Genomic DNA, 57382 nt, shown 5'->3' on the forward strand with positions numbered 1-57382 from the left:
GAGGCGACCAGCAGCGGCATCGGCCTGGGTGTCGTCGTCGCAACGATGCGCAGGCGTGCCGCCGTCTCGGGTTCGGCCACCAGCAACAGATCGTAGAAATAGGAATCGAGTGGGCCGATATCGATCCGCTCAGCGAGCAACGCCTCCACGACGCGATGCGGCGTCAGCAGCGGGCCGATGCTCTCACCATAAAGCAGTCCGCGTTCACGCCAATCGCCTAGCAGATGCGTCCGGATGGCGTTGAAGCCCGATTGCGAATGCGCCACCGTCCAGCCGATGCGGTGGCCGAAACTGTCCTGCAGGGTCGCTATGTCGCTGCTGGCCCTGACGACCAGATGCGTCGCGTAAAACGGCATGCCATCGCCGGAGACCGGAACGGGTGCGGCGACCGGCCTCACGCTGAAAGGACCGCTTGCAAACGGGTAACCGCACATGAAGGTGAGGCCCAGATCGTCGCGTCGCCAGAGATCTTCGAGCGGCGCCGGTGCGGCATGGGCGATGATGTCGAGCGGAACGCCGCTCAGCGCCGCGATCCGGGAAAACAGGGCTGACCACGCGGCGCTCGTCGCAGCATCGACGGCATACATGCGCGCGCTAGCAACGAGGTTCACGCGTAGCGCAGCCGCTGGCCGAGGCCCATGGTCTTCGCCTTCTCCAGCATGAAATGGCCCAGCGCGATATCCGAGAGCGAGAGGCCGCGATGCCAGAACAGGATCGTCTCATCCTCTCGCTCGCGGCCGGGTTTCAAGCCCGCGACGATTTCGCCCATCTCGGCGTGCATGGTTTCCTCCGAGAGCTTTCCGGCCTCGACATGGGCGCGCAGCGATCCGAAAGGGCCGCTCTTGCACTGGCCCCAGTCATCGACCACGAGCTTGCTCATGATGTCGGTCAGCGACAGCTCGACCGCGCTCATCGTGCCATAAGGCACGACGAAGGCGCCCGGCTTGATCCAGTTCGTCTTCAGCATCGGGGCCGGCTCGCTCAAGCGCGAGGCCTCGACGACGATGTCTGCGCCCTCGACGCAACTCTGCCAGTCCTCGGTCACGACGATCTTCTTGCCGAGATCGGCGGAGAGCTTCGCGCCAAAGGCCTCGCGGCTTTCGGGCCGGCGTGAATGCACCCGGATCTCATCGAAATCGAACAGAGAATCGAGCAGGCGGACATTCCAGTAGGCCGTGCCGCGCGCGCCGATATGGCCGAGCACCCTGGAGTTCTTGGACGCGAGATATTTCGCGCCGATCGCGGTGATCGCGCCGGTACGCATATCGGTGAGGTGGCTGCCATCGACGATGGCTGTCGGGACACCGGTCATCGGGTCCATCAGCAGAAGCAGGCCCATCTCGGAGGGCAGGCCAAGCTTGTAGTTGTCGACAAAGTCGCCGATGACCTTGACGCCAGCCCGCTCGATCGGCGCTCGAAAGGCGCCGCGCAGCACGTTGAAATGGCCGTCGGCGCCGGCCTTCGGCATCAAGTGCACACGCGGTTCGATCTCGGTCTGCTTGCGGCCTTGCGCGGAAAGTCCGGCCTCGACGGCGGCGATGATCTCGGCGTCGGTCAGCGCCAGAGCTTCGACGTCCAGCGCATTCAGATAATCGATATAGAGCGGAGCATGGGTCATCCGGTCGTGGCTCCGGCTTCTGGGCCTCAGCGTCTGAGTATACCAACCTGATACCCGTTATCGCGTGCTGCCAGCAAGCTCTCGGCGAGCCGAGAATTAGCGCCCAAGTCGTCATTGGACCAGTTCTGGCGGTCGTTGCCGTCCACCGAATTGCAATGCTTGAGACTGCGGGCTTTTTCATTCTCTCTTGGATGGCCCGATCCCGCCATTAACGGACGTTGGGACCTTGCCTGAAGGCTGACGTTCCGGATTTGAAGGAGCCGGGAGACCGGTCGCTAACGATGGAACAAGCCATCAAACAAGCGGCGCAGGTCCTCTGACGGGTCCATCTGAAGCTGCGCGCTGCCGCCAAGGCCGAAGACCTGCGTCGCTCGCCTCTCGGCATCGTATTGCGTCCAGGGAGCGGATCCGGTCCGGACGAAGGTCGCCACGGCGTCGTGCATATTGCTGCCGCCGAGTGCGGTTGGCGTGCCATACGGCCCCGGCTGGTTCCAGATGAGGCCGAGATCGGCGACATGAGGCGCGAGGCCGGCGAAAGGGCCGGTGGCAAGGGGGCGGTCATTGCGGTAGACCCAGCTCGGCCCTCCGGCCGCGGCATGAGCTTCGGCCAATCGGATCGAGGGCCATTCGTATTCCTCCGCCGTCAGCAGCCGCTGGCGGCGAGTGTCTGCAGGCAGGGCAGGCCAGACGCGCAAGGCACGCGCTTCCGCTTCCGCCATGAGGCTGGGCAGCAGATGCGTCAGCTGTCGGGCGTCCCAGTCTTGCGGCGCTATCGCGCTTCCGCCCTGGAGGCTGCCGAAAAAGGCGGCCATCTCATCGCGGGCGGTGCCGATCAGCAGCGGAACCGGCTGGCGGGGTAGCAGTCCCTGCGGCGTCTCGGGCAGGAATGCGCCGTCCAGCACGGCCCGAAAAGGCTGCCGCCGCACCTCTTCGCCGCGCAGCTGCGCCTGCAGGGCGATGAGGTCGGCAACCGGCATCGTCAGGAGACGCTGTCGGTCGCCGCCCGCGAGCGCCAGGGCGCGCCCGGCGACCGCGTCCGCATCATCCAGCGCATGGATCGTGTCGCCGCCGCCGGAGCTCGAAAACGCCGCATGGAAAAGGCCTGTCGCCGACGGCGCAGCCAGAAGCGCGGCGACATTCTTTGCCCCGGCCGACTCGCCGCCGATCGTGACCCGACCGGGATCGCCGCCAAAGGCAGCGATCGCCTGCCGAACCCAGCACAGCGCCGCCACGACGTCGCGCAACGCGTTGTTGCCGCTGCCGCGGAAACGCTCGCCGAAGATGCGCCCGCCTTCGAGAAACCCGAGCAGCCCGAGCCGATGGCCGACCGTAACGCATGTGATGCCGGCACGCGCGAAGGCTGCGCCGTCATAGACCGGGCGGCTGGTGCCGCCGACGATCTGGCTGCCGCCATGGAGCCAGACGAGCACCGGATGAGGTCCGGCTGCCGCCGGCGTCCACACGTTGAGGTACAGACAATCCTCGCTTGCCGAGACCCGCGGCATGGCGTCGGGATCACCGGCATAGAAGCCCGGATCAGCCGGTTGCGGCGCGACCGGCGCAAAACCCAGCGCCTCGCGCGTTCCAACCCATGGCGGTAGCGGCTGTGGCGGGCGGAAGCGCAGCGCGCCGACCGGCGGGGCGGCGTAGGGAACGCCCTTGAAGCACAGGAGGTCGCCCATGCGCATACCACGCAGCCGCCCAAAAGGCGTGTCCACGATGATGGGCTCGTTCAGCGCCGCGTTGCGGGACGCATTGTGGAACATCAGGTACGGTCTCGAGGATAACGGGTCCGGCTCCGGTCGGAGCGCCCGCGATCGCGTCGGCTACGCGGGCAGAGCCGGGAGCGGCGGCACGTGCAGCCGTCGCTCAGTCACCGGCGTGTGATGTTCCAATAGACGGGCGCCGGGGGCGTGAGCAGCCCGGTCAGGTTCGCCCGATGGGCGCGGATCTGGTACTGCACGCCGATCGGCACATAAGGCACGGTCTCCGCGGCGCGGGCCTGGATCTTCGCTGCAAGCGCCTGCCGTTGCTCCTTGTCGGAAAGGTCGGCGAAGGCTGTGCGCATCGTCTCGATCTCCGCATCGCAGGGCCAGCCGAACCAGGCCTTCTCGCAATTCGAGCGCAGGCCGAGATGGCTTACCGGCTCCATCATGTCGAGGCCGCCGGGGCCCGAGATGAAGATGGACCAGCCACCCTTGCCGACCGGCTCTTTGCTGGCCCGACGGGCGACGACCGTTGCCCAGTCCATCGCCTGCAGATCGGTCTTGAAGCCGATGCTCTTCAGCAGTTCGTCGGCGACCGTCGTGAAGGCATGGATGTTGGGGTTCTCGGCAGCATCGAGCAGCACCACCGGCGTTCCGTCATAGCCGGCTTCCCTTACGAGTGCCTTGGCTTTGGCGAGGTCGAATTTGGGGAATCCGGCCTCGGTGAAATAGGGCGACGAGCAGACATAGAAGGAGCGGCATGGTCTGCCGAGGTCTGGATCATCGATAACGGCGGCGAGGAAATCCGCACCGTCCACAGCGTGGAGCAGGGCCTGCCGCAGCTTCGGGTTGTCGAACGGCGGCTGGATCGAGTTGATCCGGATCTGCTGGGCCACGCCGATCTCGTCCTGGCGTGCGAGCACGATCTCCTTCGACTTCCTGGCGAGAGGGATGAGATCGCCGGACAGCTCCTCGCTGATGTCGATCTCGCCCTTCATCAGCGCGTTGAGCGCCGTCTGCTGGTCCGGAATGATCAGCCATTCGACGCGGTCGACCTTGGCGACCTTGCCGCCAGAGAATCCGGCGGGCGCCTCGGCGCGCGGGACATAGGCGGGGTTCTTGGTGAAAACCAGTCGCGCGCCTGCCATCCATTCGTCCTTCTTGAAGACGAAGGGTCCGGAGCCGGTGTGGTCGGTGACAGGCTGGTTGGGTGGCGTTGTCGAGGCGATGCGTGCGGGCATGATGAACGGCACCGGAGCGCCAGGCTTGCCGAGAGCATCGAGCACCATTCCCCAAGGCGATGTCAGCGTCAGGCGGAACGTCCTGGCATCCACCGCCTGCCAGGCGGCGCCGCGCTGGTTGAGTTGCTGTCCAAGGCTGTCATTGACGCTCCAGCGCTTCAGCGAGGCGATCACGTCGTCCGCCGTCAGGGGCTGGCCGTCGCTGAAGGTGAGCCCGCCGCGAAGCACGAAGGTCCAGACCTTGCCGTCCGCCGACGTCTCCCAGGCCTCGACCATCTGCGGCTTGATCGCCAGTTTGTCGTCGACCGCGAACAGCGTGTCGTAGATCATGTAGCCGAAATTGCGGGCCATCGAATCCGAGCCGAGCATCGGATCCAGAATCTTGACGTCCCCAGACGGCTTGACCTTGAGCACGCTCTCGGCTTTGACCGGCCCGGCGGCGACGAGCATGGCACCACCCAGAAGCGCTGCCGCAATTGCTCTGATATCCATGATTCCTCCCCTTTATCGTTGGGCTGGGTTGTCTGTGACGATGTCGGCGGCCAGCTCCTCTGCTCGCATCGCACCCCGTTGCAGGTAGGCGTAGGTGGCGAGCGCCAGGCCGGCGGCGGGTTCTCGTCCCAATTCCGCGTTTGAGAAGGCGAGGTTCACCGTCGTCGCCCCGCCGAACAGGCTGGCGTCGATCCCGCCGAGCACCGCGCCATGCGCCTGATCGCCGAGCTCGGCCGGCCAGCCGGCCACCACCACGCGCCGGACCGGCGTGAAGTTCAGGGCATTGCCAAGCGCGTGCCCCAATCTGACCAGGCGTGTCGCGAGGTCGCCACGGCCGCGCGCCGACAGCTTGAGCCGGCCCGCCTGCCGCCCGCCCATCGACAGCAGATCCTGCTCGCGTACGCCGATGGCCTGCGCGACGGCCGCCGTCGAGACATAGGCCTCGAGGCAACCCGAATGGCCGCACCGGCAGCGAGGCCCGCGCGGATCAAGCACCATATGGCCGATCTCGCAGGGCGAGACGTCGCCGCTCGCGGCGAAGTCGTCAATCAGAGCCGCGGCAACGCCGTGACCGACGAAGACGTAGAGATAGGGGCCATCGGCAAGGGCGACGCCCAGTTTCAGCTGGTGGGCGACGGCGCGAGTCATGATCGAATTGGCGGCGAGCAGCGCAACGCCCGGCTGTGCCGTCTGGATATCCGCGAGGATGTTCGCCGGATCAATGGCGATGATCGGGTTGATCCGGAGATCCTCGTGATAGCCCGGGATCGATACCGCAATCTGGCGAAGCTGAATCCCAGCCCGATGAACATAGTCAGTGAGTTGGTGCAGGGCGCGGCGATAGGTAGCCCTGACGGTTTCGAGGTCGGCATCGTCGCGCAGATCCAACCATTCGGAGAAACGGATCTCGCCGGTCAGCGATCCGACGCCGACATGCACCCGGCCGCTGGAAAACTCGACCGCGCCGACATGGCGATCTTTGCTAAGAGTTAGAAATGCGCTCGGTCCGCCTTGATAGGGCGCCGTAAGTCTCGTCTCCTGGATCAGATTCTCGGCTTTCAGGTCCGCGACGATACGCGAGATGCTCGCATCCGTAAGGCCCGTTTTGCTGGACAAAGCCGGACGAAATGAGCCGCCGGTGCACCAGAGATGGCGCAGGATCGCTGATCGCGTCTCCCGCCGACTTCTTGGTGCTCCCACGTCCCCGCCCTCCTATTTTTACTTTATGTAATAATCCTGACCCGAGGCGGCAGGCCTGTCAACATGTCAGACGGTGTCCGCCATCGCCCTGTCAGTTCAGAGCAATCGCCAAAGGCTCGGGAATAGCTTGGTCAGCCGCGCTGGTTGGTCCCGGTTGCACCAAACGCGCCGATAACTCGTCCGGGCAAGTTGCCAGCGTCTACGGGCTTTCCATCTCAGCGTGACCGAGGCGCATCGCCATCGACCGGGCTCGTCCCCCCGGCGCCAGAAGCCGACTCTGGTCGATGGCCAGGAAGCAGACATGGCGATGATGGGATGAACAGCGGTCTTGGCGCTCAGCCAAGTTCAAGGGCCCGAAGACCGCAAAGGCCATTGCGGCCGTCTGATTCAGCAGCGGCACGGTTGATGCTTGCCGGATCCTGCATAACGGTGCCGACATATCGCAGATCTCGCTCGTTCCGGCGGCCGCGTTCGTCCGAGGTCTTCGGTGCGCATGACAGTGTTGGGGCGACGGAGCGGCGTTTGAACGATCTGAAATGCCTGGAGACCTTCGTGTGGGTGGCGCGGCTGGGCGGATTCCGGGCCGCCGCCGCCCAACTCAACACGACGCAGCCCTCAATCTCCGCCCGCATCGACCAGCTCGAGCAGCATTTCGGCGTGACGCTGTTTGGCCCGCCTCTGAAGCGCAGCACGCTGACCCGCGAAGGCACCGTCCTTCTCGAATACGCCGAGCGTATCCTCGCGACGATGACGGAGGCGCGCACCGTCGTCTCGCGGGCCGATGCGGTGCGCGGCGTGCTGCGGCTCGGCGTGGCCGAGACGCTGGTGCACAGCCTGATGCCGCGGCTGATCGAGGTCATCAACACCAGCTATCCCGACCTCGTGGTCGACATGATCGTCGATACGACGAACGTCCTGACCGAGCATCTGCTGCGGGGGCAGATCGATGTCGGCATGCAGGTTGGCCCTGTCGCCGATCCGCGCGCGGTCAATCAGCGCCTGTGTCACCTGCCGCTCGGCTGGGTTGCGAGCCCGGAGCTGCCGCTGGGCGATGAGCCGCTGACGCTGGCTCGGCTGGCACAGTGGCCAATCATCAGCTTCTCTCATGGCAGCCCGCTGGCGGAGGAGATCAAGCGCGCGCTCGGGGGAGAGGGGCGCGAGCAAGTCCGCCTCTGGGGCAGCGCCTCGCTGACGATCATGACCCGCATGGCCCTCGACGGTATGGGAAGCTGCATCCTACCGCTGGCGCTCGTGCGGGAGGATCTAGCTTGCGGGCGCCTGCGGCGGCTTTCGGTCGAAGGGGTGACGTTGCCCCCCAACGGCTTCCAGATCTCATATCTGCGAAAATCGAACAATTTCCTCGCGGCGCTGGTCGCGCGCCATGCCTGCCAAATCGGCAGGGTGCTCGAACACGAGGCGCGGCCCGATCAGGAATCCCGATCGGCCCGATCCAAAAACACAATTCGACAGCGGGCGCCCGATCGCCTTGAATTTCAGCCCTGAAGGCCGGCGGCCAAAGGCCTGTCGCAGGAAAAGACGTCAGAAGGAGTGTCGAGAAACGATAGAAGCCGTCGATCACGGCGGACGGAGGAAACAGCCGCAACGCGAGGGCCACCAAGGGGAACACGAACAACCGAGGCTCAAAGCGATGATCAAGTGCATTACGGCCGGCACGGCGCTGCTTGCAGCACTGGCCGCATCCGGTGTCGCGTCCGCGCAGGCGCCGATCCCGAAGCAGACCATCTCGGCGGTGACGCAGCCGCTGCCGACCAGCGCCCAGTTCACGCTCGTCGACGTTCCGTTTCTCCGCGAGGGCCTGCCGAAAGCGTCCAACGGGCAGATCACCGTCCAGCTCAGCTCCCACAGCGAGCGCAATCTCGGCGGCAACGAGATCGTCCGCCTCGTCCGCTCCGGTCAGGTCGATATCGGCGCGGGCACGCTCTCGACATTGTCGGGCGACGTACCGCTGCTAGACGGCATCGACCTTTCGGGCCTGAGCCCCGACATCGGCATGGCCCGCAAGATCGCCGATGCAATGTTGCCCGTCGCTAACAAGGAACTCGAGCGCTTCAACACCCGCCTCGTCGTCACCTATCCGTTCCCGGCGCAGGTGCTGTTCTGCCGCCAGCCCTTCGCCAGCCTGTCCGATCTCAAGGGCCGCAAGATCCGCACCTTCGGCAACTCGCTGGTCGATCTCGTCCAGACCATCGGCGGCCAGCCGGTCTCGATCGGCTTCCCGGAGGTCTACAGCGCCTTGGAACGCGGTGTCGTCGACTGTGCCGTCACCGGCACGGGTTCGGGCGCGGCAGCGCGCTGGCCGGAAGTGGCGAGCCACATCTCCGACCTGCCGCTCTCCTGGGCGGTCGCCGGCTACATGGTCAACCTCGCCTGGTGGAACAAGCTCGATGCCGGCACCAAGGGCCTGCTGGAGAAGACCTTCGCCGACATGACCGATGCGCTTTGGAAGCTCGGCGACGCTGCAACGCGCGATGGCATCGACTGCAATATCGGGGCAAAGGACGCCTGCAAGATCCACTCGCTCGCCGCCAAGCCGATGACCGAGGTCAAAGCGACCGAGGCCGACAAGGCGCTGGTGCGGCAGATCATGCAGAGCACGGTGCTGCCTGGCTTCGTCAAGCGCTGCGGCGCGCGTTGCGGCACGGTCTACAACGACGTCATCGCCCCGATCTCCAAGGTGGAGTTCAAGCCTTGAGCCCTGTGGCCGGGGCCGACGCCCCGGCTGCGCTGCGGATCGCCCGGACACTGCGCCGGATGATCGAGGGGGCAGCCAGCTGGATGGCCTATGCGGCGGGCTGGAACTACGTGCTCTGCGCGCTCTTCATCACCACCGACATCGTCGGCCGCTCCTTCTTCGGTGTGTCCAGCGCCGCCACCGTCGAGATCAGCGGCTACATGCTCGCCTGCGGCATCTCCTGGTCGCTGGCGCATACGCTGGCGGAGCGGGCGCATATCAGGGTCGACGTGCTGATCAACCGGATGCCGGTGAAGATCCGCGCGTTCCTGCATCTCTTCGCGCTCGTTCTGCTCGGACTTTTCGCCGCCTTTCTCGCCTGGGCAGGGTGGCAGCTTCTGGATGAATCCGTGATGTTCGACGCCCATGACAACAGCGCCCTGCACATTCCGATGGCATGGCCGCAGGGCATATGGGCTTTCGGGCTCGGTGCCTTCCTGGTGATGATCGCGACCCTGCTGCTGGAAGCCTTGCTCGGGCTGTTCTGCGGTCGCTATGACGAGATCGCCGCGCTGCTCGGCTCGCGCAGCATCGACGACGAGGCCGAGGAAGCGCTCGAAGCCGTCGCCATGGCGCGCCGGGAGACCGGCGCATGATCGCGGTCGCCTTCCTCCTCGTCATGATGGGCGTCGTGGTCTTCGCGGCCGGAGCCCAGGCGCTCCCCGTCGCGGAAATCCTGGCGCTCGTCGCGATCTTTGCCGTGTTCTTCGGCGCGGGCGTGCATGTCGCGGCCGTGCTCGGCATCCTCGCCTTGCTCACCGGCTTCATGTTCTCGGACAGGCCGTTCTGGGCCTTCGCCGGCCAGACTTTCTGGGGACCGTCCAGCAATTTCGTGCTGATCGCGGTGCCACTCTTCCTGCTGATGGGCGAGATCCTGCTGCGGGCGGGCCTGTCCGAGCGCCTCTACAAGGCGCTCAACGTCTGGCTGAACCGGATGCCGGGCGGGCTGCTACACACCAACATCGCCTCCTGCGCGCTGTTCTCCGCGATCTCCGGCTCGTCGGTCGCCACCGCCGCGACGATGGGATCGGTCGCGCTGCCCTATTTCGAGGGCACGAAATACAACCAGCGCATGGTGCTAGGTTCGCTCGCCGCCGGCGGCGCCATGGGCAATCTGATTCCGCCGGGCATCACCTTCATCGTCTACGGCCTGATCACCGAGACGTCTGTCGGCGCGCTCTATATCGCAGCGATCATTCCCAGCGTCATCGTCACGGCCTTCTTCATCGCGATCATCGTGGCGCATGGCCTGCGCCATCCGATGGAGAAGCCTCCGCCGGTCCCGTTGATGACCAAGATCAGGGCGCTGTGGGATCTCGTGCCGACGCTCGTCCTGATCGTGCTCGTGCTCGGTTCGATCTATGCCGGCTTCGCCACGCCCACGGAGGCCGCCGCGCTCGGCGTCGTCGGGTCCGCCGTCTTCGCGGTGATCGAGCGTCGCTTCTCCCTCGCCATGCTGCACGCCTCGGCCCTGACGACGGCGCGCAACACGGCGCTGCTCGGCCTCATCATCATGGGCGCCTATCTGCTCAACTACGTGCTGACGCTGATCAACGTGCCGCAGGCGGTCGCCGAGATGATCGCGCATCTGCCGATCCCGCCCTGGGCGATCATGCTCGCGATCATCGGCATGTATTTCGCGCTCGGCACCTTCATGGAAGGCTTCTCCATGATCATCACGACGGTGCCGGTGGTTTTCCCCATCGTCGTCGGGCTCGGCTACGATCCGATCTGGTTCGGCGTGATCGTCACCATGCTGGTCGAGATCGCGCAGATCAGCCCGCCGGACGGCACTGTGATGTATGTCCTCCAGGGCATGCGACCCAAAGGCGGGCCGATCACCGACGTCTTCGCCGGCGTGATGCCCTTCCTCTTCGCCTATCTCCTGGCGGTCGGCGTGCTGCTGCTCTGGCCGGAGACGGCACTGTGGCTGCCGGCCCTGATGCGCTGAGCCCGCGAACTTCATCACATTTCCCACCTTCGAGACGACGACCGGAGCTTTCGTGACTTCCGTTCCTTTCATCCGCATCGGCATCGACATCGGCGGCACCTTCACCGATCTCCAGATCCTGAACGAAGAGACCCAAGGCCTCTCCAGCCTCAAGACCCCGACCACGCCCGAGGATCCCTCGATCGGCCTGCTGACGGGCCTGCGCGAGGCCGGGGAGCGCTACGGCTTCGCGCTGGCCGATATCCGCATCCTCCTGCACGGCACCACGATCGCGACCAATGCGGTGCTGGAGCGCAAGCTGGCGAAGGGCGTTCTGCTGACCACGGCCGGCTTCGAGGACGTGCTGGAGATCGGCCGACACAATCGCCGCGACATCTACAGCGCCCGCCAGAAGCGGCAGGCTCCGCTGGTCGGCCGCGAACGGCGCTTCGGCGTCGTCGAGCGCATGCGCGCCGATGGCAGCGTCGAGACGCCGCTCGATGTTGCGGCGCTGGAGCCGCTGGCGGAGAAGGTCGCGGCAGCTGCCCCCGGCGCCATCGCCGTTTCGCTGCTCAACGCCTATCGCAGCGACCGGCACGAGAAGGCGCTGGCCGAATGGCTGGGCCAGCGCTTTCCCGACATCCCGATCTCGCTCTCATCCGATATCAGCCCCGAGATCCGCGAATTCGAGCGGACCTCGACAACCGTTCTCAACGCCCTGCTGCTGCCCGTGGTCGGCACCTATCTCGAGCGGTTGAGGACGCGCCTGGCCGAGGCCGGCGTCGCCGCGCGATTGCTGCTCGTCCAGTCCAATGGCGGCGTCTGCAGCGCCGAGGTGGCGAAGCGGCAGCCGGCGCGGCTACTGCTCTCCGGTCCGTCGGGCGGAGCGCTCGCGACTCTGCGCATGGCGCAGGCGCTGGCGCGGCCGAACCTGCTCGGCGTCGACATGGGCGGCACCAGCTTCGACGTCTGCGTGGTGCGCGAGGGGACAGTCACGCAGATGACCCAGGGCGAGATCGACGAACTGCCGGTGCGCCTGCCGATGATCGAGATCCGCACCATTGGCTCGGGCGGCGGTTCGATCGCCTCGATCGACGAGGCCCGGCGCCTGCGCGTCGGCCCGCGCAGCGCCGGCTCGCGGCCGGGGCCGGTCTGCTACGGGCGCGGCGGCACCGAGCCGACCGTCACCGACGCCAATCTGGTCATGGGCCGGCTCGACCCGCGCTATTTTCTCGGCGGCGCGATGAAGCTCGATCTCGACGCCTCGCGCGCGGCCATCCTCGGAAAAGTCGGCGCGCCGCTGGGTTTGTCCATGGAAGCAGCGGTCGACGGCATGATGACCGTGACCAATACGAGCCTCGCCGCCGCCGCGCGCTTGAGCCTGTTCGAGAAGGGCCTCGACCCGCGCGACTTCAGCCTCGTCTCCTTCGGCGGGGCGGGCGGACTTCACGCCATCCCCGTCGCGGAGGAACTCGGCGTGTCGGAGGTGATCTTCCCTGCCGACGCCTCGACTTTCTCGGCCTACGGCATCCTGCATTCCGACATCGTCCACGATCTCGCCCGCAGCAGAGTGATGCCGACGACCGATGCCAACCTGCCGCATGTCAGGACGATGCTCGCGGAGCTGATGGCGCAGGGCGCTGCGCTGCTGGACGAGGACGGCGTGCCGGCTTCCAGCCGGCGCTACCTCGTCTCGGCCGATTTGCGCTATCGCGGCCAAGCCTCGGAGCTCGTGGTGCCCTGGACCGAGGCGAGCGCGACGCCGGAGGCGCTTGCCCGCGTCGTGGCCGATTTCCACGCCGGCCACGCCCAGCGCTTCTCCTATTCCGATCCGAAGGCGGCGGTGGAGTTGGTGGCGCTGCGGCTCGCGGCGGTCGGCGTGCTGTCGACCGGCACCGCGACGGCCGCGGCGACGTCGGCCGGTGGCAAGAGCGAGCCGATGGAATCGCGGCCCGTCCTGCTCGACGGCGCCTTCGCGGAGGTGCCGGTCTATCGGCGCCCGGCGCTCGCCGGCGAGATCGCCGGGCCGGCGCTCGTCGAGGAGGAATACACCACGATCCTGCTCACCGCAGGCTGGGCCTGCGCGCCCGGCCCGATGGGCGCGCTGATCGCCCGCAAGATTTGAGCGAGACGAACCATGACCGCCATGACAAGAACCGCAGCAGCGAAGACCGATCTCGGCCCCGTCACGCTCGAAGTGCTACGCAACGCCTTCACAGCCACCGCCAACGAGATGGACGTCACGGTCTGGCGCACCAGCCGCTCGACTATCGTGCGCGAGATGCTCGACTATTCCACCGCCGTTTTCGACCGGGACGGCTACAATGTCGCGCAGTCGGCCCGCATTCCGGGGCACCTCAACTCGATGAGCGCTGGCCTGATCACCATCGTCCGTGACTTCCTGCCGCTCGACCAATGGCAGGAGGGCGACGTCGTCATCACCAACGACCCCTATTGCGGCGGTCAGCACATCCCCGACATCCTCGCCTACCGACCCGTCTATGCCGAGGGGCGGCGCATCGCGATCGTCGGCACGCTCTGCCACCATCTCGACATGGGCGGCATGGCGGCAGGCTCCTATGCCGCGAGTGCCACCGAAATTTTCCAGGAGGGCCTGCGCATCCCGCCGCTGAAGCTCTTGCGCGGCGGCGTGATGAACGACGACGTCCTGGCGATGATGCTGCAGAACGTGCGCCGGCCCGACATGCTGCTGGGCGATCTGCAGGCACAACTCGCCTCGCTCGCCGTCGGCCACGGCACGATGCAGCGTCTCGCGACGCGTTTCGGCGCGGATACCATCGTTGAGGCCTGCACGCGGCTGCTCGACGGCTCCGAGCGGGCGATGCGCGCGATGATCGGGCGGATTCCCGACGGGCGCTATTCCTTCGAGGATTTCCTCGACGACGACGGCATCCTGCCCGATCCGATCCGCATCCATGCGCAAATCGAGGTCAAGGGCGAGGAGATGGTCGTCGACCTCTCCGGCTGCGGCAAGCAGGCGTCGGGGCCGATCAACGCCACCGTCGCCTCTTCCGGCTCGGCGGTCTACTATGCGGTGATGGCGATCGCCGACAAGGAGATCCCTGCCAATGCCGGCTGCTACCGGCCGGTCTCGCTGATCGTGCCGGAAGGGCTGATCGTCAATCCGCGTCATCCTGCTCCGGTGGCGAACCGGGTCGCGGTCGGGCACCGGCTCGCCACCACCATGTTCGGCGCACTGCATCAGGCGGTGCCGGGCCGCGTGCCGGCGGCCTACTACGGCGTCTCCTATGTCTGCTCCTTCCAGACCATCGGCGAGCAGGGCGAGCGCGGCGTCCTTGTCGAGATCGAGATCGGCGGCACCGGCGCCTATGACGACCAGGACGGGCTCAACGCCTATTCCTACGGCATGCACAACAACGCCTCGATCCCGATCGAGATGATCGAGGCTGACGTGCCTTTGACGATCACCGCTTACGGTCTGATCGACGGCTCGGGCGGCGCCGGACGCCAGCGCGGTGGGCTCGGCCTGTTCCGCGAATGGCGCGTCGACAGTCCTGCGGCGGTGTTTACCGCCAATCTGGAACGCTTCAAGTTCAGGCCCTATGGGCTGGAAGGCGGCGAGCCCGGCCGCGAGGGACATCTCTACCTCATCCGCGACGGCGAGCGGCAGGCGCTCGGCTCCAAGATCAACAATCTGCCGCTGGTGAAGGGCGACATCATCCGGCTGGAAACCTCCGGCGGTGGCGGCTATGGCGCGGCGGAGGAGCGAGTGCCGTCAGCGGTCGACCACGACCGGCTCTGTCGCTACGCCTGCTGATCGCGAGTATCGAGCGCGAACGTCTCGGCAATTCTCCGGCGAGTTCTGGCCCGTATTTCATGCGGAAGGTCCGGCTCTCCTAAGGCGCTTGCCTCTTGGTCGGCCTGGCTTCATCCACTTCGCGCCATGTGTGGACGGCTCTCCGTTGGCAAGGGTTCAGTTGGATTGCGGCAATGCTGGTCGGTGCGGCAATGTGTTCGACCTGTCGATGTGGCACATCCGGTCGCAGTGCCGTTCCGCGCCTTCGGTCGCGCACGGCAATGGGGCTCACGCCACAGCTCCACCCTTCGGGGGACGCGGCGCGTAGTGGGCTGCCGCTACACTGCTCGGCCGGCCCGCGATTTCGAGCCTGCTCTCGCGCGGCCTGGCCTTCGCGATCACTCGCCCGCCCTTGAGGACTGCGAGCCGTGGCGGTCGCAGGCGAATGGCCTCGATCGGATCGCGCGCATCGAGCACCACGAGATCGGCCGGCTTGCCGACGGCGATACCGTAATCCGCCAACCCCATCGCGGCGGCGGCATTGACCGTTACCGCGTCGAAGCATTGCTTCATCGCGGCCAGTGAGGTCATCTGCCCGACATGCACCGCCATATGGGCGGCATCGAGCGGGTCGGCCGCGCCGAGGGAGTACCAGGGGTCCATTACGCAATCCATGCCGAAGGCGACGTTGACGCCGGCCGCCATCAATTCGGGTACGCGTGTGAGGCCTCGGCGTTTGGGGTAGGTGTCGTGCCGGCCCTGGATGCAGATGTTGATAAGCGGGTTGGCGATGGCGTGAAGCTTCGCCTCTGCGATCAGCGGGATCAGTTTTGAGACGTAGTAGTTGTCCATCGAGTGCATCGAGGTCAGGTGCGAGCCGGCGACGCGACCCTGCAAGCCATGGCGCAACGTCTCCTGCACAAGCGTCTCGACATGGCGCGACATCGGATCGTCAGTCTCATCGCAATGCATGTCGACAGGCAGGCCGCGCTCGGCGGCGATGCGGCAAAGCTGGCGCACGGATTCTGCGCCATCGGCCATGCTGCGCTCGAAATGCGGGATGCCGCCGACGATGTCGACGCCGAGATCGAGCGCGCGCTTCAGATTGTCGACGGCGCCGGGGCTGCGCAGATAGCCATCCTGCGGGAAGGCGACGAGCTGCAGCGTGATATAGGGCGCTATGCGCTTCTTCACCTCCAGCAACGCCTCGACGGCCAGCAGCCGATCGTCGCAGATGTCGACATGGCTGCGGATGGCCAGCAGCCCCTGCGACGCTGCGAGGTCGCAATAGCGTAAGGCACGCTCGATCACAGCTTCATGGGTCAGCAGCGGTTTGAGCTCGCCCCACAGCGCGATGCCTTCCAGCAACGTGCCCGAGCGGTTCAGCCGCGGCAGGCCGAGCGAAAGCGTCGCATCCATATGGAAATGCGGGTCGACGAAGGGTGGGCTGACCAGCCGGTCGGTCGCATCGATGGTCTCGCGTGCCTCGATCGTGATGCGCTGCGCGATCTCTACGATAGTCCCATCCGCAATGGCGATGTCGACCGGTGCGCCGCCCTCGGGAAGATTGGCCTGGCGAATGAGCAAATCGGGTTGCATGGCAGGTCGTCGCTCGCGAAAGGATCAGCGTTCGCCCTTGATGTAGGGCTTCATCAGGGCGCGCGGATAGTCAGCCTTGCGCGCGACCAGGATCAAGGCCGTGATCGAGAGCAGATAGGGAAGCATCAGGAAGAGCTGGCTCGGTACCACGCCGCCGGCGAGCGTCTGGAGCCTGAGCTGATAGGCGTCGAAGGCGCCAAAGAGCAGCGCGCCGAGCAGCGCCTTGCCTGGCCGCCAGGAAGCAAAGACGGTGAGCGCGATGCAGACCCAGCCGCGCCCGTTGATCATGCCGAAGAAGAAGGCGTTGAACGCCGACATGGTCAGGAAGGCGCCGCCGATCGCCATCAGCGCCGAGCCTGCAGCCAGCGCGCCCATCCGCAGCCCGGCGACGGAAAGCCCTTGTGCGTCGACCGAAGCCGGATTGTCGCCGACGGCGCGGATCGCGAGACCGAGCGGCGTCTTCGCCAGCACGAAGGCGGTGAGGCCGACGGCCGCGAAGGCGAGCCATGTCAGCGCCGTCTGCTGCGACAGGGCAGGGCCGAGGATCGGCACGGAGTCGAGGAAGCCGAGGCCGAGCGGCTGGAAGGGTTCGATGCGCGGCGGCGTCGTCACGGCGGGAAAGGCGACGCGGTAGCCGAAATAGGCGGCGCTCGTCGCGAACAGCGTGATGCCGATGCCGGCGACGTGTTGCGAGAGGCCGAGGACCACGGTCAGGCAGCCATGCAGCAGGCCGAGGCACGCCCCTGCCATCGCCGCCACAGTGACGCCGAGCCAAAGCGGCAGGCCAAGATAGACCGAAAGCCAGCCCGCCATGGCCCCGGCGACGAAGATGCCCTCGATGCCGAGATTGAGCACGCCCGCCCGCTCGCAGATCAGCGCGCCGAGCACGCCGAAGATCAGCGGCGTCGCGATCCGGATCGCCGCCGCCCAGAAATTGGCCTGCAGCAGAATCTCGAATGCCTCGCTCATGCCGTCTCCACCCGGCGCAGCCGATAGCGCAGGAACAGCGAGCCGACGAGGACGCAGAGCAGCGAGAGCGCCACGACCAGATCGGCGAAATAGTTGGAGACGCCGAGGCTGCGGCTCATCGTGTCGGCGCCGACGAAGATGCCGGCGATGAAGACCGCGGCCGGGACCACGGCCAGCGGTTCCAGCGCCGCCAGCATGGCGACGACGATGCCGGCATAGCCGAAGCCGGGCGAGAGGTCGCTGGTCAGATAGCCTTTCAGCCCCGCCACCTCGCCGGCCCCGGCCAAGCCGGCGAGCGCGCCGGAGATGAAGCCGGTCTTGACCAGCGTCGCCGCGACCGGGATGCCGGCGAAGGCGGCGGCGCTGGCATTGCCGCCGACCGCCCGCATCTCGAAACCCAGCACCGTCGCACGCTCCAGGAAGGCGACGAGCAGGGCTGCGACGAGCGCGATGATCAGTCCAGCATGCAGCCGCATCTGCGCGACGAGCTTTGGCAAGGCCGCCTCGTCGACGATAGGCGCCGACTGCGGCCAGCCCATGCCCATCGGATCCTTGAGCGGTCCTTCGAGCATCATCTGCACGAAGAGCAGCACGACGAAGTTGAGGAGAAGGGTCGTCACCACCTCGTCGACCGAGAGCTTCGCCTTCAGCAGCGCCGGCCCGAGCATCAGGAGCCCGCCCGCCAGCGCTCCGGCCAGGCAGACCAGCGGCAGCATCAGCCAGGGCGGCCCCTCGATCGCCCCGGAACCGATGGCGACGGCCGCGAGCGCTCCGGCATAGAGCTGCCCCTCCGCCCCGATATTCCAGAGCCGAGAGCGAAAGGCGATGGCTGCGGCGAGCCCGGTGAGGATCAGCGGCGTCGCCCGCGTCAATGTCTCCGTGAGCGCGAAGACTGAACCTGCGGCGCCAGCGAGCAGCAGGCCGATGGCGCGGGAGGCCGGGGCGCCGGTCAGCGCCAGGATGACGAGCGACAGCAGCAGCGCGGACAGCGCCGAGGCAATTGGGATCGCGATCCTGAGCAGCAGGGAAGGCTGCGCGCGCGGCTCGAAGCGGATCATGCCGCGGCTCCGAAGGCGGAGAAGGCTTCGCCTGCCATGGCGAGCCCGATCTCGGCCGCGCTTAGCCGGTCGGCGTCGGCTGTGGGCGTCAGCCGTCCGCCATGGATCACCGCAATGCGATGGCTCAGCGCGAAAAGCTCGTCGAGATCCTCCGAGATCAGCAGCACGGCCGCACCGGCCTCCGCCGCCTCGCGCAGCCGGCGATGGACGCTGACCGTCGCGCCGATATCCAGGCCGCGCGTCGGCTGGTTGGCGAGGATGAGGCGGGGTCCGCCCGCCAGCGCCCGCGCCAGCAGCAGCTTCTGGATATTGCCGCCGGAGAGCAGCCGAAGCGGGGCATCCGGGCCGGGGCAGCGGATGTCGTAGGAGGCGATGGCGTCCTGCGCCGCCGCGCGGATCGCCTCCGGCCGCAACAGGCCGAGATGGCTGAACGGCCTTTCACCGCGCCGCTCGATCACGAGATTCTCCGCGACCGTCATGTCGCCGACCATGCCGTCGCGATGGCGGTCTTCGGCGAGCCGCCCGACGCCGTCGCGCCGCCGCTCGGCCGGGCTAGCACCGCCCTGCCGGCCCAGGACCGTCATGATGCCGCTGTCGGGTCCGAGCAGGCCCGCGACCAGCCCGGCGAGGCTCGACTGACCGTTGCCGGACACGCCGGCGATGCCGACGATCTCGCCCTGTCGCAAGATCAGCGTGGCCTCGATCAGCCGCGTGCGGCCGGCGCCCGCCGAGACGCGCTGGAGCTCCAGTGCGGCCGGGCCGGGTCGGGCGGGCGCCGGGCGCTCGACCTCGACCTCTTCCCCGACCATCAGCTGTGCGATCAGGGCACGATCGGCGCCCACGGTCGGCCGGTCGGCGACCTTGCGGCCGGCGCGCAGCACGACGAGCCGCTGCGACAGTGCGAGCACCTCGTCGAGCTTGTGACTGATGAACACGATGCCCAGCCCCTCGGCGGCCAAGGCCCGCAGCGCCGCGAAAAGGCCTTCGGCCTCCTGCGGGGTCAGCACGGCCGTGGGCTCGTCGAGCACGAGGATGCGGGTGCGGCGCGAGAGCGCCTTGAGGATTTCGATGCGCTGGCGTTCGCCGACGCCGAGCTCCGCGACGCGAAGGTCGAGCCGCACGACAAGTCCCGTGCGCGCCATCAGGGCCTCGATGGTGCGGCGCATGGCGCGCCGCCCGCGCGCCAGCCCAAACAGCGGTTCGAGCCCGAGCACGATGTTCTCGAACCCGGTCAGGTTCTCGGCCAGGGTGAAATGCTGGTGCACCATCCCGATGCCGGCGTTGAGCGCCGCTAGCGGCGAGCCCTGCGGCAGCGGCTGCAGCTCGCCTTCGGGGGAAGCGACCGAGACCTCCCCCTGGTCGGCCAGATAATGGCCTAAGAGGATGTTCATTAGCGTGGTCTTGCCCGCGCCGTTCTCGCCGAGCAACGCGACGATCTCGCCGCAGTGCAAAGTGAGATCGACCGCGTCGTTCGCCGTCAGCGCGCCGAAGCGCTTGGTGATGCCGCGCAGCGCCAGGACGGGCGCGAAGGCTGGCCCCTCGGCGCTCAAGCGGTCGACTTCGGCTCTGCGTCGTTGACGTTCACGCGGAAGGCGCCGTCCAGAATGTCCTTCTCCTTTGCCTTCACGACGTCGATGACGTCCTGGGGCACGAGCTTGGGATCGAGCGGGGACAGGCTCGCGCCGCCATGGGCCATGTAACTGTAGACGCCGTAATCGGCAGGCTCGTAGGCGCCGCTGGCGACGTTCTTGATGACCCGGTCGATCGTAGGCTCCATGTGCCAAAGCGCCGAGGCCAGGACCACGCCCGGATACTGGGAGGCCGTGTCGATGACATTGCCGATCGCCTTGACGCCGCGCTCCTTGGCGGCGTCCGTGACGCCGAAGCGCTCGGCGTAGAGAACGTCCGCCTTCTTGTCGATCATCGCGAAGGCGGCTTCCTTGGCCTTCGGCGGGTCGTACCAGGAGTTGATGAAGGTCACGAGGAACTTCGCCTGCGGATTGACCGAAAGCGCGCCTTCCATGAAGGCGTTCATAAGCCGGTTGACCTCCGGAATGGCATAGCCGCCGACGAGGCCGATGACGTTTGACTTGGTCGCCTTGCCTGCCACCATGCCGGTCAGGAACGAAGGTTCGTGGATGAAGTTGTCGAAGACCGAGAAATTCGGCTTTGAGGGCTGGAACGAGGAGCCCATCAGATAGGCGGCCTTGGGGAAGTCGGTCGCGACCTTGCGCGCCGCGCGCTCGACGCCGAAGACCTCGCCGACGACAAGGTCGGCGCCTTCGGTCGAATATTGGCGCATGACGCGCTCGTAGTCGGTATTGGCGACGTTCTCGGAGAATTTATAGGTGATGTCGCCGCGCTCCTTGGCAGCGTTTAGCGCTTTGTGGATGCGTGAGACCCATTGCTGCTCGACCGGGACCGTATAGATGGCGGCTACGCTCAACGGTCTCTTGCCCTGAGCGAAGCCGCCCTGCGCGAGCGCCGTCGAAGCGAGACCCACACCCAGTCCGAGCGCCCTGCGCCGGTTCACCATCAGCACCATCGATCTCCTCCCCGACAACATGTTCGTCATGAGCTTAGGCTTACGCGTAAGGCTGAGCAAAGGTTGTGCCAGCGCGGTCGGCAACCTGACTAGCTGCTCGGTCTCGGGACTGTCGACCGGTGATCGCCACGTTACCCCGGCGCCAGTTCCTTCACGAGCCGGTATGCCAGCTGCCGCTCCCATTTGCGCGCCAGGAACGCGACGATGGCCTCGCGCCCTGGGAAGAACTGCGAGCGGTTCCGCCAGATACTGTCAGACGTATAGGCGAGAGCGACGCGCTCCGGAGAACGAGCGTGAACGGCGGCAGCGGCGGCCGCTTGATCGGCTCAGGCTTCCTTGAAGCCGTATTCCGGGATGCCCTGCCCGTTGCCGTAGTATTTGTACGGCAGGAACTTGCCCGACATCCCGATCTTGACGCGGTCGCCCTTCGGGTTCGGCTCGCGCTCGAAGGAGATGTTGAAGTCGATGGCCGACATGATGCCGTCGCCGAACTCTTCCTCGATCAGCGCCTTCCAGGCCGGCCCGTTGACCATCACCATCTCGTAGAAGCGATAGATCAGCGGGTCGGTTGGCGGCATCGGCGTGCCCGTGCCGCGATAAGGCACTTCGTTGAGCATGCGCTCTTCCATCTCGGTCAGGCCGAACAGCTCGGCCGCGGCCCTGGCGAGCGGCTTGACCAGCTTCATCTGGCCCAGCAGCGCCCCGACGATCAGCACCTCGGACATCCCGCCGATCTCCGAGGTGATATGCTTCCAGGTCCAGCCCTTCTCGCGCTTGATGTCGAGGATCTTCTCGGTCAGCTCTTCACGTTTCATGGTCTGCATCCTCTCGATAAAGATCGATCTTTGGCGCCTGGGGACAGCTCAGGCCGCGCGCGAGCCTGAGGGAGCCGTGCTTCCGCTGGCGGCCGGCCGCACCACTGGGGGGTGCCTGCGGTCGTAACCCGCCGGGATCGCGTCCTTGAACGTCTTCGAGCGGAAGACCAGGAAGTCGATCAAGTGGTTGCGGATGGCGTAGTAGTCGGGGTGATGATGGATCTCGGTCCGCACGCGGTTGCGGGGGAGGGGGTTCTCGACGATCTCGGCCACCATCGCCTGCGGTCCGTTGGTCATCAGCACGATACGGTCGGCGAGATAGATCGCCTCGTCGACGTCGTGGGTGATCATGAAGGCGGTCTGACCGGTCTCCAAGCAGATGCGCCGGACCTCGTCCTGCAGCGTTCCGCGTGTCAGGGCATCAAGCGCCGAAAAGGGCTCGTCCATCAGCATCATCTTGGGCTCGATCGACAGCGCGCGTGCGATGCCTACGCGCTGCTTCATCCCGCCCGAAAGCTCGGACGGCTTTTTCAGTTCGGATCCCTTGAGGCCGACCTTCTCGATGAAGGCCATCGCATGGGCCTGCACCTTCGCCCTCGGCCAGTCGCGGTGCCGGGCCGCGACTGCATAGGCGACGTTTCCGAGCACGGTGCGCCACGGCAGCAGGGAATGGCCCTGGAAGATCACGGCGCGATCCAGCGACGGGCCTTCGATCGCCCTGCCGTCGACGATCGCTGCGCCGTCATCGGGTGCATCGAGCCCGTTCAGGATGTTGAGGACGGTGGTCTTGCCGCAGCCGGAGTGGCCGATGACACAGGCGAACTCGCCCTTTCTCATCGAGAACCAGAGATCTTCGAAGATCGTCGTGGTTCCGCCCCCGCTCTTCGGATAGCGCCGGGAAATGCCCTCGATCGAAATGAATTTGGGGTTGGCCGACAGATCCTGCATGACGCCGCTCAATCCGGATAGGTGACGGCGCGCTGGAACCGCGCCAGGGTCTGGTCGAGGAGCATGCCCATCACGCCGATCACGAAGATGGCGACGATCACATTGGTGATCGAAAGGTTGTTCCACTCGTTCCAGACGAAGTAGCCGATGCCGGTGCCACCCACGAGCATCTCGGCTGCCACGATGACGAGCCAGGCTATGCCGATCGATATCCGCATGCCGGTCAGGATCGTCGGGGCCGCGGCCGGCAGGATGACGGTGAAGGCGCGCCTGACCGGGCCGACCTCGAGGGTGCGCGCCACGTTCAGCCATTCCTTCCGCACGGCCGATACGCCGAAGGCTGTGTTCAGCAGCATCGGCCAGACCGAGCAGATGAAGATGACGAAGATCGCCGAAATGCCCGAATCCTTGATCGTGTAGAGCGCCAGCGGCATCCAGGCCAAAGGCGAGATCGGCTTGAGCACCTGGATGAATGGGTCGAGCGCCTTCGAGATCAGTGGCGACATGCCGATCAGGAAGCCGAGCGGGATCGCCAGCAGAACCGCCAGCGCATAGCCGAGCAGCACCCGTCCGAGCGAATAGGCGAGCTGGATTCCGAGCCCCTTGTCGTTGGGGCCCTTGTCGTAGAAGGGGTCCTTCAGATGCCCCCAGATCGTCTTGGCGACATCGAGCGGTCCGGGCATCGCGGACTTGCCCTGCGTGACCTGCTGGCCCATCAGCTTGGCGTATTCCGGATCGATGTTGGACGCTGGCCCGCTCCCGCCCAGCGTGGCGATCTGCCAGGCGGCCAGGAAGACGAGGAGAATCGTCAGCGACAGGACCGAGGCGCGAAGATTGGGGCTGATCGTCATTCTACCGCTCCGTCACCAGCGCGTCAGCTGCGCTTGATCGGGAAGCTTTTGAGGTAGTCCTCGGGCTTTGCGGCGTCGAAGGTCTTGCCCATCATCACGATGGTCTTCGAACCCGGAGCCGGCGGGGTCAGCCCGACCTCCTGCATCAGCTTGGCGGTATCGGTTGCGAGATAGACCTTGGAGGCGATGCCGGCATAATCGACGTCGCCCTTGATCTGGCCCCAGCGCTTCATCTGCGTCAGCATCCAGACGGCGAAGCTGTCATAGGGAAACGGATCGAAGTCGATGCGGTTGGCGTCGCGCTTCACCTGCCCCAGCCCGTCCGCATAGGTGCCGGTCAGGATCTGTTCCAGCACCGTCACCGGCTGGTTGAGATAGTTCGCCGGCGCGATGGCCTCGGCGATCGACTTCCGGTTCTCCTGCTTGGAGGCGAAGGCTGTCGCGTCGATGATCGCCTTGAGCAGGGCGCGATAGGTGTTGGGCTGGCTGGTGACGAACTCCTGGCTGGCCGCGAAGCCGCAGCAGGGATGGCCGTTCCACAGCTCCTTGGTCAGCAGATGGATGAAGCCCACGCCGTCGAAGACCGCACGCTGGTTGAAGGGGTCCGGCCCCAGGAACCCGTCGATGTTGTCGGCGCGGAGATTGGCGACCATCTCCGGCGGCGGCACGGCGCGGATCTGGACGTCGGTATCCGGGTCGAGCCCATGCTCGGCCAGATAATAGCGGAGCAGGTAGTTGTGCATCGAATAGTCGAAGGGCACCGCGAATTTGAAGCCCTTCCAGCTCTTCGGATCGCGCTTGTCCTTGTGCTTCATCGACAGCGTGATCGCCTGGCCGTTGATGTTCTCGACGGCCGGCATCGTGTACGGGATCGGATTGGATCCCGCGCCCATCGAGATCGCCAGCGGCATCGGCGCCAGCATATGGGCGGCGTCGTATTCCTTGTTGATGGTCTTGTCGCGGATGACGGCCCATCCGGCGGTCTTGATGACCTCGACGTTCAGCCCGTGCTTGGCGTAGAAGCCCATCGGCGAGGCCATGATGATCGGGGTCGCGCAGGTGATCGGAATGAACCCGACCTTGAGGTCCTTCTTTTCGATGCCGCCGGTCTGAGCGAGCGCCTCCGTGGCAAACCCGATCGGAAAGACGGAGGCGATCGCGGCGGCGGCGGTGGAGGCGCCCAGCGTCTTGATGAACAGCCTTCTAGCCTCGTCCTGCGGGAAAACCGCTCTCATCAGCGCGTTCTCGACGACGCGGCGATAGGTCGTCTCTTCCGAAGGCGCGGCGACAGTCTCGGCGCGCATCGCCTGATTGTGAGCCGCCTCGCTGTCATGCCGCCCGCAGGCGCAGCCGCGGACCAGTCGGCGCGTCGCGTCGAAAGCGTCCTTGAACAAAGCCATCTGCATGCCCTCCGGCTGGATTGGATCTTCAGTGTCGATCCAGCAACCTTCGGGCCAACTCCGGCCATGAGGCTCGATGCAATGAAATCAGCGGCTTGCAGCCTGATGAGGTTTGACGATATATCGTGAATTACGAAATATCGTGCGCCTGTGACGAAATCTCGTGAATCCGGAGCGGATAGAGTGGGGCAGAATCCGGTGTTCGATACCTTCCCCGAAGCGCTCCTCCAGATCGATCTCGGCTCCGGGGCGATCCTGGCTGCGAACCGGGGGGCGGCACAGTTGCTGGGGCGGAGCGTTCCATCGCTCTGCACCCTCGGCATATTCGATGTCTTCGTCGACCAGCGGCCGGCGGTCACCGTCTTCAGCGACGCCGTATCGGCGCAGAAGCAGTGGTGGACGCGCGATCTCGTCCCGGCGCATCCATCCGGCCGCCGGTTGGCTGTGGAATGCGCCGGGACGATGCTGGCCCTGACATCTCCGCCGGTGATGCTGCTGACCCTGTTCGACCTGGAGGCGCGCCACAAACGCGACCTCGATGCGGAAGCGGAGGCCTATCAGCGCGGCGGGCTGTCGGAATGGCTGCGCAGCGAGCGCCTGTTTCAAGATATCGAGCGCGGCAACCAGCTGATCCTGCGCGCGGCGGGAGAAGGAATCTTCGGCGTCAGCACCGATGGAAAGACCACTTTCGTCAATCCGGCGGCGGAAAAGATGCTCGGCTGGGATACCGGAGACCTCGTCGGGCGCGACATGCATGCGATGGTGCATCACCACCGCCCGGACGGCAGCCATTACCCCCATGAAGAATGCCCGATCTACGCCGCCTTCCGGGACGGCGCCGTCCACCATGTCGAGAACGAGATGTTCTTTCGCAAGGACGGGTCCGGGTTCTGGGTAGAATACACCTCGACCCCGATCCGCGACCGCGGCCGCCTCGTCGGGGCCGTGATCATTTTCCGCGACGTCAGCGAGCGCCATGCTGCCGACGAGCGGCTGCGCGCGGCCCTGGCCGAGGTGGATACGCTGCGCGAAAGGCTGCAGCATGAAAACGCCTATCTGCAGGAGGAGATGCGCATCGAGCGCAACCATGGCGGCGTCATCGGCCGCTCGGCCGCGATCCGGCGCGTGCTCAGCCAGGTCGAGCTCGTCGCCAAGACGGATGCGGCCGTGCTGATCACGGGCGAATCCGGCACCGGGAAGGAGCTGATCGCCAATGCCATCCACGAGGCGAGCCGACGCAGCGCGAGGCCCCTCATCCGCGTCAATTGTGCCGCGATCCCGCGAGAGCTGTTCGAGAGCGAGTTCTTCGGCCATGCCAAAGGCGCCTTTACCGGCGCCCTGCGGGACCGGGTCGGGCGGTTCGAGCTGGCCGATGGCGGCACGCTGTTCCTGGACGAGGTCGGCGAGATCCCGATCGAACTGCAGGGCAAGTTGCTGCGCATCCTGCAGGAGGGACAGTTCGAACGTGTCGGAGAAGAGCGGACGAGGCGGGTCGATGTCCGCATCATCGCGGCGACCAACAAGGATCTGCGGCGAGAGGTCGATGCGCGTCGTTTCCGAGAGGACCTGTATTTCCGTCTCGACGTCTTTCCGATCGCCTCGACCCCGCTGCGTGACAGGCCGGACGACATCCCGCTCCTGGCCATGCATTTCCTCGAAGGCGCACGACGCAAACTTAAGGTCGAAGGCCTGACGTTGAGCGAGGGAGATGTCGCCCGACTGCTGGCCTATGGCTGGCCCGGCAATGTCCGCGAACTGCAGAATGTCATCGAGCGCGCGACCATTCTGGCACGCAATGGCCGCCTTGTGATCGATCTCCCTTCTTCTAAACCGCGATCGCCCCTGGTTCCAGCCGAAGCCTCCACGAACACCTTGATCATGACCGAGGCCGAGCGTGTGCACCGCGATCGGCAAGCCATCTTGACTGCGTTGAGCATGACGGGTTGGCAGGTTAGCGGAAAGCTCGGGGCTGCCGAGCTTTTGGGGATACGGCCTACTACACTCGCGTCGAGAATGAAGGCGCTTGGAATTGTCAGAAGGCGTATCGAGTGATGCGACCAGCGTCAATTTGGGCAATTCGCGCCATTCGCCGACGTTGGCGCCCCGTCCGAAAGCGGACGCCGATCCTAGCGCTCATGGCGCAGGATTGGCGTCAGAGCCTCCCGAGGCAGTCCCGTCAATCCGCCTCGGACTAGGCACGACTATCGTCCCTTGTCGAGGAAGGCGCGGATCATGGCCACCGTGGCAGCCGGATTTTCTGCCATGATCTAGTGGCCGGAATCGGGGATGACGCCTTCGGTCACGTCGCTGGCTGCAGCCCGCATCACCGCCGCCATCGCGGCGCCGAACGACTTCTCGGGACACTCGATTTGCCTGACATGATCGGTAGCACCGCGCCACATCCGGACATTCAGAAGCGGCTTGGAACCGGACATTCAAAGCCGAGGGAGCGAGCAGTTTTACCCGGCAAGTTGACAGCTACCACGCACCGGCTGGGCTTTGCAGGCTCCGCCGCTCAGCCTTCGCCGATGCTTCTCGTCACCAGCCGGTTCAGCCTTTCGGCGAATGCATTGGCGTTTGCCGGGCGCTCCCCATCCAAGACGCGAGCGGTATCCAGTAGAAGATGCGCGACGTCGCTGCGCAGCGCGCCATCCTCGACGGCGGCGAGAGCCGCGACTACCGCATGACGCGGGTTGACCTCCAGAATCGGCTTGGCCGCGCTGTCGATCCGGCCGGCAGCATTAAGCAGGCGCTCGAACTGGCGATCGGGTCCCTGGTCGGACGCCACGAGGCACACGGCGCTCTCGGTGAGCCGATCCGAGGCCCTGACATCGGCGACCTCGTCCGCCAGGGCTTCCTTCATCGACGTGAGCAGAGCGCCGATCTGCTCGCTCGTCTCGGCGGAAGGCGCCGCCGCGCCGTCGAGCAGCGGGATAAGGCCGAGATCGGCGGCACCCTGCGTCACCGACTTGAACGGCTTGCCCTCGAAATCGGGCGCGGCCGAGACCCAGAAGCTGTCGACCGGATCGGACAGCAGCAGCACCTCGATGCCGCGCGCCCGGAAGCCTTCTAGCTGTGGCGAGTTGGCGATCCGGCCGACATCGTCGCCGACGATATAGTAGATCGCGGTCTGGTTTTCCTTGAGGGCGCCGACATAGTCCTTCAGGCTCCTCCAGCCCTCGCCGGACGCGGTCGTCCGGAAGCGGGAGAGATCGAGAAGCTGCGCGCGGCGCTCGAAATCCTCGTAGAGCCCTTCCTTGATGACCGCGCCGAAATTCTCCCAGATCCTGGCGAAAACCTCGGCGTCCTGTCCGGCCAGCTTCGCGAGATCGGAGAGGATGCGGCTGGTGACGCCCTTCTTGATCGCACCGAGCAGCGGGCTGTTCTGGATCATCTCGCGGGAGACATTCAGCGGCAGGTCGGCGGTGTCGACGATGCCGCGGACGAAGCGCAGATAGCGCGGCATCAATTCGGCTTCGTCGGTGATGAAGACGCGCTTCACATAGAGCTTGATCCGCCCCTTGCGGTCGGCATCGAAAAGATCGAACGGGCGCGCGCCCGGCACGAAGACGAGCGCGGTGTATTCGTGCCGGCCCTCGGCACGGAAGTGGATCGTCGCGGCCGGCTCGTCATACTGCCCGGCGACGCTGCGATAGAAATCGGCGTATTCGTCCTTCGAGATCTCGCTCTTCGGCCTTGTCCAGAGTGCGGCGCCGTCGGCGAGCGTGGCCGGCTCCGCTCCCGGCTTCTCGACCAGCGCGATCGGCACCGGCACATGGCCGGACTGCTCCTTGACGATACGCTCCAGGGTCCAACGCTCGGCATAGGTCTTGGCATCGTCCATCAAGCGGAGCGTCACCCGCGTCCCGCGCGCAGGAGCTTCCTCCAAGGCAACCGGCGCCACCGTGAATTCGCCCTTGCCATCCGAGGACCAGGCCCAGGCCTCGTCGCTGCCGGCGCGGCGGCTGACGACCTCGACCTCGGCGGCGACCATGAACGCGGAATAGAAGCCGACGCCGAACTGGCCAATCAGCTGGGCGCCGTCCTTGCCGTCGGCGGCCGTGACCCGCTCCATGAAGCTGCGTGTGCCGGAACGGGCGATGTTGCCGAGCGCCTCGACCATCTCGTCGCGGCTCATGCCGATGCCGTTATCCGCGATGACGAGCCGGCCCGCCTCGGCATCCGCCTCGATGGTGATCGCGAGCTTCGGCTCCTCGCCGAGCAGCTCGGGTTGCGCGATCGCCTCGTAGCGCAGCTTCTCGCAAGCGTCGGCGGCGTTCGAGATCAGCTCGCGCAGGAACACGTCCCGGTCGGAATAGACCGAGTGCACCATCATGTGCAGGAGGCGGGAAACGTCGGCTTCGAAGCTGCGCTGCTCAGCGGTCGCGGTTGTCATCGGTTCGTGTCCGGGCAAATCTTCAAGAAGAAGGAGGATAGCAATAGCAAAAGAGTTCAGGACTGGGAGCGATAACGCTCGACGGCGCGTAGCGCCAAATCCTCCTCGTCCTCGGCGAGGCTCGCAAGTGCCGTGACGAGGTGAGCGAGGCGGGTCCGCGCGCGCTCATGGGTGTCCGCAGGAAGCGCAGGCTTGATCTGCGCCCATGCCGTTTCAACGGCTGCCTGCGCGCGCCAGCTCGATCGGACCGCTCAGCGATGAGAAGGGCATATCCTGCGAACTTTCGAAGCATAGAGGCGCCGATGCGGAGTCGTGGGCGCCGCGTAGCCGCGGCGCCCGGGTTGCATCAGTAGTCCATGCCGCCGGCCGGCATCGCCGGAGCGGCTTCCTTCTTCGGGAGCTCGGCGACCATCGCCTCGGTGGTGATCAGCAGGCCGGCGACCGAAGCCGCGTCCTGGAGTGCCGTGCGCACGACCTTGGTCGGGTCGATGATGCCGGCCTTGACCAGGTCGCCGTACTCGCCGGTCTGGGCATCGTAGCCCCAGGCGTAGTCGGACGACTCCAGGAGCTTTCCGACCACGACCGCGCCATCGCCGCCGGCATTCTCGACGATCTGGCGGGCCGGCGCGGTGATCGCCTTGCGGACAATCTCGATGCCCGTCTTCTGGTCGTCATTGCCGGCCTTGAGGCCTTCCAGCGCCTTGACGGCGCGCAGGAGCGCAACGCCGCCGCCGGGGAGGATGCCTTCTTCCACCGCGGCGCGGGTGGCATTCAGGGCGTCGTCGACGCGGTCCTTCTTCTCCTTGACCTCGACTTCGGTCGCGCCGCCGACGCGGATGACCGCGACGCCGCCGGCGAGCTTGGCCAGACGCTCCTGGAGCTTCTCGCGGTCGTAGTCCGAGGTCATCTCCTCGATCTGCGCCTTGATCTGCGCGACACGGGCCTCGATCTCGGTCTTCTTGCCCGCCCCGTCGACGATCGTGGTGTTCTCCTTCTCGATGCGCACCTTCTTGGCGCGCCCGAGCATCTGGAGCGTGACGTTCTCCAGCTTGATGCCGAGGTCCTCGCTCACGGCGGTTCCGCCGGTCAGGATGGCAATATCCTCGAGCATGGCCTTACGGCGGTCGCCGAAGCCGGGCGCCTTGACGGCCGCGATCTTGAGGCCGCCGCGGAGCTTGTTGACGACGAGGGTGGCGAGGGCCTCGCCTTCTACGTCCTCCGCCACGATCAGCAGCGGCTTGCCGGTCTGCACCACCGCTTCCAGCAGCGGCAGCATCGCCTGGAGACCGGAGAGCTTCTTCTCGTGGATGAGGATGTAGGGGTCCTCAAGCTCGGCGACCATCTTCTCGGCATTGGTGATGAAGTAGGGCGAGAGGTAGCCACGGTCGAACTGCATGCCCTCGACGACGTCGAGCTCGGTTTCGGCGGTCTTGGCTTCCTCGACAGTGATGACGCCCTCCTTGCCGACCTTCTGCATCGCCTCGGCGATCATCGCGCCGATGGTGCGGTCGCCATTGGCGGAGATGGTGCCGACCTGGGCGACCTCCTCCGAGCCGGTGATCGTCTTGGAATGCTCGCCGAGCGACTTCGTCACGGCCTCGACCGCAAGGTCGATGCCGCGCTTCAGGTCCATCGGGTTGATGCCGGCGGCAACGGCCTTGGCGCCTTCGCGCACGATCGCCTGGGCGAGCACGGTCGCGGTCGTAGTACCGTCGCCAGCGGCGTCGTTCTGCTTCGACGCCACCTCACGCACCATCTGGGCGCCCATGTTCTCGAACTTGTCGGAAAGCTCGATCTCCTTGGCGACAGTGACGCCGTCCTTGGTGATGCGCGGAGCGCCGAACGACTTCTCGATCACGACGTTGCGGCCCTTCGGACCCAGCGTGACCTTCACGGCATTTGCCAGCGTATCGACGCCGCGCAGCATCCGCTCGCGCGCGTCCTGCGAAAACTTCACGTCCTTCGCAGCCATGATTCCTCACTCCTTCAGACTTGAGGTTTCAGGTTGATAATGTGGAATGAAGACCCCGTCAGGCGGCCTTCTTGAGGGTCGCAGTCGTCTCGACGACGCCCATGATGTCGGACTCCTTCATGATCAGGAGATCCTGGCCATCGATCTTGACCTCGGTGCCGCTCCATTTGCCGAAGAGGACGCGGTCGCCGACCTTGACGTCGGGCGGCACAAGCTTGCCGGTCTCGTCGCGCGCGCCGGCGCCGACCGCGACGACCTCGCCCTCCTGCGGCTTTTCCTTGGCGGTGTCGGGGATAATGATCCCGCCTTTGGTCTTCTCCTCGGCGTCGATGCGCTTCACGACGACGCGGTCATGCAGTGGCCGAAACTTCATGAGTTCCTCCAGTTTCCATGTCGGTCACATGTCAAAGCGGGCCGGCCCTGTACGGGTCTCGCGGCGAGGTTCCGCGCGCCCCTGAGGCGCCGTGCCCGCGCGATGATCTAGGTTGCCCGATTTTTGCCTTCAAGAGGCTGGCAGCACTTTTTTCAATCGAGTGCTAACGCCTTGAATTCGTGGAGCTAGCTGGAATTTTTCGGCTTGCGGACGCATTGGATTTGCGCTGCCATGAGCAACGCAACCATGGAGCTGAAAGGAATGGCTTCCACCGACTTCGCCCGCCAGATCGCGGGCTATGGCCTGACCACCGCCGGCATCCTCTATCGCCTGCCCGACCACCCTTCGATCCTGCAGGAATTCATCTGGCAGGACTATGATCTCGCCCCGCGCTTCCCCGAGCTCAACAAGTTCCTCGCCTTCTGGCAGGCCAAGCTCGACGGCAAGCTGTTCCGCATCACCGTCACCCATAAGGACCTGATCGGCCCCGCCGATCTCAGCGCGGTGAGCGGTGAGTTCCGGCTGCAGTAAGGGGGAAATCGCTTCGGCGCTCGAACCTCTTGAAGCTCAACCTCCGGGACCCAAATTCATCCCGCGCGCCTCGCGCAGCAACTGAAAGGAGCTTTTTGGAGGACCCACCGATGAGCCAGCCATTGACCGCGCTCGTGCCGCCCGCTCGCCCGGATACCGACGACGCCGCCCTGGACCGGCTATTGCACCCGAGCCGGTTCTACGAGCGTCCGCGTGATGTCCTGCGCGACATTTCGCTTCCCAACTCGGAAAAGCGGGCGATCCTGTCGTCGTGGGCATCCGACGCCTGTGCCGTGGACTCATGCCCCGCCTTGCGACACCCACCTTTTGCCTCTCACCCGATCGGCTTCGACGAGGTCATGGACGCGCTCGCATTGCTCGATCGCGGCGAGAGTGGCAGGCGGTTCGACAGGGCGAGCAGATATGCGACGCCCAGCGACCTCCTGTCCCTGTAAGCATGGAGGTTCACGTGTCCGCTGTCGAATTCATCCAGCGCAGGCGGCCTCTCGACAAGGCAGGGCTGGCTCGCCTGACCGCACTGGCGATGCTCGCAGGCGCGAGCGGGTTCATCCTCGCGATCATCGTGACATGACCTGAGCCCCGCCTAGCTTTCGGCGGGGCAGCTCTGGCTTCAACGGTGCCGGTTCAACCGGGAAGCGTCGTCGCCAGCGCCTTTTGCGAGGCACCAAACGGGTCTCTCAAAAATTTACACCCCTCTTGAACCGCGCCTGACCCGATCCAAATCGATTGTTGCCGATCGCCTTTTGCGGGATCGGCCGGTCAAGCCGGCGTCGGTTAGACCTCGGGATGACCGACTTGTACCCATGTTGCTCAATGGAGGATGTGGTTATGAGAACCGTCTTCGATTTTTCTCCCCTGTATCGGTCGAGTATTGGCTTCGACCGCTTATTCCATGCGCTCGAAGCTGCTAACCGGCAGGATCCGGCCGGCAACTGGCCGCCCTACGACATCGTCAAGACTGGTGACGACGACTATCGCATCACGATGGCCGTGGCCGGCTTCGCGCGGGACGAGCTGGCGATCACGCACGAGCCGAACCTGCTGATGGTGTCGGGGCAGCAGGCCGGCCACGACAATGGCCGATATCTCCACCACGGCATCGCCGAGCGAGCCTTCCAGCGCCGCTTCGAGCTCGCGGACCATGTGAAGGTGGTGGCCGCCAACCTCGAGAACGGTCTGCTGACGGTCGATCTGAAGCGCGAGCTACCGGAAGAGATGAAGCCGCGCCGGATCGAGATCGCTACCGGCGCCGCACTGCCGAAAGCCGATCGGCCGCAGATCGATACCGAGAAGCGCGCAGCCTGAGCAGAGGCTGCCTTAAGTCCGACGCTAGACGCCGGGCGAGGCGCCCGGCGTCGCAAGCGCATCCTGCATTTGAACGCAAGGAGGACTGCTATGCGCGTTCGAGATCTGATCCCCTGGGGTCGCGACAACGGCCACCGGGTCCCCACGCTTTATCGCAATGATCGGCCCAATCCCGTCTTTGCGCTTCATCGCGCGGTCCCCCAAAGGCGAGAAGCGAGCCGATCGTGAAGACAAGGAGAGACAGTTTTCGGAGCAGTACTACGGTCGCTTCGGGCGTCGTATCTCTCTCGGCTACGAGGTCGAGCAGGACAAGATCGATGCCCGCTTCAAGAATGGCGTGCTGACGGTCGTCATCCCCAAGAGCGAGAGGGCACAGTCTCAGGTTCTGGCGGCGCGCCTTGGGGGCGCCATCAGGGTCTCAGCCGTGGCCCGCTCACCTTGCCTCTCCGGACATGGAGAAGATCTTCAGCGCCTGCCGGTGGCAGTTCAGCCATAGGTCTTCGCCCGGCTTGGCATCCCGTCCACCACGCTGCTCGATCGTGACGAGGTCTCCGTTGGCGAGCTTGCAATGCACGTATCGCGTGCTGCCGAGATATTCGGCGAACTCGACCTGCGCCGGCAGCGCATTGTCCTGCCTGTCCGTGATCGACCAGTGCTCGGGGCGGATGCCGAGCTTGATCGCTTCCTGCGACCTGGCAGGCATGGGCCGATCGAGCTCGATCTCTGTCCCTGCGATGCTGATGCGGGTCGCCGTCAGGCAGGTTCCGTCGATGATGTTCATGCGCGGCGAGCCGATAAAGCCGGCGACGAAGAGATTGGCGGGGTTCTCGTAGACCTCCCGGGGCGAGCCGACCTGCTCGATCCTGCCGTCACGCAGCACCACGATGCGGTCGGCCAGCGTCATCGCCTCGGTCTGATCGTGGGTGACATAGATCATCGTATTGCCGAGCTCGCGATGGAGCCGCGCGATCTCGACGCGCATGCTGACGCGCAACTCGGCATCGAGATTGCTCAGCGGTTCGTCGAACAGGAAGACCAGCGGCTTGCGTACGATTGCGCGCCCGATCGCGACGCGTTGCCTCTGACCGCCCGAGAGCTGACCGGGCCGGCGGTCCAGCAATGGTCCGATCTTGAGAATCCCGGCCGCCGCCTCGACCTGCCGCCGGATCTCCGCCGCCGGCGTTCGGGCAATCTCCAGGCCGAAAGCGAGGTTCTCGCGCACGCTCATATGCGGGTAGAGCGCGTAGGATTGGAAGACCATGGCGATGCCGCGCTTGGCCGGGTCGAGATCGGTGACGTCCCGACCGGCGATCAGGATGTCGCCGTCCGTTACCTCCTCCAGCCCGGCAATCATACGCAGCAGGGTCGACTTCCCGCAGCCGGACGGGCCGACGAAGACGATGAACTCGCCGCCTTCGACCTTGAGATCGAGGTCATGGATGACGTCGACCGAGCCGAAGCTCTTGCGCACGCCCTTGAGCTCGATGGTGGCTTTTGGCTGTGCCGAGTTATGCTGCGCGCTCATCGGCCGCCCCTGATCCAGACCAGCATCTCGCCGGGTTCGCGATTATCCCAGAGGTGATAGGGTACGAGACGCGCCGTCATCGTGGCATATTCCGGCGGATGGTCATCGTAGAGCCGACCCTCCCGCTGCGGCCACTGCTCGCGCCGCACCGGCAGGTCGATCGCCACCGCCCCGCCGAGATCGGGCACCGGAACCGTCTTCGCGGCCGAAAGGTCTTCCGGCACGATCAGGGCGTTGAGGTCGGCTGCATTGTCGACCTCCTCGGCGCAATAGATCAGCGGCCCACGCGCGATCGCGACACGGCCGAGATCGGCCTTCACCGCTGGGTGGGCATGAAGCGCGCGCACCGGCATCGGCAGGTCGAGCGCGATAGTGTCGCCATCCTTCCATTCCCGGGCGAGATGCAGATAGCCGTCGCCGTTCTCCACCATTGGCACAGCCTCGCCGTTCAGCGTGACGGCGGCCTGGCCGCACCAGCCCGGCATTCTCAGCGACAGGGTGAAGCGCGCCGGCCGGTCCAGCCCGATGGTGATGTCGACCCGACCGTCTGCCGGATAGTCCGTTTCCTGCCTCACCGTCACCGCGGTTGCGCCGGCGCTGAGGCGCGCCGTACTGGCGCCGTAGAGGTGTACGGCGATGCCGTCCGCCGAGATGCCGTACATATAGCTGCCGATCGCCGTCACCGTGCGGGCGATGTTGGGCGGGCAGCATGGGCAGCGATGCCAGCTCCAGCGATGGTGGCGACCGCGGCTCTCCAGCGGGTTGTCGTAGAAGAAGCGCGAGCCGTCGATCGAGAGCCCCGAGAGAGCGCCATTGTAGAGCGCCTGCTCCATGATGTCGGCATAGCGTCGGTCCGGCCCCCGCCCGAGCATGCGGCTCGCCCACATCATCAGCGCCACCGCCGCGCAGGTCTCGGCATAGGCGCTCTCATTGGGCAGGTCGTAATAGTCGGTAAAGCCCTCATTGCTGGCCGCCGGGCCGATGCCGCCGGTGACATACATCTGCTTTGAGGTCAGGTCCTCCCAGAGCCGGTTCAGCGCGTCGGTCAGGCTGTCGTCACCGAACTCGGTCGCGACATCGGCCATCCCGGAATAGAGATACATCGCCCGCACTGCATGGCCGACGACCTTGCCCTGCTCGCGCACCGGCAGATGCGACTGGTTGTAGGTGTAGGTCTTGTGGCGCCACTGCGCCGGATCGACGCCGCGTGCCGCCGCCTCGACGTCGAAGTAGTGCGGCTGCTGGCCGCGCTGCTCGATGAAATAGCGGGCGAGGTCGAGATAGCGCTGCTCGCCGGTGGCGCGACCGAGCCGGATCAGCGCGAGCTCGATCTCCTCATGCCCGCAATAGCCCGGCTTCTGGCCAGGCTTCGGCCCGAAGGTCTCGTCGATATGGTCGGCATAGCGGCACATCACATCGAGCAGCTTGCGCTTGCCGGTGGCGTGGAAATAGGCCACGGCCGCCTCCATCAAATGCCCGGCGCAATAGAGCTCATGACAGTCGCGCAGATTGGTCCAGCGATGGCCCGGCTGCATCCGGACGAACCAGGAATTCATGTAGCCGTCCGGCTGCTGGAGGCCCGCGAACATCTCGATGATCGCGTCCATCTTCGCCTCGAGATCGGCGTTAGGCTTGCGGTAGAGCGCATAGGCTGCCGTCTCGATCACCTTGGCGACGTCCGAATCCCAGAACATCTGGACATTCACAGTGTCGGGCGTGCCATCGGCACGCATGTGCCAGGGCATCTTCACAGGCGGCACCGGCCGGGCCGGATCGATCTGGTCGAACATGCCGGCCGCGACGCAGCGGTCATAGAGGATCATCGCCGTCCTGTCGGCGACAGCGTCGATGCGCTCGCCCCAGAAGCCGCGAACGTCGACGTCGGGCACGGCTGGTGGCCTGTAGCCGCTGGCCCGGGGCTGATCGTGAGAGGTCATGCTGTCACCGCTTGGTTGTCGGGAAGGTTCACTTGACGGCGCCCGCGGTCAGACCGCGGATGTAGTAGCGCTGCAGCAGCAGGAAGAGCGCGAGGCACGGCGCCATCATCAGCATCACGCCGGACTGCACTGCGCCCCAGTCGATGGTGCCGAACTGGCCGGAGCGGACTGCGGCCATCATCACCGGCAGGGTGTACTTCTTCTGGTCCGTCAGCAGGATCAGCGCCGCCAGGAACTCGTTCCAGGAGGCCAGGAAGGCAAAGATCGCGACCGTCGCGACGCCCGGCAGCACCAGCGGCAGCATCACCCGGCGCAACATCAGGAAGACCGAGGCGCCGTCGACGCGGGCCGCATCCTCGATCTCCTTCGGCACGGCGTCGAAGGCGTTGCGCATCATGAAGATCGAGAAGGGCAGATGCAGCGTCACATAGATCAGGACGATGCCGGGCAGCGTGTTCTGCAGGCCGAGCTTGGTCAGGATCAGGAATAGCGGCGTCAGGATCGACTGGAACGGGATCATCACCGTCGAGATGATCAGCACGAACAGCACGTTCTTGAGCGGGAACTTGAAGCGCGAGAAGCCGTATCCCGCCAACAGGCTGATAACGACCGTGACGGCCACGGTCGCAGCGGCGACGGTCAGGCTGTTGCCGGCATAGGTCCAGATGCCGACGCCATATTTCTGCAGGTTTTCGTAGCTCTGAGTGCTGAACCCTTCCACAGGCCAGGGTGGCAGCGGCGGACGCGCGGCTTCGGCCGATGGCTTGAACGACACCAGTGCGCTCCAGGCGATCGGCGCAACGAACAGCAGCGAGATGAAGAGCCCGATCGTGTGATAGCGCGTCGCGGCAAAGAGGCGGCGACGCGCTGTGGCTGACTTGCGGTTTGACATCACGCGCCCTCCGGCGTGCGCAGCAGGCGCAGTTGCACCACGCTGATCGTGACCAGGATCACCAGCAGCACCATCGACATCGCCGCGCCGTAGCCGAGGCGGAAGGAGACGAAGGACTGGCTGAAGATCCAGTAGACAGCGGTGACCGTGCTGTTCTGCGGTCCGCCATCGGCGATGATGTAGAACTGGTCGAAGGCGAGCACCGAGCCGGCGACCGAGAGGATCAGAGCCAGGGCGATGGTCCGTCGCATCAGCGGCAGGGTGATGCGGCGGAAGCGTTGCCAGGGCGAGGCGCCGTCCATCCGCGCCGCCTCCTGCACCTCCGAGGAAATGCCCTGCAAGCCGGTCAGCAGGATGATCATGTTGAAGCCGGCCGTCTTCCAGACGACCATGACGATGATCGACCAGAAGGTGGTGTCGAAGGAGGCAAGCAGGTTGACCGGCTTCTCGGTCAGGCCGAGCCGGTAGGCCAGGGGCGAGAACAGGCCGACATCGACATTCATCAGCCAGGCCCACAGCAGACTGGCCGAGCCGAAGCCGACGACGACCGGCAGGAAGATCGCAGTGCGATAGAGCTTGGTCAGCGGCCGCGCCTTCTCGACGAAGAGCGCCAGCGGGAAGGCGACCGCAAAGATCGCGATCGTGACGATCACCGTGTAGTAGCCGGTGAAGCGCATCGCGTTCCAGAAGCGCTGGTCGCTAGCCAGGTTGAGATAGTTGGTGAAGCCGATGAAGCGCGGCCGGCCGAGCAGCGGCCAGTTGTGCAGCGACATCCAGAACGCCATCCCGAGCGGAACGAGGAAGAACACGATAACCAGCAGCACAGCCGGCGCGACGAACAGCAGCCCGGCCAGTTGCTGACGGCGCAGGCGTGCGCCGCGGCGTTTAGCGGATCCTGGCTTGGCGGGAACTGGCGGGGTCATCTCGAGTGATCCGGCAAGGTTGGGAGGGCGGGGTCCGGCTGCCGCTTCGTCATTCCGGCACGGCCCGCGGGCCCGGAACCCAGAACCGATGCAATCGGAATGAAAGTCGAGCGTCATCCGCAGCCTCCCGATCGGGCGCATCGGTTCTGAGTCCCTGGCTCGCTGCTGCGCAGCGCCCCGGAAGACGGTGGGCTTCCGCACGAAGCGGGCGAACGCTGCGCGCTTACTTCCCCGACTGGTCGATGATCGACTGCATGGTCTTCTCGGCCTTGACGAGCGAACCCTCGACATCGTTGCCGAAGAAGACCTCGTTGAGCATCTGCTTCCACGGGCCGGTGCTGCTGTTGATGATATCGTTGTAGACCGGCGAGGATGGCGTCCGGCCGAGCTTCATCGCCTCGGTCGCGGTGAGGTAGCGCTGGTCGAGATCCTTCACCGCCTCGGCTGCGACATCAGCCCGCGTCGGCAGGCTGCCGAGCTTGGCGAGCAGGGTCTGGCCTTCCGGCGAGTAGACGAAGGTCAGGAATTCCTTGACCGCCGGCAGGTTCTTGCGCCCGGCCGTGACGACAAAATTGTCGCCGCCAGCGAAAGACGCTTTGCCGCCGGTCTTGCCGGGCAGGAAGGTCACGCCGAACTCGACCTTGGGATAGTTCTTGACGAGGTTGCCGATCGCGAAGGCCCCGATCGGCGACATCCCGATCCGATCGGTTGCGAACCCGCCGAAGAAGTTCGAGCCGGGATCGGTGCGCGCGCTCTCCGGCACATAGCCCTTGGCGACGAGGCCGCGATAAAGCGCCACCGCATCGCGCATCTGCGGCGTGTTCAGCGTCGCCTTCTTGCCGCCGTCGGACAGAATCTCGCCACCCGAGGCCCAGACCAGTGGCATAAAGGTGAAGGCGTTGCAGCCGCCGCAGGCGCCGGAAAAATAGAAGCCACGGATGTCACCGCCGATGGCGTTGACCTTGCCGGCATACTCCTCGATCTCGGCCCAGTTGGTCGGCCCCTTGTCGGGATCGAGCCCGGCCTGCTTGAACAGCTTCTTGTTCCACAGCATCACCGAGGCGTCGGCCGACATCGGGACGCCGTAGATGCGGCCCTCATAGGTGCCGGCGCCGAGATGAGCCTTGGAGAGCTGCTCGAAGAAGGGGAAGCCCTTGACCAGGTCGGTCAGGTCCTCGAGCTGCCCGGACGCGGCGAAGGCCGGCGTATAGACCAGATCGAGCGAGAGCAGGTCCGGTGCCGAGCCACCCGCCGCCGAGATCGCGTATTTTTGCACCATCTCGGTGTTGGGTACGATCTGCAGCTCGATCTGCGTCTTGTGCGCGGCGTTGAACGCCTTCACCAGCGAAGGCATGAAGGCCTCGCTGCTCGAGCGCGACCACATCGTCAGTTTCTGCTGTGCCAGGGCTGCGCCGGCCGATGCCTGCACGGCAACGAGGGCGAGCAAGGCTGCCTTGAATTCCTTCATCTGCGTCTCCTCCGGTTGCGGCCCTGGTTTTTGTGGCCGTTTTTGTTCGCGTATGGGGCTCGCTAAGACGAGCGTATGATCAGGCTGCAGGGCAGCTTCCAGACTCCCGTTTCGACCGCCTCGCCATTGACAAGCCGCACCAATGCCAGCCCGGCCTGCCGGCCCAGTTCTTTCAGATTCATATCGACAGTCGTAAGCGGCGGGCGCGTCTCCTTGGCGACGATTTCCCAATTGTCGAAGCCGACCACCGAGACGTCGCCGGGCACGTTCACCCCGCGCTCGCGCAGCGCGTCCACCACTCCCCGTGCAATCTGGTCATTGCCGCAGAAGATGCCGTCCGGCTTCTCGGCGCCGGACCACAGGACATCGACCGCCTGATGACCCCAGTGCTCGGACCAAGTGCCGAACAGGACATTGTCCTCGGCCGAGACCCCTGCCTCGACGAGCGCCTGCGTGCAGGCCAGCGCCCGTTCATGCACGACGTCGAATTCTGACGGTCCGGTGACATGGACGATGCGCTGCCGCCCTTGGGCCAGGAGATGGCGCACTGCATCCCCCGCGCCCTGGCGGTCGTCCGGGACCAGCGTTATGCCATCGCGCGGGCCGGCCATCAGCGCATAGACGACGGGCACGGACAGATGGGCGAGATCCACAGGCAACGGCTTGTCGATGCGCTTGCCGGTCGCGATGATGCCGTCGACCTGCTTGTCGAGCATCGCATCGACATGGATTCTGGCCAGGTCGGGATTGTCGCCAATGGCGCACAGAAAGACCGACACACCGTGGTCGATCAACCCTTCCGAGATTCCGGCCATCAGCGGCAGAGTGAAGCGGCCATAGGTGTCGTTCGTCAGCAAGCCGACGGTAAAGCTGCGCTTGCGAGTCAGGCTGCGCGCGAGGGAGTTCGGCCGGAAGCCGAGCTCCCGCGCGACCTGCTTGATGCGGTCGCGCGTCTCAAGCGAAACGCGCCCCGTGTCGTTGAGCGCTTTCGAGGCCGTAGCGGTGCTGACGCGCGCGGCCTGCGCCACGTCGTAGATCGTCACTCGCTCGCCCGACACCACGCTTGACACGCCCGACCTCAATTTGAGAAACCGGTTTCTCACATGGCTTATCAAAGATCCGCGCGATGAGAAACCGCTTTCTCAATCTCGTCCGCAGATTTTATGGTTCCTGCCGGTGCCTTGGCTCTTGCGCCTTGCGTCCGGCGCCGAAAATCCCTCCGGAGCAGGACCAAGCGATCCGTCTCGCCTTAGTTCGGCTCGGCAAGATCGCATGTGACCAGCACTTGCCGGCGGTCGCGGCCACGCCCGAGATCGAGCTCGTCGCAGTGGCCAGCCGGCATTCACGCCTGGACGGCGTCGAATGCTTCGCCACGGTCGAGGAATTGCTGGCCGAGGTCGTCGATGTCGACGCGTTCGCGCTGTGCGAGATGGCCGCCGGGCTCGTGACCGATGCGCTGATGATGGCGATCCGGCGCCGGGAAAGCCGGATGCCCTGCTGCCCTGCACCATTCGGACCATCGGCTACATCAGCCCGGTCGACCGCGGTGCTGGTCGCGCTGTCGATCTACTTGCGCTTCAGGGGCTCGCTGGAATCGAAGCCTGTGAGCGCGCGGAACTGCGACACCGGGCCTAGGGATTGAAGTGCATGGCCATCGCGTGGTCCCGGCATGGAACGGCAGACGGGCCAGGCGGTTGCAGCATGACGGAGTGATGCAACGGGACCAATTCCCCTGCGATGTCAGGAGTCCACCATGTTTATTCAAAACCACACGGAGTACGCAGCGGCGGCCGAGCGGGCCAACGCGCTGAGCGACGCGCCGGAAGGCTCCGACGCGGCGCATGAGCTAGCGATTCTCATAGAAGCCTTGCGCAAATGGGATGAGGAGCATGCGGGCGAGAATGCGCATGGACCGGAAACCAACCCCGAGCCGGGGAGCAATCTCAGCCCCGATGACCTGCCTATGTCTGGCCTGCCGGGGAATCTCGGAAAGTTGAAAGCGGACTAGCGGCGGTCGATTTCCCTGGTCCTGGATGGTGAGGTTTGCGGGCCGACCCTCGGCTAGAACGCCCTTCTAGGAAGAACGGGGCTGATATGAGAATCGATGGCGGGACTCAGGCCGCCATCTCGATCGGCGTTCTTGCCCCTGTCATGAAGGAGACCGCATCCGACATCGAATGGGTCTTGGGATCGATGACCGTCAGGCGACGGCCGAGACGATGGATATGGATGCGGTCGGCGATCTCGAAGACATGCGGCATGTTGTGGCTGATCAGCACGATCGCCACGCCGCGCTGGCGGACATCGAGGATCAGTTCGAGTACGCGCCGCGATTCCTTGACGCCCAGGGCGGCTGTCGGCTCGTCCATGATGACCACGCGCGAGCCGAAGGCCGTTGCCCGCGCCACCGCCACCCCTTGCCGTTGGCCGCCCGAGAGGGTCTCCACGCGCTGATTGATGTTCTGCACCGTCAGCAGGCCGAGCTCGGTCAGCTTGTCGCGGGCGATGCGCTGCATGGCCTTGCGGTCGAGCATGCGGCAGACCGAGCCGAGCACGCCCGGACGACGCAGTTCGCGGCCGAGAAACATGTTGTCGGCGATCGATAGGCTCGGCGAGAGCGCGAGTGTCTGATGCACGGTTTCGATGCCGGCGGCTTGGGCCTCCAGCGGCGAACGAAACGCGACCCTATCGCCATTGAGGCTGATCTCGCCTTCATCCGGAACCAGTGCGCCGGACAGCGCGCGGATCAGGGATGACTTGCCGGCGCCGTTGTCGCCGATAACGGCAAGGATCTCGCCGGGATAGAGGTCGAAATCGGCGTGATCCAGCGCAGTCACGCGTCCGTAGCGCTTGACGAGACCGCGGGCCTTGAGGAGCGGCTCGGCCGGTTGCGATGTTCTGAGTTCGAGGGTCATGCCGACACCTTCCGGATCCATTGATCGAGGGCGACCGCAATAATGATCAGCCACCCGACGGTGAACTCCTGCCAGAGCACGTCGACGCCCGAGAGCGCGAGGCCGTTGCGGAACACGCCGACGATCAAGGCCCCGACCAGGGTGCCGATGATCGAGCCGCGCCCGCCGAACAGGCTGGCCCCGCCGACGACGACCGCGGTGATGCTGTCGAGATTGGCCGTCTGGCCGGCCTGCGGGCTGATCGAGCCGATCCGTCCGATCAGGATCCAAGCGCCGAGTGCGCAGATGGTGCCGGCCAGCACATAGACGGTGAACAGGATGCGGTCCGTGCGGATGCCGGAGAGCCGCGCGGCGTCGGGGTCGTCGCCGACGGCGTAGAGATGGCGGCCGAAGGCGGTGCGGTTGAGCACGAACCAGACCAGCCCGACCAGCGCCAGCATGAAGAAGGAGCCGTAGGTGAAGCGGGCGCCGAGCACATCCACCGGCGTCCCGAGCCATTGCAGGAACGGGGCGGTTCGCGCCACCTCCTGCGAGCGGATGGTTTCCGAGGCCGAGTACCAAAGATTGAGTGCGAAGAAGATCGACCAGGTGCCGAGGGTGACGATGAAAGGGGGCAGCCTGAACCGCGTCACGAGCACGCCGTTGATCGCGCCGCAGCCCGCACCCGCAGCTATGCCTGCCGCGAGGGCGATCGGCGCCGGCAGCCCCATCATGACGGCGAGCTTACCCATGATCACCGAGCACAGGACCATGATCGCCCCGACAGAGAGGTCGATGCCGGCGGTGATCACGATCAGCGTCTGGGCAATCCCGATCACGCCGATGATCGTCACCTGCTGAATGATCAGCGACAGATTGAACGCCGACAGGAAGCGCGAGCCGACGATCAGGCTGAAGACAATGACACCGAGCAGAAGCACGATCGCAGGCACGGCGGTGGGGTTGGCATGCAAGAAATGCTGAAGCTTCTGGAGCGGCGATTTCGCCGACACCTCGAACTCGGCCACGCGGGTGTCAGGCTTGTCCAGCACGGCCTCGAAGGCCTGGATGCCGGGGCGGCTGTTGCCAATATCGGTCATCTTGGTTTCCTCACCGAGGGCTGTCCTTGCGCCGTGTCGGCGCGGGCGCCCACTCTTTTTCGGGCGTCCCGAGGCGGGGCGCCGGTCCTTGCACGCGGTGCATGACCGCCAATCTCAGCCCCAGCACTTCTTCAGCGCCGCGGCGCTGTCGATCGAGGGCAAGCCTTCGATGGGCTTGTCCGTCACCAGCTCCACGCCGGTATTGACGAAGCCGAGACCCGGCGAGGCCTGCGGCTTGGCGCCGTCCGTGGCGTATTTCTTCACGGCCTCGACGCCCTTGGCTGCCATCAGCAGCGGAAACTGCATCGATGTCGCGCCGATGACGCCGTCCTTCACGTTGCGCACGCCCGGGCAGCCGCCGTCGACCGAGATGATCAGCACACCCTTCTCACGGCCAACCGAGCGCAAAGCCTCATAGGCTCCGGCTGCGGCCGGCTCATTGATGGTATAGACCACCGAAACGCCCGGGTCCTTCTGCAGCAGGTTCTCCATGGCCTTGCGGCCGCCTTCCTCGCTGCCGAGGGTGACGTCGTGTCCGACGATGCGGGCATCCTTTTCGTCTCCGATCTTGGCCGGGTTGCCAACATCGATGCCGAAGCCTTTGAGGAAGCCCTGATCGCGGGCGACATCAACGGAAATCTGGTTCACGTTGAGATCGAGCATGGCGATCTTGGCCGAGGCCGCCTTGGCGCCCAAGGTCTTCGCGGCCCATTGCCCGATCAGCTCGCCCGCCAGGAAATTGTCGGTGGCGAAGGTGGCGTCCGCCGCAGTCGGCGGATCGAGCGGGGTGTCGAGCGCGATCACCAGGATGCCAGCAGCGCGGGCCTTCTCGATCGCCGGCACGATGGCGCGGGAATCGTTCGGCGTGATCAGGATGCCCTTGGCGCCGGAGGCGATCAGGTTTTCCACGGCTGCGACTTGGCCGTCATTGTCACCGTCAATCTTGCCGGCGAATGAACGCAGCTCCACACCATTGGCCTTGGCGGCCTCCTCGGCGCCGGCCTTCATCTTGACGAAGAACGGATTGGTGTTGGTCTTGGTGATGAGGCCGACGATCGGCCTGTCGGCGGCGCGAACGCCTTGGACGCTCAGTGCAAACACGAGCGCCGACGCGGCGCAAAGCCCGAATGGCAGACGCATTGTTCCCTCCCTTGGAACTGGTGTCGATCGGCGCGGTTCGACCGCACGCATGTTGTTTCTGCGACGCTATCAGGCACGAGACGAGGCGCCCTGTCAATAAATAAATCATTCCGATTTATTTATTGACAGGGCGCTCCGATCCGGTTCATTCTGATTGGCGCGATGCGTCATGCGTGTCGCGAAAAGAGAGCTACGACCGTAGCGAAAACAAGAAGAACACGTGTTTCGGGGAGCCGAGGATGGGAGAGCGCGCACCGCTGCGAGACGCCGACGAATCCGTGGTCGCGGCCTCGTTAGGAAGTCGCGGCAGCACTCAGACCGGCGTCCGGCTTTATAACGAACGCCTGATCTTGTCGCTTATCCGCCGTGATCCCGGCCTCGCCAAAGTCGAGATTGCCCGCCTTACCGGCCTTTCGACGCAGACCACGACCGTCATCATCAATCGGCTGGAGGCCGATGGATTGCTGATTCCCGGCGAGCCTCAACGCGGCCGCGTTGGCCAACCATCGGTGCCATACTCGCTCAACCCCGACGGTGCCTTCGGGCTCGGCCTGATGATCGGCCGGCGCAGCTCCGACCTCGTCCTGATGGATTTCACCGCTGGCATCCGCGCCAGACAGCGGATGATCTATCCGTTCCCGGTGCCGCAGGACATCCTGGCCTTCGCCGAGCGCGAGATGCCCAACCTGCTTGTCGCGCTCCCCGATGCGCAGCGGGAGCGGGTCAGCGGGCTAGGCGTCGCCATGCCTTTCGAGCTCTGGAACTGGGAGGCCGATCTCGAGACACCGGCTGGAGCGCTCGACGCATGGCGCGATTTCGACGTCGCCGGTGAGCTGTCGCGCCGCTTTGCGCCATTGCCGGTCCGGCTTTGCAACGACGCGACCTCGGCCTGCGCCGCCGAACTCACCTTCGGTGCGGGGCGCGCCTACCGAGATTTCGCCTACTTTTATATCGGTGCCTTCGTTGGCGGCGGTATCGTGCTGGGCGGCAGCCTGTTCCCCGGTCGAAGCGGCAATGCCGGGGCGCTCGGCTCGATGCCGATCATGCGGCGCGACGTGAATGGCGAGGTCAGCCTTCAGCAATTGATCCGCACCGCCTCGATCTACCGCCTGGAGCGGAAGCTGATCGCTGCCGGGCAGCGCGGCGCCGACATTTGGCTGTCGCCCGAGGACTGGTCGAATTTTCGCGAGCCCCTCGATGCCTGGATCGCGGAGGCGGCCGAGGCGCTGGCACAGGCCATCGCCTCCGCATGCGCGGTGATCGATTTCGAGGCCGTCATCATCGATGGCGCCTTTCCCATCAGTGTCCGCCAGCGCCTGGTCGAGCGCATTCGCGAACGGCTAGCCGGAATCGACCGCCAGGGTTTGACAGAGGCGGCGGTGTTGGAAGGTTCGGTCGGGCGCGACGCGCGCGCGATCGGCGGCGCGGCTCTGCCTCTGCTCGCCGCCTTCGCCCGCGACCACGACGTGCTGTTCAAGGAGTGAGGCATGCTCAAGGGTATCACTCCTCTGCTGGGACCTGAGGTGCTCGCTATCCTGCGGGCGATGGGCCATGGCGACGAGATCGCGATCGTCGACGCCAATTATCCTGCCGACGCCCATGCCAGGCGGCTGGTGCGTATGGACGGCCATGATGCGCCGGTGATCCTCGATGCCGTGCTTTCGCTGATGCCGCTGGATGCGGCCGTGGACGGTGCAGCATTCCGCCCTTGTGCCTTCGGCGATTGCGAGCGGCGGGAGCCGGTCTTCGCTGAGTTCGAGGCTGCCATTGCGCGACGCGAACCGGGCTTCCGGCTGACGCCAATCGCTGGCGAGCCATTTTACGACCGCGTCCGTGCCGCCTATGCCGTCATCGCAAGCGGAGAGCGGAGACTTTACGGCAACATCATCCTGCGCAAGGGCGTCATCGCGACCCCGGGGGCCGCGCCATGATCCTCGTCTGCGGAGAAGCCCTGATCGATTTGTTCGTCGGCCCTCCCGAAGGCACCGAAATGCCGGCACGGGCTGTCGCGGGCGGGTCGCCTTTCAACGTCGCGGTTGGCCTTGCCCGGCTCGGGGTCGAGACCGGCTTCCTCGGCGGCATCTCGCATGACCGTTTTGGCACGCTGCTCGCTGAAATTCTTACTCACGAGGGAGTGGACGACAGGTTCCTCGTGCGGACTGACCGGCTCTCGACCATCTCCGCCATCGCGACCGCTCGTGACGGCCAGCCGAGCTACAGCTTCCATGGCGAGGGTGCGGCAGATCGCTCGCTCGGGCTCGCCGATTTGCCGGCTGCGCTGCCGGCGGAGGTCCAGGCTTTGACCTTCGGCTCCTATACCATGGTTGTCGAACCTGTCGGTTCCGCCTTCGCGGCCCTGGCTGAGAGCCAGAAAGGGCAGCGCGTCATCAGCGTCGACCCCAATCTTCGCCCGAACGTGATCCGGGACATGGCACAGTGGAATCGGGCGGCCGAGCGCTTCTATCGCACCGCGACTTTGATCAAGGCCAGCGACGAGGATGTCCGCATTGCCTGGGACGGGCAGGTGACGATTGCCGAGGCTGCCGCATATTGGCTCGATTGTGGCGCCCAGCTCGTCGTCGTGACCGAGGGGGTGGGAGGGGCGACCGCCTTCTCCGCCGCGGGCAGCATTTCAGTGCCTGGCCGCGCCGTGCGGGTGCATGACACCGTCGGGGCCGGCGACACGTTTCATGCCGCGCTGCTTGCCCAGCTCACAAAGTCCCTGAGGCTTCATCCCGGCGCAATCGCAGCGCTTGATCTGCCAGCGATCGGCGAGTTGCTGACCTACGCGACAGCTGCCGCAGCCATCACCGTTGCCCGCCGCGGAGCCGACCTGCCCACGGCGGCGGAGGTCGATGCATTTCTGCATCCGCGCCTCACCGGCTGATTGCCGGAGCTGATGAGTTTTCGGGGTTGAGACCAGAAGGGGATTGCATGACCAGCCGCGTGATACCGGTGGCTCCCTTTGTCCTGACGGTGTTCGGTGCGACGGGTGATCTTGCGCGGCGCAAGCTGCTGCCCGCGTTGTTCCATCGCGATTTCGCTGGCCAGTTGCCGCCGGAGGCGACGATCATCGGCGTTGCGCGGGGCGCAATGACCAGGGAGGAGTTCGTTTCTCTCGCACGCGCGGCCATCGTCGAGCATGTGCCGGCTTCGGAGACGGCCGGTCCGGAGCTCGATCGCTTCCTGACGCGGCTGAACTATGTGACCGCCGATGCCGAAGGACAGGACGGCTGGGCGGATCTCGCTGCGGCAATCTCACCCTATGCGGACCGCATTCAGGTTTATTACCTCGCCACGGCACCGCATCTTTTCGGGCCGATCTGCGAGCGGCTTGGCAATTTCGGCCTCGCCCGCAACGATTCCCGGGTGGTGATCGAAAAGCCGATCGGCAAGGACCTCGCCTCGGCAATCCGGCTGAATGCTGCCATCGGCAAGGTCTTTCCCGAAGAGCGCGTCTACCGGATCGACCATTATCTCGGCAAGGAGACGGTGCAGAACCTGATGGCGCTGCGCTTCGCCAATGCGCTGTTCGAGCCGCTCTGGAACGCCGCCCATATCGACCATGTCCAGATCACTGTCGCCGAGAGCCTCGGGGTCGAGGAGCGCGCCGGCTACTACGACACAGCCGGCGCCATGCGCGACATGGTGCAGAACCATTTGCTCCAATTGCTCTGTCTTGTCGCCATGGAGCCGCCGCCATCACTCGATGCCGATGCTGTCCGCGACGAGAAGCTCAAGGTATTGCGGGCGCTGAAGCCAATCGACGAGCGCAACGCCGCGAGCCTTACGGTGCGCGGCCAGTATCGCGCCGGCGCCTCGGCAGGCGGAGCGGTGCCAGGCTATCTTGACGAGCTCGGATCGAATGCCAGCCAGACGGAGACCTTCGTCGCTCTGAAGGCAGAAGTTGCGAACTGGCGCTGGGCCGGCGTGCCCTTCTATCTGCGCACCGGCAAGCGCCTTGCGACGCGCGTCTCGGAGATCGTCGTCGGCTTCCGGCCGGTGCCGCACTCGGCTTTCAGCGAGCAGGTCGGACAGATCCGACCAAACCGTCTGGTCATTCGTCTGCAGCCGGACGAAGGCGTCAAGCTCTGGCTGATGATCAAGGATCCCGGTCCCGGCGGCATCCGCCTCAGCCATGTCCCGCTCGATATGAGCTTCGCCGAAGCCTTCAAGGTCCGCAATCCCGATGCATATGAGCGGCTTATTCTCGATGTCGTCCGCGGCAACCAAACATTGTTCATGCGTCGCGACGAGGTCGAGGCCGCTTGGCGATGGGTCGACCCTATCCTGGAAGCGTGGCGCAACATGAATGAGCAGCCGCGCCCTTATACGGCCGGCACATGGGGACCTTCCGCCTCGATCGCATTGATCGAGCGCGATGGCCGGACCTGGCAGGAGGACGGAGCGTGACGTCCCGACGCGATGCCGTTGCAGCGGTCATAGTGGATTAAACTTGCCAGGAGGTCTCGATGACCACCCAAGCCAACAGTTCTCTTCTAAACGCCCGCGTCGGCGAGGTCACGGAACGGATCGTGCGCCGCTCACACGATGCGCGGCAGCGCTATCTGGATGGGGTGGAGGCCGCGGCAGCGGCAGGGCCGCGCCGCCAGCGGCTGGGCTGCGCCAACCAGGCTCACGGCTTCGCCGCCTGCGGGCCCGGGGACAAGGCCATGCTGCGGGCCGGTGCCGGCGCCAATCTTGCCATCGTCACCGCCTATAACGACATGCTCTCGGCCCACCAGCCCTACGAGAACTTTCCCGAGGTGATCCGCGCCGCAGCGCGTGCCGCCGGCGGCGTGGCGCAGGTCGCGGGCGGCGTGCCCGCCATGTGCGACGGCATTACCCAAGGCGAGGCCGGGATGGAGCTCTCGCTGTTTTCGCGCGACGTCATCGCGCTGGCGACTGCGGTCTCGCTTTCGCACCAGACCTTCGATGCCGCGGTCTTTCTCGGCATCTGCGACAAGATCGTGCCCGGTCTCGTCATCGGCGCGCTTTCCTTCGGCCATCTGCCGGCCGTGTTCATCCCCGCCGGCCCGATGACCTCAGGCCTCTCCAATGACGAGAAATCGCGGGTACGCCAGCTCTTCGCCGAGGGTAAGGTCGACCGCGACGCGCTGCTCGAAGCGGAATCGCGCTCCTATCACGGCCCCGGCACATGCACCTTCTACGGCACCGCCAATACCAATCAGATGGTGATGGAGATCATGGGGCTGCACCTGCCGGGCGCCTCCTTCGTCAACCCCAACACGCCGTTGCGCGAGGCCCTGACCAAGGCTGCTACCGAGCGGGCGATGGCGATCACCGCGCTCGGCAACGAGTACAAGCCGGTCGGCCGGATGCTGGACGAGCGCGCCTTCGTCAACGGCATGGTCGGGCTGCACGCCACCGGCGGCTCGACCAACCATACCATGCATCTCGTCGCCATGGCGGCGGCGGCCGGCATCCGCCTGACCTGGGACGATTTTTCCGATCTCGCGCCGGTGACGCCGCTGCTGACGCGCATCTATCCAAACGGCAAGGCCGATGTGAACCATTTCCATGCCGCCGGCGGCATGGGATTCGTCATCCGCGAGCTGCTTGGCGGCGGGCTGCTGCATCGCGATGTCGAGACGGTCCTGGGGCAGGGGCTCGATGCCTATGTCCGGGAACCGGTGCTGGCGCCAGACGGCAGCCTCGCCTGGCGCGACGCCGCCGCCGCCAGCGGCGACGAGACCGTGCTGCGCGGTGTGGCGGCGCCTTTCCAGCCGACCGGTGGCCTGACCCTCCTGACCGGTGATCTCGGCCGCGCCGTGATCAAGACCTCCGCCATCGCGAAGGAGCGCCATGTCGTCGAGGCGCCAGCGCGCGTCTTCCACAGCCAGGAAGCGCTGCAGGTCGCCTTCAAGGCCGGCGAGCTGACGGGGGACGTCGTCGCCGTGGTGCGCTTCCAGGGCCCGCGCGCCAACGGCATGCCGGAGCTCCACAAGCTGATGCCGCCGCTAGGCGTGCTGCAGGATCGCGGCCTCAAGGTCGCGCTGGTCACCGACGGGCGGCTCTCCGGCGCCTCCGGCAAGGTGCCGGCGGCGATCCATGTCACGCCGGAAGCCGCCGATGGCGGGCCCATCGCATTGATCCGCGATGGCGACCTGATCCGCGTCGATGCCGTCGCCGGCACGCTGACGGCACTGGTCGACCCGCGGGAATGGGTGCGCCGCACGCCGGCAGAGGCCGATCTCGCCCAGTCCCATCGCGGCGTCGGGCGCGAATTGTTCGAGGCCTTCCGCTCTTCCGTCGGCACGGCCGACACCGGTGCCACGATCTTCGGCACTTCTTAGATGACGGAACTCGATGAACAGGCTCGGTGACCGCAAGGTGGCATGCTTGCGGCGTCTGGAACGCCAACGCGCCCGATGCGACAGGCATGGCAATCGGCCGTGCCTGTGAGTGCCGGTCATCCAAAGCCTTGTACGAGGCCGATTGAGGCGAGCTATCGGCATGATCGTCGGCAATCCGATTTCGACGTGGTTCCACCGAGAACAGGCCGCCCTGCGGTCAACGCAGCCACACCCGCTCAGGCGAGCACATGCCTGCGCTCCGCGACAACGTCCTGAAATGCGGTGAGGAATTGCTCCGTCGCCGCATCGTCGACGGCCAGAGACAAGGCGATGAAGCCGCGACGGGCGAGGTAGAAGCCGCGCTCGAGCAGATCGAGGAAGACGAGCTCCTTGAGGCGATCGTCGCTGCCGGCAAGGTCGTCCGGCGTGCTCACCGGGCCGCGAAAGCCATGGATATTCATCAGCGAGCCCTGTCCGCTCGCGTGGAGTGCGACATCGGCCTTGCGGAAGACCTCGTTCAGCCGTTCTCGCAGGCGCTCGCCGCGCGCGTGCAAAGCTTCGGCGATCTCAGGCGTGAAGACCTGCGTCAGCGCGGCGATGCCGGCCGACATGGAGAGGACGTTGTTGTTGAAGGTGCCCGCATGCGGCAGGGAGCCCGGCCTTTCGGGATCGTACATCGCCATGATCTCGGCCCGCCCGCCAAAGGCCCCGAAGGACATGCCGCCGCCGATCCATTTGCCGAGCGTGACGAGATCGGGCTCGAGGCCGAGCAGGCCATGGGCGCCGCTGCGGCCGAAGCGTGAGGTCATCACCTCGTCGAGGATGAGAAGCGCACCCGCAGCGTGCGTCTCCTCGCGCAGCATGGCGAGGAAAGCGGGGCGGGCGGGAATGCAGCCGCCCGAGCCCATCATCGCCTCGGTCAGTACGCAGGCGAGGTCCGACGCGTTCTCCCGGATCAGGCGCGCCGTCGCCTCGGTGTCGTTGTAGGGCGCGACGATGGAGTCATAGGGCGCGTTGATCGGAATGCCACCGCCGCCGAAATACAGCAGCCCGCCATGGTAGCCGCCCCGGAACACCAGCACCTTCGACCGCTTCGTGAAGGCGCGGGCCGTGGCGATCGCCATCAGGTTGGCCTCGGTGCCGGAATTGGTGAAGCGCACCCGCTCGATCGCGGTGAAGCGGGCGACGACGTGCCGGGCGAGCTCCGCCTCGAACATGTTGTGACCGCCGAGATTGACGCCACCATCGAGCGCCGCATCGATCGCGGCTCGGATGACCGGATGGGAGTGCCCGAACAGGCCGGCGGTGTATTCGCCGAGCAGGTTGACGTAGCGGTGGCCGTCGGCATCGGTCGCAACCGCTCCCTCGCCATGGGCAAGGCGTAGCGGGAACGGACCGTGATAGAGCACGGTCCGGGTGTTTCCACCTGGCATCACTTCGCAGGCGCGCTGGTGAACGGCCAGCGATTTCGGCCGCCGCTCCGCATAGCGCGCCCGGGCTTCCACGAGCTCGTCGTCGATCGACCTGTTTCGCCGCGCCGTATCCATGATCCGCCGTCCGCCAGCTTGCCCCGCCGCACTGCCCTCACGACAGCACGGCCTCACTGGAAATAATTGTACGATGTACAATTTATTTGTCGAGAGGGGTCGGCGAGGATTTGCCCTGCAAGGTATCGCGACCTCGATGTGGCTGCTAATTGCGACCTGTCGAGTAGAATCGGCTCGACCGTAGCGAGCGCCGGGGAGGGCATGCCGGAAGCCGAGCAACGAAAGCGTCGGGGCCGTCCCAAGCGTAACGAAGTCGTTGCGCTCGATCGCGCTCAGATCGTGACGGAGGCGCTGCGGCTGATCGACGAGCGCGGGCTGGAGGCTTTCAGCCTGCGCGAACTCGCACGGGCGCTCGGCGTGTTTCCGACGGCGCTGTACTGGCACATGCCTGGTGGCCGCAATGCCGTGCTCGGCGCAGTGGCGGCGATGGCTTTCACCGATGCCATCCCGCCGGCCGAGGATGCAGTCGACGACTGGGAGGGCTGGCTCCGCGCGCTTTTCACCCGCTACCGCGACTCGCTGCGCAAGCACCCCAATATCGCGCCATTGCTCGGCGCCCAGATCGTCTCGAACACCGGCGTCGACATGGAGCTGGTCGAACGCATCCTCGCGGCGCTGGAATCCGCGGGCTTTGGCGGCGAACGGCTGGTCGATGCCTACAACACGGTGGTCGCGGGCCTGCTCGGCTATGTCACGCTGGAGCTCGCGCCCGGCCCGGCCGAGGACGCCAGCGAATGGGCGAACGCCTTCGAGGCCGAGATTCGCGGCGTCGACGCCGGCCGGTTCCCGCGGCTCGCGCGCAATCTCGATGCGCTCGCCAACCGCGCTTTCATCGTCCGCTGGCAAGGCGGCGCCGAGAAGCCGATGACGCACAGCTTCGACTTCTATGTCGAGACCATCGTCACCGGCCTGCGCGCACTCGCTCGCAAGCCGATCTGAACCTCCCAGTCAGACGAAAGTCAGCAGCCGGCGCGGATTGCCGACAAGGATCGCGTCGATCTCGGCCTCCGCAGCCGCGTCTTGTAGCAGATGTCCTGGCTGATCACGATCAGGCCCTCCGCTCCATGCCTGCCGGTTGACTCGCGCTATCGGCACGATAATTTTCCAAAACGTTTTGGAGACCTGTTTTGAGCTCTCTGAAGGACCTTGCGCGGAATCTGGGGCTCTCGATCACCACGGTGTCGCGAGCTCTCGACGACTATCCGGACGTTGCCCAGTCGACGCGCGAGCGCGTCCGGCATGCAGCGCGCGAAGCCAATTACCGTCCACACAGCGCCGCACGCCGCCTACGCAAGGGCACAGGCGAGACCGTCGCCTTCGTCATGCCGGCGCAGCCCGGGCATTTCCACGAGCCGGTTTTTGCGGAGCTGCTGGCGGCGATCGGGGAAAAGCTCGCGGCCGAGCAGCACGACCTCATCCTGCTCGCGGCCCGCCCCGGCCTCGAGGAGATGGCGACCTATCGCCGGCTGGTGGAGAGCGGCCGCGCCGACGCATTCATCCTCGCCCGTACCCGCCGCAGGGACGAGCGCGTCGCCTATCTCGAGGCGAAGGGCGTTCCCTTCATCTGCCATGGCCGGACCGAGACCAAGCGGCCCTACGCCTTCGTCGACGGCGATGGGCAGGCCGGCTTCAGGACGCTGACGACGCGCCTGATCGGCCTGGGGCATCGCCGGATCGCGCATCTGTCGGCGCCGTCCTACCTCACCTTCGCGACGTTGCGCGCCGCCGGCTGGCGGCAGGCGATGATCGAAGCCGGCTTCGAGGAGGACGTGCAGCGGCTCTTCGTCGAAGGCGAGCCGACCGAAGCGGACGGCCACCGCCTCGCCGCCGAGCTGCTGGCTGGAAGCCAGCCGCCAACGGCTCTCGTCTGTGCCACCGACCGGATGGCGCTCGGAGCGATGCAGGCTGTGGTCGAGGCCGGCCTCGCCATCGGCCCGGACATCGCGGTCACCGGCCATGACAACATTCCCGCCGCGTCCTATGCGCGGCCGGGGCTCACGACCTTGGAACTGCCGCCGGCCGAGGTCGGCGCGCGGCTCGCCGCGATGGTGCTTGCCCGCATGAGCGGGAGAGACCCGCGCGAGCTCTCGGCCGTGCTGGATTTGCGCCAGATGCCGCGGGGTTCGAGCGCAGAAGCCTGACGATCCAAGCCTGAAGCGGCCGGCAAGGCCGCACGAGAACGAACACGGAGGGAGGAGATGATGAAACCCATTCTGGCAAGCGCGGGCGCCGTTGCGATCCTGTTCACGACGAATCTCGCCGCCGCGCAGGACGTGAATTTCCTGTCGACGCAATTGCGGCCGGTCGAGGAGGCGCAGAAGGTCCGCCAGGTCCTGCTCAAGGGCGTGCCCGGCAAAGTCTCCTATCTGGTCGAGGAGCCGCCGCAATTCGACGTGCGCATGAAGGCCGAGGGCAGGGCGGGCAAGCGTACGATCAGCGTCGCCGGCGCCCTCCATGGCGAGTTGCAGCCGCTCGTCACCTCCGGCGACATCGAGCCGATCGACGATATCGCCGCCAAACTCGCCGATCGCGGCATCCCGCAGGGGCTGATGGAACTCGGCAAGCTCGGCACGGGCAAACAGGTCTATATCCCCTGGATGCAGGCGACCTACATCATGGTCGCGCGCAAGGAGGCGCTCGCCTCGCTGCCGGCCGGCGCCGACGTCAACGCTCTCACCTATGACCAGCTCGAAGCCTGGGGCAAGGCGCTGACCGAGAAGACCGGCAAGCGCCTGATCGGCTTCCCGGCCGGGCCGAAGGGGCTGATGCCGCGCTTCTATCAGGGCTATCTCTACCCCTCCTTCACCGGCGGGGTGGTGACGCCCTTCCGCTCGGCCGAGGCCGAGGCGATGTGGGGCAAGTTCAAGAGCCTCTGGCAATACGTCAATCCGAACTCGACCAGCTACGACTTCATGCAGGAGCCGCTGATGGCCGGCGAGGTCTGGGTCGCGTTCGACCATGTCGCGCGCGTCAAGGACGCGCTGGTGCAGGAGCCCGACACATACGTCACCTTCCCGGCACCGGCCGGCCCGAAGGGGCGCGGCTACATGCCGGTCATCGCCGGCCTCGCCATCCCGAAGGGCGCGCCCGATCGCGCCGGCGCCGCCGCGGTGATCGAGCACCTGACCAAGCCTGACGTGCAGGTGAGGACCGCAGCCGAGGTCGGCTTCTTCCCAGTGGTGAAGGCCGACCTGCCGGCCGATCTCTCGCCGGGCATCAAGCTGATCGCCGAGGGAGTCGCCAAGACACAAGGGGCGAAGGATGCGCTGCCGGCGCTGCTCCCGATCGGGCTCGGCGACAAGGGCGGCGAGTTCAACAAGGTCTTCTCCGACAGCTTCCAGCGCATCGTGCTGCGCGGCGAGAACCCGCGCACGGTGCTCGACGCGCAGGCTGTCGTGCTCAAGGGGCTGATGGAGACGACGAAAGCGCCGTGCTGGGCGCCGGACAAGGCGAGCGATGGCGCCTGCCCGGTGAACTGACGCGAACCATTCCTCCCCCTGGGCGGCCTGCGGGCCGCCCGCTTTTCCCATTCCACCCGCCGCCGGGACCGCCATGAAGCGAGCGCAGTCGCGAGCCCTCCCTTACCTGCTGCTGGCGCCGTCCCTGGTCTTCCTGGCGGTGATCTTCCTGCTCCCCCTGGTGCAGACGATTGCGCTGTCCTTCAGCGAAGGCGGGGTGGCCTCGCTCGGCAACTACCGGCGCATGGTCTCCGACCTGAACTTCGGCCTCGCCCTGCGCAACACCTTCCTCCTCGTGCTCGTGGTCGTGCCGATCCAGCTCGCGCTCGCCCTCGGGCTGAGCGTGATGATCGAGAAGATCGGCCGCGGGCGCGATCTCGTGCTCTGGGTCTGGACGATCCCGCTCGGCGTCTCAGATCTCGCCGCCGGTCTGGTCTGGCTCGCGATCCTGCAGGATCGCGGCTATCTCAACAGCGCACTTTACGGGCTCGGGCTGGTCGACGGGCCGACCGCGTGGCTGACCTATGAGACGCCCGGCACGCTCTTCCTCGGCGTCGTCCTGGCCGAGATCTGGCGCGCCACCGCGATCGTGCTGGTCATCCTGGTCGCCGGCCTCCAGCTCATCCCGAAGGAATATCGCGAGGCGGCCGAGGTCTTCGGCGCCAGGCCCTGGACGATCTT

The 57382-nt window shown here is 65.8% G+C and carries 50 protein-coding genes and 2 pseudogenes (2 of these 52 only partly in view); 23 read left to right on the top strand and 29 right to left on the bottom strand.

Going from position 1 to position 57382, the window contains the following annotated elements; all coding sequences use genetic code 11:
• The 5 genes from CXY91_RS15500 to CXY91_RS15520 form a co-directional block, all read right to left on the bottom strand.
• A protein-coding gene (locus CXY91_RS15500) for a phosphate/phosphite/phosphonate ABC transporter substrate-binding protein (RefSeq protein ID WP_158673432.1) crosses the window boundary here: on the bottom strand, positions 1–611 show its 5' portion. The gene continues 193 nt to the left of window position 1, outside the view; 611 of the gene's 804 nt are visible here — the first part of the coding sequence; the start codon lies at positions 609–611; the stop codon falls past the left edge of the window.
• On the bottom strand, positions 608–1618 hold the full coding sequence (locus CXY91_RS15505) for an ornithine cyclodeaminase family protein (RefSeq protein WP_100962228.1): 1011 nt from the start codon (positions 1616–1618) through the stop codon (positions 608–610). The genes CXY91_RS15500 and CXY91_RS15505 overlap by 4 nt, the downstream gene beginning before the upstream one ends.
• Before the next feature lie 275 nt (positions 1619–1893).
• The gene (locus CXY91_RS15510; protein ID WP_158673433.1) at positions 1894–3336 is read right to left on the bottom strand and encodes a carboxylesterase/lipase family protein; all 1443 of its coding nucleotides are present in this window, start codon (positions 3334–3336) and stop codon (positions 1894–1896) included.
• A gap of 155 nt (positions 3337–3491) precedes the next feature.
• Positions 3492–5057, bottom strand: coding sequence for an ABC transporter substrate-binding protein (locus CXY91_RS15515; protein ID WP_100962230.1), 1566 nt, complete (start codon positions 5055–5057; stop codon positions 3492–3494).
• A 12-nt stretch (positions 5058–5069) separates the two neighbouring features.
• Positions 5070–6173, bottom strand: a complete 1104-nt coding sequence (locus CXY91_RS15520; protein WP_158673434.1) for an ROK family protein — start codon at positions 6171–6173, stop codon at positions 5070–5072.
• A 606-nt stretch (positions 6174–6779) separates the two neighbouring features.
• Here CXY91_RS15520 and CXY91_RS15530 point away from each other — a divergent pair.
• The 6 genes from CXY91_RS15530 to CXY91_RS15555 all read left to right on the top strand — a co-directional run bounded on the left by CXY91_RS15530 (position 6780) and on the right by CXY91_RS15555 (position 14738).
• Positions 6780–7760, top strand: coding sequence for a LysR family transcriptional regulator (locus CXY91_RS15530; protein WP_158673435.1), 981 nt, complete (start codon positions 6780–6782; stop codon positions 7758–7760).
• A 145-nt stretch (positions 7761–7905) separates the two neighbouring features.
• Positions 7906–8970, top strand: a complete 1065-nt coding sequence (locus CXY91_RS15535) for a TRAP transporter substrate-binding protein (protein ID WP_158673436.1) — start codon at positions 7906–7908, stop codon at positions 8968–8970.
• A 5-nt stretch (positions 8971–8975) separates the two neighbouring features.
• On the top strand, positions 8976–9605 hold the full coding sequence (locus CXY91_RS15540; RefSeq protein ID WP_100962233.1) for a TRAP transporter small permease subunit: 630 nt from the start codon (positions 8976–8978) through the stop codon (positions 9603–9605).
• Positions 9602–10960 (top strand): TRAP transporter large permease, encoded by a 1359-nt coding sequence (locus CXY91_RS15545; protein WP_100962234.1) that lies wholly within the window; start codon positions 9602–9604, stop codon positions 10958–10960. Before CXY91_RS15540 ends, CXY91_RS15545 begins: the two co-directional genes overlap by 4 nt.
• A gap of 52 nt (positions 10961–11012) precedes the next feature.
• On the top strand, positions 11013–13064 hold the full coding sequence (locus CXY91_RS15550; RefSeq protein ID WP_100962235.1) for a hydantoinase/oxoprolinase family protein: 2052 nt from the start codon (positions 11013–11015) through the stop codon (positions 13062–13064).
• A 12-nt stretch (positions 13065–13076) separates the two neighbouring features.
• Positions 13077–14738 carry a hydantoinase B/oxoprolinase family protein gene (locus CXY91_RS15555; RefSeq protein ID WP_199777460.1) on the top strand — a complete coding sequence of 554 codons (1662 nt, stop codon included), beginning with the start codon at positions 13077–13079 and terminating at the stop codon, positions 14736–14738.
• A gap of 267 nt (positions 14739–15005) precedes the next feature.
• On the opposite strand, the gene CXY91_RS15560 is transcribed toward CXY91_RS15555, so the two are convergent.
• The 10 genes and pseudogenes from CXY91_RS15560 to CXY91_RS15605 all read right to left on the bottom strand — a co-directional run bounded on the left by CXY91_RS15560 (position 15006) and on the right by CXY91_RS15605 (position 24902).
• Positions 15006–16316 carry an amidohydrolase family protein gene (locus tag CXY91_RS15560; RefSeq protein ID WP_100962236.1) on the bottom strand — a complete coding sequence of 437 codons (1311 nt, stop codon included), beginning with the start codon at positions 16314–16316 and terminating at the stop codon, positions 15006–15008.
• A gap of 24 nt (positions 16317–16340) precedes the next feature.
• Positions 16341–17285: an ABC transporter permease gene (locus tag CXY91_RS15565; RefSeq protein WP_100962237.1), complete on the bottom strand. Its 945-nt coding sequence runs from the start codon at positions 17283–17285 to the stop codon at positions 16341–16343.
• Complete coding sequence (locus tag CXY91_RS15570; RefSeq protein ID WP_100962238.1) at positions 17282–18343, bottom strand: ABC transporter permease; 1062 nt, start codon at positions 18341–18343, stop codon at positions 17282–17284. Before CXY91_RS15570 ends, CXY91_RS15565 begins: the two co-directional genes overlap by 4 nt.
• The gene (locus CXY91_RS15575; RefSeq protein ID WP_100962239.1) at positions 18340–19893 is read right to left on the bottom strand and encodes an ABC transporter ATP-binding protein; all 1554 of its coding nucleotides are present in this window, start codon (positions 19891–19893) and stop codon (positions 18340–18342) included. Before CXY91_RS15575 ends, CXY91_RS15570 begins: the two co-directional genes overlap by 4 nt.
• Positions 19890–20888, bottom strand: coding sequence for a BMP family protein (locus CXY91_RS15580; RefSeq protein WP_100962240.1), 999 nt, complete (start codon positions 20886–20888; stop codon positions 19890–19892). The genes CXY91_RS15575 and CXY91_RS15580 overlap by 4 nt, the downstream gene beginning before the upstream one ends.
• A 143-nt stretch (positions 20889–21031) precedes the next feature.
• Positions 21032–21211: pseudogene (locus CXY91_RS15585) on the bottom strand (DUF1348 family protein); the annotation flags it as partial.
• Positions 21212–21214: 3 nt separating this feature from the next.
• Positions 21215–21703, bottom strand: coding sequence for a cyanase (gene cynS / locus CXY91_RS15590; RefSeq protein WP_091836888.1), 489 nt, complete (start codon positions 21701–21703; stop codon positions 21215–21217).
• 48 nt (positions 21704–21751) lie between these two features.
• Positions 21752–22651, bottom strand: a complete 900-nt coding sequence (locus CXY91_RS15595; RefSeq protein ID WP_091836886.1) for an ABC transporter ATP-binding protein — start codon at positions 22649–22651, stop codon at positions 21752–21754.
• Between the two features lie 8 nt (positions 22652–22659).
• Positions 22660–23502, bottom strand: a complete 843-nt coding sequence (gene ntrB, locus CXY91_RS15600) for a nitrate ABC transporter permease (protein ID WP_091836883.1) — start codon at positions 23500–23502, stop codon at positions 22660–22662.
• Positions 23503–23525: 23 nt separating this feature from the next.
• Positions 23526–24902, bottom strand: a complete 1377-nt coding sequence (locus CXY91_RS15605) for a CmpA/NrtA family ABC transporter substrate-binding protein (RefSeq protein WP_100962363.1) — start codon at positions 24900–24902, stop codon at positions 23526–23528.
• A gap of 198 nt (positions 24903–25100) precedes the next feature.
• Between CXY91_RS15605 and CXY91_RS15610 the strand changes: the two genes are divergently transcribed.
• A complete protein-coding gene (locus CXY91_RS15610; RefSeq protein ID WP_248307507.1) occupies positions 25101–26954 on the top strand; it encodes a sigma 54-interacting transcriptional regulator in 1854 nt (617 codons plus the stop codon).
• A gap of 215 nt (positions 26955–27169) precedes the next feature.
• Here CXY91_RS15610 and CXY91_RS31250 read toward each other — a convergent pair whose 3' ends face one another.
• The 4 genes from CXY91_RS31250 to groES form a co-directional block, all read right to left on the bottom strand.
• Entirely contained in the window at positions 27170–27337 is a 168-nt protein-coding gene (locus CXY91_RS31250; protein WP_199777475.1) for a hypothetical protein, read from the bottom strand.
• A gap of 80 nt (positions 27338–27417) precedes the next feature.
• Positions 27418–29298 (bottom strand): molecular chaperone HtpG, encoded by a 1881-nt coding sequence (gene htpG, locus CXY91_RS15620; RefSeq protein ID WP_100962242.1) that lies wholly within the window; start codon positions 29296–29298, stop codon positions 27418–27420.
• 346 nt (positions 29299–29644) lie between these two features.
• Positions 29645–31270 (bottom strand): chaperonin GroEL, encoded by a 1626-nt coding sequence (gene groL, locus CXY91_RS15625; RefSeq protein WP_100962243.1) that lies wholly within the window; start codon positions 31268–31270, stop codon positions 29645–29647.
• Between the two features lie 58 nt (positions 31271–31328).
• The gene (groES, locus tag CXY91_RS15630; protein ID WP_100962244.1) at positions 31329–31643 is read right to left on the bottom strand and encodes a co-chaperone GroES; all 315 of its coding nucleotides are present in this window, start codon (positions 31641–31643) and stop codon (positions 31329–31331) included.
• A 261-nt stretch (positions 31644–31904) separates the two neighbouring features.
• On the opposite strand from groES, the gene CXY91_RS15635 reads away from it, so the two are divergent.
• From CXY91_RS15635 to CXY91_RS15650, 5 genes and pseudogenes are all read left to right on the top strand, one after another.
• A complete protein-coding gene (locus tag CXY91_RS15635) occupies positions 31905–32174 on the top strand; it encodes an usg protein (protein WP_465246862.1) in 270 nt (89 codons plus the stop codon).
• 110 nt (positions 32175–32284) lie between these two features.
• Complete coding sequence (locus tag CXY91_RS15640) at positions 32285–32629, top strand: hypothetical protein (protein WP_100962245.1); 345 nt, start codon at positions 32285–32287, stop codon at positions 32627–32629.
• 14 nt (positions 32630–32643) lie between these two features.
• Complete coding sequence (locus CXY91_RS31140) at positions 32644–32766, top strand: hypothetical protein (RefSeq protein ID WP_282569384.1); 123 nt, start codon at positions 32644–32646, stop codon at positions 32764–32766.
• Positions 32767–33023: 257 nt separating this feature from the next.
• Positions 33024–33500: an Hsp20 family protein gene (locus CXY91_RS15645; protein WP_100962246.1), complete on the top strand. Its 477-nt coding sequence runs from the start codon at positions 33024–33026 to the stop codon at positions 33498–33500.
• A gap of 90 nt (positions 33501–33590) precedes the next feature.
• Positions 33591–33885, top strand: a pseudogene (locus CXY91_RS15650) (Hsp20/alpha crystallin family protein); the annotation flags it as partial.
• Positions 33886–33933: 48 nt separating this feature from the next.
• Here the strand turns inward: CXY91_RS15650 and CXY91_RS15655 are convergent.
• The 6 genes from CXY91_RS15655 to CXY91_RS15680 form a co-directional block, all read right to left on the bottom strand.
• On the bottom strand, positions 33934–35025 hold the full coding sequence (locus CXY91_RS15655) for an ABC transporter ATP-binding protein (RefSeq protein ID WP_100962247.1): 1092 nt from the start codon (positions 35023–35025) through the stop codon (positions 33934–33936).
• Positions 35022–36962 carry a glycoside hydrolase family 127 protein gene (locus tag CXY91_RS15660; protein WP_100962248.1) on the bottom strand — a complete coding sequence of 647 codons (1941 nt, stop codon included), beginning with the start codon at positions 36960–36962 and terminating at the stop codon, positions 35022–35024. Before CXY91_RS15660 ends, CXY91_RS15655 begins: the two co-directional genes overlap by 4 nt.
• A gap of 28 nt (positions 36963–36990) precedes the next feature.
• Positions 36991–37854 carry a carbohydrate ABC transporter permease gene (locus CXY91_RS15665; protein ID WP_091836857.1) on the bottom strand — a complete coding sequence of 288 codons (864 nt, stop codon included), beginning with the start codon at positions 37852–37854 and terminating at the stop codon, positions 36991–36993.
• Positions 37854–38777: a carbohydrate ABC transporter permease gene (locus tag CXY91_RS15670; RefSeq protein ID WP_091836855.1), complete on the bottom strand. Its 924-nt coding sequence runs from the start codon at positions 38775–38777 to the stop codon at positions 37854–37856. Before CXY91_RS15670 ends, CXY91_RS15665 begins: the two co-directional genes overlap by 1 nt.
• A gap of 223 nt (positions 38778–39000) precedes the next feature.
• Positions 39001–40245: an ABC transporter substrate-binding protein gene (locus tag CXY91_RS15675; RefSeq protein ID WP_100962249.1), complete on the bottom strand. Its 1245-nt coding sequence runs from the start codon at positions 40243–40245 to the stop codon at positions 39001–39003.
• A gap of 62 nt (positions 40246–40307) precedes the next feature.
• Positions 40308–41306: a LacI family DNA-binding transcriptional regulator gene (locus tag CXY91_RS15680; protein WP_465246863.1), complete on the bottom strand. Its 999-nt coding sequence runs from the start codon at positions 41304–41306 to the stop codon at positions 40308–40310.
• A 224-nt stretch (positions 41307–41530) separates the two neighbouring features.
• Here CXY91_RS15680 and CXY91_RS15685 point away from each other — a divergent pair, with 224 nt between their 5' ends.
• Together CXY91_RS15685 and CXY91_RS15690 are read left to right on the top strand one after the other, a co-directional pair.
• Positions 41531–41887 carry a DUF6766 family protein gene (locus CXY91_RS15685; protein ID WP_100962251.1) on the top strand — a complete coding sequence of 119 codons (357 nt, stop codon included), beginning with the start codon at positions 41531–41533 and terminating at the stop codon, positions 41885–41887.
• Positions 41888–41998: 111 nt separating this feature from the next.
• Positions 41999–42253, top strand: coding sequence for a hypothetical protein (locus CXY91_RS15690; RefSeq protein WP_100962252.1), 255 nt, complete (start codon positions 41999–42001; stop codon positions 42251–42253).
• 106 nt (positions 42254–42359) lie between these two features.
• On the opposite strand, the gene CXY91_RS15695 is transcribed toward CXY91_RS15690, so the two are convergent.
• The 3 genes from CXY91_RS15695 to CXY91_RS15705 form a co-directional block, all read right to left on the bottom strand.
• Positions 42360–43181 (bottom strand): ATP-binding cassette domain-containing protein, encoded by an 822-nt coding sequence (locus CXY91_RS15695; protein WP_199777461.1) that lies wholly within the window; start codon positions 43179–43181, stop codon positions 42360–42362.
• Entirely contained in the window at positions 43157–44239 is a 1083-nt protein-coding gene (locus tag CXY91_RS15700; RefSeq protein ID WP_100962253.1) for an ABC transporter permease, read from the bottom strand. Before CXY91_RS15700 ends, CXY91_RS15695 begins: the two co-directional genes overlap by 25 nt.
• Before the next feature lie 114 nt (positions 44240–44353).
• On the bottom strand, positions 44354–45379 hold the full coding sequence (locus CXY91_RS15705; RefSeq protein WP_100962254.1) for a sugar ABC transporter substrate-binding protein: 1026 nt from the start codon (positions 45377–45379) through the stop codon (positions 44354–44356).
• Positions 45380–45729: 350 nt separating this feature from the next.
• On the opposite strand from CXY91_RS15705, the gene CXY91_RS15710 reads away from it, so the two are divergent.
• The 5 genes from CXY91_RS15710 to edd are packed head-to-tail and all read left to right on the top strand — an operon-like array spanning position 45730 to position 51696.
• Positions 45730–46863: an ROK family transcriptional regulator gene (locus CXY91_RS15710; RefSeq protein ID WP_465246864.1), complete on the top strand. Its 1134-nt coding sequence runs from the start codon at positions 45730–45732 to the stop codon at positions 46861–46863.
• A gap of 3 nt (positions 46864–46866) precedes the next feature.
• Entirely contained in the window at positions 46867–47310 is a 444-nt protein-coding gene (locus tag CXY91_RS15715; RefSeq protein ID WP_100962256.1) for an RbsD/FucU family protein, read from the top strand.
• On the top strand, positions 47307–48266 hold the full coding sequence (locus tag CXY91_RS15720) for a carbohydrate kinase family protein (RefSeq protein WP_100962257.1): 960 nt from the start codon (positions 47307–47309) through the stop codon (positions 48264–48266). The genes CXY91_RS15715 and CXY91_RS15720 overlap by 4 nt, the downstream gene beginning before the upstream one ends.
• A 47-nt stretch (positions 48267–48313) precedes the next feature.
• Positions 48314–49792 carry a glucose-6-phosphate dehydrogenase gene (zwf, locus tag CXY91_RS15725; RefSeq protein ID WP_100962258.1) on the top strand — a complete coding sequence of 493 codons (1479 nt, stop codon included), beginning with the start codon at positions 48314–48316 and terminating at the stop codon, positions 49790–49792.
• 59 nt (positions 49793–49851) lie between these two features.
• Positions 49852–51696 carry a phosphogluconate dehydratase gene (gene edd / locus CXY91_RS15730; protein ID WP_100962259.1) on the top strand — a complete coding sequence of 615 codons (1845 nt, stop codon included), beginning with the start codon at positions 49852–49854 and terminating at the stop codon, positions 51694–51696.
• Between the two features lie 236 nt (positions 51697–51932).
• Here the strand turns inward: edd and CXY91_RS15735 are convergent, their stop codons facing one another.
• Complete coding sequence (locus tag CXY91_RS15735) at positions 51933–53243, bottom strand: aspartate aminotransferase family protein (protein ID WP_100962260.1); 1311 nt, start codon at positions 53241–53243, stop codon at positions 51933–51935.
• 279 nt (positions 53244–53522) lie between these two features.
• Between CXY91_RS15735 and CXY91_RS15740 the strand changes: the two genes are divergently transcribed.
• The 4 genes from CXY91_RS15740 to CXY91_RS15755 form a co-directional block, all read left to right on the top strand.
• Positions 53523–54182 carry a TetR/AcrR family transcriptional regulator gene (locus tag CXY91_RS15740; protein WP_158673439.1) on the top strand — a complete coding sequence of 220 codons (660 nt, stop codon included), beginning with the start codon at positions 53523–53525 and terminating at the stop codon, positions 54180–54182.
• Positions 54183–54370: 188 nt separating this feature from the next.
• Positions 54371–55384 carry a substrate-binding domain-containing protein gene (locus tag CXY91_RS15745; RefSeq protein ID WP_100962262.1) on the top strand — a complete coding sequence of 338 codons (1014 nt, stop codon included), beginning with the start codon at positions 54371–54373 and terminating at the stop codon, positions 55382–55384.
• Positions 55385–55444: 60 nt separating this feature from the next.
• Complete coding sequence (locus CXY91_RS15750; RefSeq protein ID WP_100962366.1) at positions 55445–56722, top strand: ABC transporter substrate-binding protein; 1278 nt, start codon at positions 55445–55447, stop codon at positions 56720–56722.
• A gap of 73 nt (positions 56723–56795) precedes the next feature.
• Positions 56796–57382 carry the 5' portion of a carbohydrate ABC transporter permease gene (locus CXY91_RS15755; protein WP_100962263.1) on the top strand. 268 nt of this gene lie beyond the right edge of the window, so 587 of the gene's 855 nt are visible here — the first part of the coding sequence; it begins with the start codon at positions 56796–56798; the stop codon falls past the right edge of the window.

The sequence above is a fragment of the Allobosea sp. FBZP-16 genome (assembly GCF_002831785.1).
GTDB lineage: Bacteria > Pseudomonadota > Alphaproteobacteria > Rhizobiales > Beijerinckiaceae > Allobosea > Allobosea lupini.

Bases quoted from the DNA above. Each gene is read 5' to 3' on its own strand.
- CXY91_RS15735 (WP_100962260.1), bottom strand. From the start codon at position 53,243: ATGGATACGGCGCGGCGAAACAGGTCGATCGACGACGAGCTCGTGGAA.
- CXY91_RS15700 (WP_100962253.1), bottom strand. From the start codon at position 44,239: ATGACCGATATTGGCAACAGCCGCCCCGGCATCCAGGCCTTCGAGGCC.
- CXY91_RS15750 (WP_100962366.1), top strand. From the start codon at position 55,445: ATGAAACCCATTCTGGCAAGCGCGGGCGCCGTTGCGATCCTGTTCACG.
- CXY91_RS31250 (WP_199777475.1), bottom strand. From the start codon at position 27,337: ATGTCCGGTTCCAAGCCGCTTCTGAATGTCCGGATGTGGCGCGGTGCT.
- CXY91_RS15660 (WP_100962248.1), bottom strand. From the start codon at position 36,962: ATGACCTCTCACGATCAGCCCCGGGCCAGCGGCTACAGGCCACCAGCC.
- CXY91_RS15675 (WP_100962249.1), bottom strand. From the start codon at position 40,245: ATGAAGGAATTCAAGGCAGCCTTGCTCGCCCTCGTTGCCGTGCAGGCA.
- CXY91_RS15595 (WP_091836886.1), bottom strand. From the start codon at position 22,651: ATGCAGGATCTGTCGGCCAACCCCAAATTCATTTCGATCGAGGGCATT.
- CXY91_RS15545 (WP_100962234.1), top strand. From the start codon at position 9,602: ATGATCGCGGTCGCCTTCCTCCTCGTCATGATGGGCGTCGTGGTCTTC.
- zwf (WP_100962258.1), top strand. From the start codon at position 48,314: ATGACCAGCCGCGTGATACCGGTGGCTCCCTTTGTCCTGACGGTGTTC.
- CXY91_RS15695 (WP_199777461.1), bottom strand. From the start codon at position 43,181: ATGGATCCGGAAGGTGTCGGCATGACCCTCGAACTCAGAACATCGCAA.
- CXY91_RS15565 (WP_100962237.1), bottom strand. From the start codon at position 17,285: ATGAGCGAGGCATTCGAGATTCTGCTGCAGGCCAATTTCTGGGCGGCG.
- CXY91_RS15670 (WP_091836855.1), bottom strand. From the start codon at position 38,777: ATGACCCCGCCAGTTCCCGCCAAGCCAGGATCCGCTAAACGCCGCGGC.
- groL (WP_100962243.1), bottom strand. From the start codon at position 31,270: ATGGCTGCGAAGGACGTGAAGTTTTCGCAGGACGCGCGCGAGCGGATG.
- CXY91_RS15560 (WP_100962236.1), bottom strand. From the start codon at position 16,316: ATGCAACCCGATTTGCTCATTCGCCAGGCCAATCTTCCCGAGGGCGGC.
- CXY91_RS15720 (WP_100962257.1), top strand. From the start codon at position 47,307: ATGATCCTCGTCTGCGGAGAAGCCCTGATCGATTTGTTCGTCGGCCCT.
- CXY91_RS15640 (WP_100962245.1), top strand. From the start codon at position 32,285: ATGAGCCAGCCATTGACCGCGCTCGTGCCGCCCGCTCGCCCGGATACC.
- CXY91_RS15555 (WP_199777460.1), top strand. From the start codon at position 13,077: ATGACCGCCATGACAAGAACCGCAGCAGCGAAGACCGATCTCGGCCCC.
- cynS (WP_091836888.1), bottom strand. From the start codon at position 21,703: ATGAAACGTGAAGAGCTGACCGAGAAGATCCTCGACATCAAGCGCGAG.
- ntrB (WP_091836883.1), bottom strand. From the start codon at position 23,502: ATGACGATCAGCCCCAATCTTCGCGCCTCGGTCCTGTCGCTGACGATT.
- CXY91_RS15535 (WP_158673436.1), top strand. From the start codon at position 7,906: ATGATCAAGTGCATTACGGCCGGCACGGCGCTGCTTGCAGCACTGGCC.
- CXY91_RS15705 (WP_100962254.1), bottom strand. From the start codon at position 45,379: ATGCGTCTGCCATTCGGGCTTTGCGCCGCGTCGGCGCTCGTGTTTGCA.
- CXY91_RS15635 (WP_465246862.1), top strand. From the start codon at position 31,905: ATGGCTTCCACCGACTTCGCCCGCCAGATCGCGGGCTATGGCCTGACC.
- CXY91_RS15515 (WP_100962230.1), bottom strand. From the start codon at position 5,057: ATGGATATCAGAGCAATTGCGGCAGCGCTTCTGGGTGGTGCCATGCTC.
- htpG (WP_100962242.1), bottom strand. From the start codon at position 29,298: ATGACAACCGCGACCGCTGAGCAGCGCAGCTTCGAAGCCGACGTTTCC.
- CXY91_RS15715 (WP_100962256.1), top strand. From the start codon at position 46,867: ATGCTCAAGGGTATCACTCCTCTGCTGGGACCTGAGGTGCTCGCTATC.
- CXY91_RS15665 (WP_091836857.1), bottom strand. From the start codon at position 37,854: ATGTCAAACCGCAAGTCAGCCACAGCGCGTCGCCGCCTCTTTGCCGCG.
- CXY91_RS15645 (WP_100962246.1), top strand. From the start codon at position 33,024: ATGAGAACCGTCTTCGATTTTTCTCCCCTGTATCGGTCGAGTATTGGC.
- CXY91_RS15580 (WP_100962240.1), bottom strand. From the start codon at position 20,888: ATGGTGCTGATGGTGAACCGGCGCAGGGCGCTCGGACTGGGTGTGGGT.
- edd (WP_100962259.1), top strand. From the start codon at position 49,852: ATGACCACCCAAGCCAACAGTTCTCTTCTAAACGCCCGCGTCGGCGAG.
- CXY91_RS15570 (WP_100962238.1), bottom strand. From the start codon at position 18,343: ATGATCCGCTTCGAGCCGCGCGCGCAGCCTTCCCTGCTGCTCAGGATC.
- CXY91_RS15505 (WP_100962228.1), bottom strand. From the start codon at position 1,618: ATGACCCATGCTCCGCTCTATATCGATTATCTGAATGCGCTGGACGTC.
- CXY91_RS15655 (WP_100962247.1), bottom strand. From the start codon at position 35,025: ATGAGCGCGCAGCATAACTCGGCACAGCCAAAAGCCACCATCGAGCTC.
- groES (WP_100962244.1), bottom strand. From the start codon at position 31,643: ATGAAGTTTCGGCCACTGCATGACCGCGTCGTCGTGAAGCGCATCGAC.
- CXY91_RS15690 (WP_100962252.1), top strand. From the start codon at position 41,999: ATGTTTATTCAAAACCACACGGAGTACGCAGCGGCGGCCGAGCGGGCC.
- CXY91_RS15605 (WP_100962363.1), bottom strand. From the start codon at position 24,902: ATGGCTTTGTTCAAGGACGCTTTCGACGCGACGCGCCGACTGGTCCGC.